This is a genomic window from Curtobacterium sp. MCBD17_032 (assembly GCF_003234855.1).
GTDB lineage: Bacteria > Actinomycetota > Actinomycetes > Actinomycetales > Microbacteriaceae > Curtobacterium.
The window spans coordinates 228,493-284,395 of the sequence record NZ_QKTO01000002.1 but is presented as its reverse complement, the minus strand read 5'-3'; the positions used below and the strand labels follow the sequence as shown (position 1 = coordinate 284,395).

Annotated in this window: 54 protein-coding genes (2 of these 54 running past the window's edge); 26 read left to right on the top strand and 28 right to left on the bottom strand. The window is 72.6% G+C overall.

Going from position 1 to position 55,903, the window contains the following annotated elements; all coding sequences use genetic code 11:
- Positions 1-744: the 5' portion of a PLP-dependent aminotransferase family protein gene (locus DEI91_RS04365; protein ID WP_258374288.1), read on the bottom strand. 696 nt of this gene lie to the left of the window's left edge; 744 of the gene's 1,440 nt are visible here — the first part of the coding sequence; it begins with the start codon at positions 742-744; the stop codon falls past the left edge of the window.
- 61 nt (positions 745-805) lie between these two features.
- Between DEI91_RS04365 and DEI91_RS04360 the strand changes: the two genes are divergently transcribed.
- The 7 genes from DEI91_RS04360 (at position 806) to DEI91_RS04330 (ending at position 7,273) form a co-directional block, all read left to right on the top strand.
- Positions 806-1,471: a YitT family protein gene (locus DEI91_RS04360; protein WP_258374287.1), complete on the top strand. Its 666-nt coding sequence runs from the start codon at positions 806-808 to the stop codon at positions 1,469-1,471.
- Between the two features lie 82 nt (positions 1,472-1,553).
- Positions 1,554-2,402, top strand: a complete 849-nt coding sequence (locus tag DEI91_RS04355) for a DUF4097 family beta strand repeat-containing protein (protein WP_111051094.1) — start codon at positions 1,554-1,556, stop codon at positions 2,400-2,402.
- Positions 2,399-2,989: a PadR family transcriptional regulator gene (locus tag DEI91_RS04350; RefSeq protein ID WP_111051093.1), complete on the top strand. Its 591-nt coding sequence runs from the start codon at positions 2,399-2,401 to the stop codon at positions 2,987-2,989. The genes DEI91_RS04355 and DEI91_RS04350 overlap by 4 nt, the downstream gene beginning before the upstream one ends.
- Before the next feature lie 237 nt (positions 2,990-3,226).
- Positions 3,227-5,470, top strand: coding sequence for an APC family permease (locus DEI91_RS04345; RefSeq protein ID WP_258374286.1), 2,244 nt, complete (start codon positions 3,227-3,229; stop codon positions 5,468-5,470).
- Between the two features lie 59 nt (positions 5,471-5,529).
- Positions 5,530-6,345 carry a hypothetical protein gene (locus tag DEI91_RS04340; protein WP_111051092.1) on the top strand — a complete coding sequence of 272 codons (816 nt, stop codon included), beginning with the start codon at positions 5,530-5,532 and terminating at the stop codon, positions 6,343-6,345.
- Positions 6,346-6,460: 115 nt separating this feature from the next.
- The gene (locus tag DEI91_RS04335) at positions 6,461-6,706 is read left to right on the top strand and encodes a DUF3072 domain-containing protein (protein ID WP_111051091.1); all 246 of its coding nucleotides are present in this window, start codon (positions 6,461-6,463) and stop codon (positions 6,704-6,706) included.
- 126 nt (positions 6,707-6,832) lie between these two features.
- On the top strand, positions 6,833-7,273 hold the full coding sequence (locus DEI91_RS04330; protein WP_111051090.1) for a DoxX family protein: 441 nt from the start codon (positions 6,833-6,835) through the stop codon (positions 7,271-7,273).
- A gap of 21 nt (positions 7,274-7,294) precedes the next feature.
- Here DEI91_RS04330 and DEI91_RS04325 read toward each other — a convergent pair whose 3' ends face one another.
- The 3 genes from DEI91_RS04325 to DEI91_RS04315 all read right to left on the bottom strand — a co-directional run bounded on the left by DEI91_RS04325 (position 7,295) and on the right by DEI91_RS04315 (position 9,927).
- Entirely contained in the window at positions 7,295-8,365 is a 1,071-nt protein-coding gene (locus tag DEI91_RS04325; protein WP_111051089.1) for a magnesium and cobalt transport protein CorA, read from the bottom strand.
- A 99-nt stretch (positions 8,366-8,464) separates the two neighbouring features.
- Positions 8,465-8,662: a hypothetical protein gene (locus DEI91_RS04320; RefSeq protein ID WP_111051088.1), complete on the bottom strand. Its 198-nt coding sequence runs from the start codon at positions 8,660-8,662 to the stop codon at positions 8,465-8,467.
- 116 nt (positions 8,663-8,778) lie between these two features.
- Complete coding sequence (locus tag DEI91_RS04315; protein ID WP_111051087.1) at positions 8,779-9,927, bottom strand: NAD(P)-binding domain-containing protein; 1,149 nt, start codon at positions 9,925-9,927, stop codon at positions 8,779-8,781.
- Between the two features lie 161 nt (positions 9,928-10,088).
- Between DEI91_RS04315 and DEI91_RS04310 the strand changes: the two genes are divergently transcribed.
- On the top strand, positions 10,089-10,295 hold the full coding sequence (locus DEI91_RS04310) for a DUF3073 domain-containing protein (RefSeq protein WP_111051086.1): 207 nt from the start codon (positions 10,089-10,091) through the stop codon (positions 10,293-10,295).
- Between the two features lie 461 nt (positions 10,296-10,756).
- Here the strand turns inward: DEI91_RS04310 and purM are convergent, their stop codons facing one another.
- Positions 10,757-11,851, bottom strand: a complete 1,095-nt coding sequence (gene purM / locus DEI91_RS04305; RefSeq protein ID WP_111051085.1) for a phosphoribosylformylglycinamidine cyclo-ligase — start codon at positions 11,849-11,851, stop codon at positions 10,757-10,759.
- Positions 11,852-11,922: 71 nt separating this feature from the next.
- Between purM and purF the strand changes: the two genes are divergently transcribed.
- Positions 11,923-13,380, top strand: a complete 1,458-nt coding sequence (purF, locus tag DEI91_RS04300; RefSeq protein WP_111051084.1) for an amidophosphoribosyltransferase — start codon at positions 11,923-11,925, stop codon at positions 13,378-13,380.
- Between the two features lie 96 nt (positions 13,381-13,476).
- On the opposite strand, the gene DEI91_RS04295 is transcribed toward purF, so the two are convergent.
- Positions 13,477-13,899, bottom strand: coding sequence for a hypothetical protein (locus DEI91_RS04295; protein ID WP_111051083.1), 423 nt, complete (start codon positions 13,897-13,899; stop codon positions 13,477-13,479).
- A 104-nt stretch (positions 13,900-14,003) separates the two neighbouring features.
- On the opposite strand from DEI91_RS04295, the gene DEI91_RS04290 reads away from it, so the two are divergent.
- The gene (locus tag DEI91_RS04290; protein ID WP_111051082.1) at positions 14,004-16,580 is read left to right on the top strand and encodes a LuxR C-terminal-related transcriptional regulator; all 2,577 of its coding nucleotides are present in this window, start codon (positions 14,004-14,006) and stop codon (positions 16,578-16,580) included.
- 466 nt (positions 16,581-17,046) lie between these two features.
- Here DEI91_RS04290 and DEI91_RS04285 read toward each other — a convergent pair whose 3' ends face one another.
- Positions 17,047-17,406 carry a sterol carrier family protein gene (locus tag DEI91_RS04285; protein ID WP_111051305.1) on the bottom strand — a complete coding sequence of 120 codons (360 nt, stop codon included), beginning with the start codon at positions 17,404-17,406 and terminating at the stop codon, positions 17,047-17,049.
- Between the two features lie 57 nt (positions 17,407-17,463).
- On the opposite strand from DEI91_RS04285, the gene purD reads away from it, so the two are divergent.
- Both purD and DEI91_RS04275 read left to right on the top strand, forming a co-directional pair.
- Complete coding sequence (gene purD / locus DEI91_RS04280) at positions 17,464-18,732, top strand: phosphoribosylamine--glycine ligase (RefSeq protein WP_111051081.1); 1,269 nt, start codon at positions 17,464-17,466, stop codon at positions 18,730-18,732.
- Positions 18,729-19,607, top strand: a complete 879-nt coding sequence (locus DEI91_RS04275) for a phosphoribosylaminoimidazolesuccinocarboxamide synthase (RefSeq protein WP_111051080.1) — start codon at positions 18,729-18,731, stop codon at positions 19,605-19,607. The genes purD and DEI91_RS04275 overlap by 4 nt, the downstream gene beginning before the upstream one ends.
- A gap of 34 nt (positions 19,608-19,641) precedes the next feature.
- On the opposite strand, the gene DEI91_RS04270 is transcribed toward DEI91_RS04275, so the two are convergent.
- From DEI91_RS04270 to DEI91_RS04260, 3 genes are all read right to left on the bottom strand, one after another.
- Complete coding sequence (locus DEI91_RS04270) at positions 19,642-20,844, bottom strand: GAF domain-containing SpoIIE family protein phosphatase (RefSeq protein ID WP_111051079.1); 1,203 nt, start codon at positions 20,842-20,844, stop codon at positions 19,642-19,644.
- A gap of 84 nt (positions 20,845-20,928) precedes the next feature.
- Positions 20,929-21,567 carry a signal peptidase I gene (gene lepB, locus DEI91_RS04265; RefSeq protein ID WP_111051078.1) on the bottom strand — a complete coding sequence of 213 codons (639 nt, stop codon included), beginning with the start codon at positions 21,565-21,567 and terminating at the stop codon, positions 20,929-20,931.
- Entirely contained in the window at positions 21,564-22,094 is a 531-nt protein-coding gene (locus DEI91_RS04260; RefSeq protein ID WP_111051077.1) for a hypothetical protein, read from the bottom strand. The genes lepB and DEI91_RS04260 overlap by 4 nt, the downstream gene beginning before the upstream one ends.
- Positions 22,095-22,199: 105 nt before the next feature.
- Here DEI91_RS04260 and DEI91_RS04255 point away from each other — a divergent pair, with 105 nt between their 5' ends.
- Complete coding sequence (locus tag DEI91_RS04255) at positions 22,200-22,979, top strand: SDR family oxidoreductase (RefSeq protein WP_111051076.1); 780 nt, start codon at positions 22,200-22,202, stop codon at positions 22,977-22,979.
- A gap of 42 nt (positions 22,980-23,021) precedes the next feature.
- A complete protein-coding gene (locus DEI91_RS04250; RefSeq protein WP_111051075.1) occupies positions 23,022-23,933 on the top strand; it encodes a VOC family protein in 912 nt (303 codons plus the stop codon).
- Between the two features lie 233 nt (positions 23,934-24,166).
- Here DEI91_RS04250 and DEI91_RS04245 read toward each other — a convergent pair whose 3' ends face one another.
- The 5 genes from DEI91_RS04245 to DEI91_RS15915 are packed head-to-tail and all read right to left on the bottom strand — an operon-like array spanning position 24,167 to position 27,820.
- Complete coding sequence (locus DEI91_RS04245) at positions 24,167-25,240, bottom strand: hypothetical protein (protein WP_146244205.1); 1,074 nt, start codon at positions 25,238-25,240, stop codon at positions 24,167-24,169.
- 11 nt (positions 25,241-25,251) lie between these two features.
- On the bottom strand, positions 25,252-25,854 hold the full coding sequence (locus DEI91_RS04240; RefSeq protein ID WP_111051073.1) for an ABC transporter ATP-binding protein: 603 nt from the start codon (positions 25,852-25,854) through the stop codon (positions 25,252-25,254).
- Positions 25,845-26,918: a peptidoglycan-binding protein gene (locus tag DEI91_RS04235; protein ID WP_146244204.1), complete on the bottom strand. Its 1,074-nt coding sequence runs from the start codon at positions 26,916-26,918 to the stop codon at positions 25,845-25,847. The genes DEI91_RS04240 and DEI91_RS04235 overlap by 10 nt, the downstream gene beginning before the upstream one ends.
- Positions 26,915-27,538 carry a hypothetical protein gene (locus DEI91_RS04230; protein ID WP_111051071.1) on the bottom strand — a complete coding sequence of 208 codons (624 nt, stop codon included), beginning with the start codon at positions 27,536-27,538 and terminating at the stop codon, positions 26,915-26,917. Before DEI91_RS04230 ends, DEI91_RS04235 begins: the two co-directional genes overlap by 4 nt.
- Before the next feature lie 3 nt (positions 27,539-27,541).
- On the bottom strand, positions 27,542-27,820 hold the full coding sequence (locus DEI91_RS15915; RefSeq protein WP_146244203.1) for a hypothetical protein: 279 nt from the start codon (positions 27,818-27,820) through the stop codon (positions 27,542-27,544).
- A gap of 148 nt (positions 27,821-27,968) precedes the next feature.
- Between DEI91_RS15915 and DEI91_RS04225 the strand changes: the two genes are divergently transcribed.
- Positions 27,969-28,535 carry a GNAT family N-acetyltransferase gene (locus DEI91_RS04225; protein ID WP_110901114.1) on the top strand — a complete coding sequence of 189 codons (567 nt, stop codon included), beginning with the start codon at positions 27,969-27,971 and terminating at the stop codon, positions 28,533-28,535.
- Positions 28,536-28,890: 355 nt separating this feature from the next.
- On the opposite strand, the gene DEI91_RS04220 is transcribed toward DEI91_RS04225, so the two are convergent.
- Positions 28,891-30,396, bottom strand: a complete 1,506-nt coding sequence (locus tag DEI91_RS04220; protein WP_111051069.1) for a catalase — start codon at positions 30,394-30,396, stop codon at positions 28,891-28,893.
- A 170-nt stretch (positions 30,397-30,566) separates the two neighbouring features.
- Complete coding sequence (locus tag DEI91_RS04215) at positions 30,567-31,076, bottom strand: Fur family transcriptional regulator (protein ID WP_111051068.1); 510 nt, start codon at positions 31,074-31,076, stop codon at positions 30,567-30,569.
- A gap of 165 nt (positions 31,077-31,241) precedes the next feature.
- On the opposite strand from DEI91_RS04215, the gene DEI91_RS04210 reads away from it, so the two are divergent.
- A complete protein-coding gene (locus DEI91_RS04210; RefSeq protein ID WP_111051067.1) occupies positions 31,242-32,597 on the top strand; it encodes an acyltransferase in 1,356 nt (451 codons plus the stop codon).
- A 341-nt stretch (positions 32,598-32,938) separates the two neighbouring features.
- On the opposite strand, the gene DEI91_RS04205 is transcribed toward DEI91_RS04210, so the two are convergent.
- Both DEI91_RS04205 and DEI91_RS04200 read right to left on the bottom strand, forming a co-directional pair.
- On the bottom strand, positions 32,939-34,588 hold the full coding sequence (locus tag DEI91_RS04205; RefSeq protein ID WP_111051066.1) for a DHA2 family efflux MFS transporter permease subunit: 1,650 nt from the start codon (positions 34,586-34,588) through the stop codon (positions 32,939-32,941).
- Entirely contained in the window at positions 34,585-35,193 is a 609-nt protein-coding gene (locus DEI91_RS04200; protein WP_258374285.1) for a PadR family transcriptional regulator, read from the bottom strand. Before DEI91_RS04200 ends, DEI91_RS04205 begins: the two co-directional genes overlap by 4 nt.
- Positions 35,194-35,332: 139 nt before the next feature.
- Between DEI91_RS04200 and purS the strand changes: the two genes are divergently transcribed.
- The 4 genes from purS to DEI91_RS04180 are packed head-to-tail and all read left to right on the top strand — an operon-like array spanning position 35,333 to position 39,649.
- Positions 35,333-35,581 (top strand): phosphoribosylformylglycinamidine synthase subunit PurS, encoded by a 249-nt coding sequence (gene purS / locus DEI91_RS04195; RefSeq protein ID WP_110823495.1) that lies wholly within the window; start codon positions 35,333-35,335, stop codon positions 35,579-35,581.
- 2 nt (positions 35,582-35,583) lie between these two features.
- A complete protein-coding gene (gene purQ, locus DEI91_RS04190; RefSeq protein ID WP_111051065.1) occupies positions 35,584-36,279 on the top strand; it encodes a phosphoribosylformylglycinamidine synthase subunit PurQ in 696 nt (231 codons plus the stop codon).
- A gap of 47 nt (positions 36,280-36,326) precedes the next feature.
- Entirely contained in the window at positions 36,327-38,708 is a 2,382-nt protein-coding gene (gene purL, locus DEI91_RS04185) for a phosphoribosylformylglycinamidine synthase subunit PurL (RefSeq protein WP_111051064.1), read from the top strand.
- 5 nt (positions 38,709-38,713) lie between these two features.
- Positions 38,714-39,649 carry a 2-hydroxyacid dehydrogenase gene (locus DEI91_RS04180; protein ID WP_258374284.1) on the top strand — a complete coding sequence of 312 codons (936 nt, stop codon included), beginning with the start codon at positions 38,714-38,716 and terminating at the stop codon, positions 39,647-39,649.
- 35 nt (positions 39,650-39,684) lie between these two features.
- Here the strand turns inward: DEI91_RS04180 and DEI91_RS04175 are convergent, their stop codons facing one another.
- Complete coding sequence (locus DEI91_RS04175; RefSeq protein WP_111051063.1) at positions 39,685-40,890, bottom strand: beta-propeller fold lactonase family protein; 1,206 nt, start codon at positions 40,888-40,890, stop codon at positions 39,685-39,687.
- Positions 40,887-41,204 (bottom strand): chorismate mutase, encoded by a 318-nt coding sequence (locus DEI91_RS04170; protein WP_110823490.1) that lies wholly within the window; start codon positions 41,202-41,204, stop codon positions 40,887-40,889. Before DEI91_RS04170 ends, DEI91_RS04175 begins: the two co-directional genes overlap by 4 nt.
- Before the next feature lie 77 nt (positions 41,205-41,281).
- Between DEI91_RS04170 and DEI91_RS04165 the strand changes: the two genes are divergently transcribed.
- Positions 41,282-41,686 carry a DUF1304 domain-containing protein gene (locus tag DEI91_RS04165; RefSeq protein ID WP_220032815.1) on the top strand — a complete coding sequence of 135 codons (405 nt, stop codon included), beginning with the start codon at positions 41,282-41,284 and terminating at the stop codon, positions 41,684-41,686.
- A gap of 380 nt (positions 41,687-42,066) precedes the next feature.
- Here DEI91_RS04165 and DEI91_RS04160 read toward each other — a convergent pair whose 3' ends face one another.
- Positions 42,067-43,083, bottom strand: a complete 1,017-nt coding sequence (locus DEI91_RS04160; protein WP_258374283.1) for an iron-siderophore ABC transporter substrate-binding protein — start codon at positions 43,081-43,083, stop codon at positions 42,067-42,069.
- Positions 43,084-43,142: 59 nt separating this feature from the next.
- Here DEI91_RS04160 and DEI91_RS04155 point away from each other — a divergent pair, with 59 nt between their 5' ends.
- Positions 43,143-44,012, top strand: a complete 870-nt coding sequence (locus DEI91_RS04155) for a shikimate dehydrogenase (protein ID WP_111051062.1) — start codon at positions 43,143-43,145, stop codon at positions 44,010-44,012.
- 494 nt (positions 44,013-44,506) lie between these two features.
- Here the strand turns inward: DEI91_RS04155 and DEI91_RS04150 are convergent, their stop codons facing one another.
- The 3 genes from DEI91_RS04150 to DEI91_RS04140 all read right to left on the bottom strand — a co-directional run bounded on the left by DEI91_RS04150 (position 44,507) and on the right by DEI91_RS04140 (position 46,057).
- On the bottom strand, positions 44,507-44,887 hold the full coding sequence (locus DEI91_RS04150) for a YchJ family protein (protein WP_111051061.1): 381 nt from the start codon (positions 44,885-44,887) through the stop codon (positions 44,507-44,509).
- 50 nt (positions 44,888-44,937) lie between these two features.
- Positions 44,938-45,363, bottom strand: coding sequence for an organic hydroperoxide resistance protein (locus DEI91_RS04145; RefSeq protein WP_111051060.1), 426 nt, complete (start codon positions 45,361-45,363; stop codon positions 44,938-44,940).
- A gap of 109 nt (positions 45,364-45,472) precedes the next feature.
- A complete protein-coding gene (locus DEI91_RS04140; RefSeq protein ID WP_111051059.1) occupies positions 45,473-46,057 on the bottom strand; it encodes a TetR/AcrR family transcriptional regulator in 585 nt (194 codons plus the stop codon).
- 83 nt (positions 46,058-46,140) lie between these two features.
- Between DEI91_RS04140 and DEI91_RS04135 the strand changes: the two genes are divergently transcribed.
- The 3 genes from DEI91_RS04135 (at position 46,141) to DEI91_RS04125 (ending at position 48,579) form a co-directional block, all read left to right on the top strand.
- Entirely contained in the window at positions 46,141-46,926 is a 786-nt protein-coding gene (locus DEI91_RS04135) for an SDR family oxidoreductase (RefSeq protein WP_111051058.1), read from the top strand.
- A 119-nt stretch (positions 46,927-47,045) separates the two neighbouring features.
- On the top strand, positions 47,046-47,720 hold the full coding sequence (locus DEI91_RS04130) for a hypothetical protein (RefSeq protein WP_111051057.1): 675 nt from the start codon (positions 47,046-47,048) through the stop codon (positions 47,718-47,720).
- Between the two features lie 127 nt (positions 47,721-47,847).
- Positions 47,848-48,579 (top strand): maleylpyruvate isomerase N-terminal domain-containing protein, encoded by a 732-nt coding sequence (locus tag DEI91_RS04125; RefSeq protein ID WP_111051056.1) that lies wholly within the window; start codon positions 47,848-47,850, stop codon positions 48,577-48,579.
- On the opposite strand, the gene DEI91_RS04120 is transcribed toward DEI91_RS04125, so the two are convergent.
- Positions 48,564-49,190: an NAD(P)H-dependent oxidoreductase gene (locus DEI91_RS04120; RefSeq protein WP_111051055.1), complete on the bottom strand. Its 627-nt coding sequence runs from the start codon at positions 49,188-49,190 to the stop codon at positions 48,564-48,566. The two genes, DEI91_RS04125 and DEI91_RS04120, sit on opposite strands and share 16 nt — an antisense overlap.
- Before the next feature lie 66 nt (positions 49,191-49,256).
- On the opposite strand from DEI91_RS04120, the gene DEI91_RS04115 reads away from it, so the two are divergent.
- Positions 49,257-49,988, top strand: coding sequence for an SOS response-associated peptidase (locus DEI91_RS04115; RefSeq protein ID WP_111051054.1), 732 nt, complete (start codon positions 49,257-49,259; stop codon positions 49,986-49,988).
- On the opposite strand, the gene DEI91_RS04110 is transcribed toward DEI91_RS04115, so the two are convergent.
- Both DEI91_RS04110 and DEI91_RS04105 read right to left on the bottom strand, forming a co-directional pair.
- Positions 49,969-50,172: a hypothetical protein gene (locus tag DEI91_RS04110; protein ID WP_146244202.1), complete on the bottom strand. Its 204-nt coding sequence runs from the start codon at positions 50,170-50,172 to the stop codon at positions 49,969-49,971. The genes DEI91_RS04115 and DEI91_RS04110 overlap by 20 nt on opposite strands.
- A gap of 222 nt (positions 50,173-50,394) precedes the next feature.
- Positions 50,395-55,903, bottom strand: partial view of an Ig-like domain-containing protein gene (locus tag DEI91_RS04105; protein WP_146244201.1) — the 3' portion only. The gene runs 1,205 nt beyond the window's last position; the window shows 5,509 of its 6,714 coding nt (coding positions 1,206-6,714); its start codon lies off the right edge, out of view — the gene reads right to left on this strand; it ends in the stop codon at positions 50,395-50,397.

Below are 55,903 nucleotides of genomic sequence, written 5' to 3'. Positions count from 1 at the left end.
CATGACGTAGGCCATCGTCGGCGCTGAGCGGCGCAGGGTCGCGTCGAGCACGCCCTCGTCCCACCCGCCGCGGGGGTCGACGGGGACCGACACCAGCCGACCACCGGCAGCGCGGAGGGCCTCGTGCGCGTGCGGGTAGGTCGGCGACTCGACGAGCACCGGGTCACCGCGCCCGACGAGCACCCGCGCCAGCAGCGCGATCGCGTGTTGGGCGCCGACGGTGACGATCACCTCGGAGGGCGAGGTCGGCAGCCCCCGGGCCGTGTACCGCTCCGCGATCGCCGTGCGGAGGCCCGGGTCCCCGACCGTGTCGAACCCGATCCCGGCGAGCGCCGCCGGCAGGTGCCGCATCGCGCGGTCGACGGCCTCGGCGACGACCGGGGCGCTCCGCAGCGCGGCCTTCCGCAGGTCGAGCACGTCCGCGGGTACGACGCCGCCGAGCTCCTCGGGGTCCGGACGCCCCTCGAGCGGCAGGCGGACGACGCTGCCCGAGCCGCGGAGGGACGTCAGGTAGCCGTCTTCGCGGAGCCGCGCGTAGGCGTTCGCGACGGTCGTGCGCGAGACCCCGAGTGCGATCGCGAGCCCGCGTTCGGCCGGCAGGCGGGCACCGTGCGGGATCCGCCCGTCGATGACGAGGACCCGCACGGCGTCGGCGAGCGCCTCGTAGGCGGGGGCACCGGAGCCGGCTCGCCAGTGCGTCAGGAGTGTGGCGGCGGAGCGGGCGCTGAGCAGGACGGGGGTCACGGGGTCCACTGTAGGGCGATTGGCTCTCGACGAGCAGGCCAATCCGGCCCAAGATCGACGCGTGTCCCGCCCCACCGCTCTGTCGCTCCGTTCCGCGCAACTCCTCGTCGGCCTCTTCCTGTACGGCGCCTCGGTCGCCCTGCAGGTCCGCGCGGTCGTCGGCGTCTCGTCGTGGACGGTCCTCACGCAGGGACTGGAGAACGTCCTGCCGTGGTCCTTCGGCGCCATCACCGTCGTGTCGAGCCTCGTGATCCTGCTGCTCTGGATCCCACTCCGGCAACGCCCGGGGATCGGCACGCTCCTCAACGCCCTCGCGATCGGTCCGGCCGCCGACCTGGTGCTCTGGCTGGTCCCGGAGCCGTCCGGCCTGACCGGTCGGGTCCTGCTCTTCGTCGCGAGCCTCGCCCTGCTCGCCGTCGCGACGGCCTGCTACATCGGCGCGGGTCTCGGCACCGGCGCTCGGGACGGCCTGATGGTCGGCCTGCACGAGCGGTTCGGGTGGCCGGTGTGGGCCGCGCGCACCGTCGTGGAGATCACGGTCGTGGTCGTCGGCTGGCTGCTCGGCGGGGACGTCGGCGTCGGCACGGTCGTCGCGGCGTTCGCGATCGGCCCGCTCGTCCAGCCGCTCATGCCGCTGTTCCGTCGGTTCCCCTGGAGCCCGGCCCAGCCGGAGCGGACCGCCCCCGTCCCGCTGATCGCTGACCGTTCACCGGACGTCACGATCTGACCCTGGCACATCCGTGAGACGCGATGTATCGTGATCTGAACGACGCGATACATCGCGTCTCATCAGACATCGAGGAGCGGTCATGGCACAGGAGAAATGGCTCGTCGACGAGCCGAAGGTCATCGACACCGGGATCGTCCGCGCCCTGCGGGTGGGCCTGGTCGGAGGACAGGTGGACGTCGTCACGCACGACGAGCCGACTGCCCGCGTGGAGATCCACCAGGTCTCGGGCAAGCCCATCAAGGTGGAGATCGAGGGCGACACCCTCACGGTCGACCACCCCCAGATGCGCTGGGACGACCCGCTCGGCTTCCTCAAGTCCTTCCGTGGGGGCGGGGCCCGCGCGGACGTCAGCATCCTCGTCCCGCGCGACGTCACCGTCACGCTCGGGGTCGTCTCGGCCGGCGTCCTGCTCGCCGGCACCGAGCGCGGCGCGTCGCTCAACAGCGTCTCCGGGGACGTCGTCGTGGACGGGGTCATCGGCGACGTCCAGGTGCACGCCGTCTCCGGCACGACCACGATCCGCGACCAAGTCGGCACCGTCACGCTCCGGACGGTCTCGGGTGACGTCGTCGCCACTGGCGAGATCCGTCGGTTCTCGGCCGACGCCGTCTCGTCCGCCGTGGTGCTCGACCTGCACGGCACCCCGGACGCGGTGAAGGTCAACACCGTGTCCGGCCCGGTCGACGTCCGACTCGAGCACGGGACGGCCTACACGAGCACGATCACCACCGCGACCGGCCGCCTGCAGTTCGACGACGCCGAGCTCCGCGGCACCCGCGGCACGTACACCCGGACCGACGGCGAGCTCTCCGGCTCGTACGTCGACATCCGGGTGAACTCGGTCTCCGGCGACGTCGCCGTCGTGCACGGCCCGGCGATCGTCCCGACCGCCGACACCACCACCGACGAGCAGGGCGGCGTCGCATGAGCCCCGTCTTCGCGCACGGACACCTGCGCCTGTACCTCCTCGTCCTGCTCGCCGACCACCCGATGCACGGCTACGAGGTCATCACCGCGCTCGGCGACCGCTTCGGCGGCACCTACGTCCCGAGTGCCGGCACCGTGTACCCGCGGCTCGCCAAGCTCGAGGAGGACGGACTGGTCACGAAGACGTCCGACGGCCGGAAGACCGTGTACGCCATCACGGACGCCGGCCGTGCCGAGCTCGACGCCCGCGCCGACGAGGTCGCCCAGCTCGAGAACGGCGTCGCGGACAGCGTCAAGTCGCTCGCCGACGGCGTCCGCGCGTCGGTCGGCGCCGCGATGGACTCGCTCCGCGCCGACCTCGCCGCGGCCCAGCACAGCGGTCCGACCGGGGGCAGCGCCTCGGCCGGCGCCGAGGCGTCGGTCACGGCGTCCGGTGGACGGGTGCTCCGCGACGCCGAGATGGCGGTCGCCGTGTTCCGGCAACAGCTCCGCGCCGACCTGCGTCGCCGCGCAGCCCGCGGCACACTCGACGACGCGGCGGTCCGGCGCCTGCGTGACGGCCTGGAGGCCCTGCGCAAGTCGTTCTGACGCGTCCGGACACCAGGACGACCGGTCCGACGGGGCGGACGCGAGCCGGGCCTCCCAGCCGTCACCGGAGCACGACCGTCGAACCTGTCCGTTCCTTCAGAGAAGGACAGGAGAACCCCTCCGATCCGCGTCGATCCGCGGATCGGAGGGGTTCTCCGCGTCCCGTCCGGTCGTGGGGGAATACGGTTCCGGCCTCCGGTGTTGCGTTCGCCCCGCCAACGAGTAAGTTCGTCGCTCGTGACCAACGAGACCCGGTCGTTGAAAGCCCGACTGATCGGCGACCCGCTCCCCTCCGAGAAACTCGAGGGGCAGCTCCTGCCGAAGCACCTGGCGCTCCCCATCTTCGCCAGCGACCCGCTCTCCTCCGTGGCGTACGCACCGCAGGAACTGCTCATGATCCTGCTGCTCGGCGGGATGGCGTTCCTGACGTTCGCCCCCTGGGTGGCCGCGCTCGTCGTGCTGCTGCTCGTGGTCGTCGTCGCGTCCTACCGGCAGCTCATCAAGGCGTACCCGTCCGGGGGCGGCGACTACGAGGTCGCGCACCGGAACCTCGGCGAGAAGGCCGGGCTCGTCGTCGCGAGCGCCCTCCTCGTCGACTACGTGATGACGGTCGCCGTGTCGGTGGCCTCCGGCGTCGACAACATCATCTCGGCGCTGCCGATGCTCAACCCGTTCCGCGTGGAGCTGGCGCTCCTGTTCGTCGTGCTGCTGGCGGCCGCGAACCTCCGCGGCGTCCGCGAGTCGAGCAAGGCCTTCGCCGTGCCGACCTACCTGTTCGTGGCGAGCGTCTTCCTGATGGTCGTGACCGGCCTCGTCCGCATCGTCGCCGGGGACGCACCCGTGGCCGAGTCCGCCGGCTACACCGTCGAGAACATCGAGCACACCACGCAGGCGGCCTTCATCCTCCTGCTCCTCCGGGCCTTCGCGTCCGGCTGTTCGGCGCTCACCGGTGTCGAGGCGATCGCGAACGGCATCCCGGCCTTCCGCCGCCCGAAGATCAAGAACGCGCAACAGACCCTCGTGCTCATGGGCGGCATCGCGATCGTGCTGTTCGTCGGCCTCATCACGCTCGCCCTCGTCTCGCGCGTGCACTACGCCGAGAACGCCTGCGACCTGCAGGGCTTCGCAGACTGTGCCGCGACACCGCAGCGCTCCCTCATCGCGCAGATCGCCGCGGCGACGTTCGGCAACAACTCGATCCTGTTCTTCGTCATCCAGGTGACCACGGCGGCGGTGCTGCTCCTCGCGGCGAACACGGCCTTCAACGGGTTCCCGCTGCTCGGCTCGATCCTGGCGCGCGACTCCTACGCCCCGAAGGCGCTGTCCACCCGCGGTGACCGGCTCATCTACTCGAACGGCGTCATCGTGCTCGCGCTCGTCGCGGCCGCACTGCTCATCGTCTACCGGGCGAACGTCACGAGCCTGATCCAGCTGTACATCATCGGCGTGTTCGTCTCGTTCACGCTCGGGCAGAGCGGGATGGTCAAGCACTGGGTGAGCCTGCTGCGCGCCGACCGTGCCGGCACCGCCGGGGAGCCCGTGCACCGCGGGCAGGTCATCCGCAGCCTCACGATCAACTCGATCGGCGCCACCTTCACCTTCGTGGTGCTCGTCATCGTCACCATCACGAAGTTCACGCACGGCGCCTGGCTCGTCTTCGTGATCATGCCGGTGCTGTTCGTGCTCATGCTCGGCGTGAACCGCTACTACCGCGACGTCTCGCACGAGATCGCGGCCGACGCGGAGACCGAGTTCGGCGCCACGGGCGACCACGCCATCGTCCTCGTGAACAAGCTGCAGAAGCCCGTGCTGAAGGCGCTCGACTACGCCATCGCCGCGAAGCACGCCGACCTCGAGGCGGTGCACGTCGCGATCGACGACGCCGAGGCCGCGCGCCTCCGGGAGCAGTGGGCCGAGCACGGCATCGAGGTCCCGCTGACGATGGTGCCGAGCCCGTACCGCGACATCTCGATGCCGCTCATCAAGTACATCAAGGCACACCGGCTCGAGCACGGGTCCGAGGTCGTCACGGTGTACACGCCGGTGTTCATCGTCGGCCACTGGTGGGAGAGCCTGCTGCACAACCACCGCGGTCGCCGCATCCGGAAGAAGCTGCTGCTCATGCACGGTGTGACGGTCGCCCTCGTGCCGTGGCTGCTCGACTCCTCGGAGCTGCTCTACGGCAAGCGCTCCCGCCCGTTCCCCGGGCAGGACCGCCGCGGCGAACCCGTCCGCCCCGCGCTCCGTCGGTCGCCGCACGGGGTCTTCCGCTCCGAGGCCGAGGAGGACCGGCTCGTCCGCTCCGCCCAGCGCAACAGCCTGGAACCGCAGAATCTCCCGCACACCGGTGCCCCCTCCCGCCGGGCGACCCGACCGGCCGGACCCGCGGACGGGGTCGACCCCGCGCTCTGCACGGGCGAGATCCGGTCCCTCGTCCCGACGGCTCCGCCCGTCCCGCCCACTCCGGGCGACCGCGACTGAGCCGAGCGCCGTTCGACGGTGACCCCGCGTGACGGTGTCCGGTCGTACCATGTGACCCCATGACCACCGCGCCCGAGGACCTCCGCACCTTCGCGACCTTCGACGGACACGGCGGCAAGGTCTCGAAGCGCGTCGAGGTGCTCGACCACCGTCCGCCCGTCTCGTCGGACGGCCGCTACGACGGGCTCGTCGCGGTCCGCGGTGAACACCCGCTCGGCGCGCTCGACGAACGCGCGGCCGACGACTCCGCCGAGCTGACGCGCGGCGTCCCGAGCATCGGCTGGGTGGACCCGGCCACGCTGCGGGACTGGTACCGACCGGACCGGGTCGTGGTGAGCCTCCTGGACGCCCGCCGTTCCGGGCTGGAGCCCGGGGTCTACGCCGACTCGCGTGGACGGGGCAGGGTCCGGATCGACGGCCAGGAGGCTCACCTCGGTGCCGACGGTCGGCCCGCGTTCCGCGCTCTGGCCGGGTCGGCGGAGTCGCCGAAGGTGGACGTCCCGCTCCCGATGGACCAGGCCGTGCGGCTCGTGGTCGTGGCGGTGCCGCATGCCGGTCGTGACGGTGACGCACCGGCGCACCGGACGGCATCCGGAGCGGCCGGGGTGGAGGTCGTGACCACCCCCGTGGCACCGCTCCTGGCCCCCGGCGTGTACCCGGAGTACGCGGACGACGTCCCGGGTCTGCCGCCGCGGCCGGCCTCCGGACGTGTCCGCGTGGACGCGTCGGTGTTGCTCGACGGCGCCCTGCACCGCGTGGACCGGCTCGACGAGCGGGCGAACACGCTCTGGATCGACCGGGGCGGGCGTACCGTGCCGATCGCGGCGAGCGACGTCGGCGGCGACCTGGTCCGGTACACGGCGACGCGGGTCTGAGGTCACGGGCCGGAGCTGCCGCCCCCGCTGGTCGCCGTCCGCGTCCGGTCGTCGCGGTCCGTCGGGGGACGTCGTGCTGCGCGGGAGGTCGGGGGTGCGGCGTACGGTCACGCTCATGAGTGATGCAGACCAGAACCAGCCGGAGACCCTCGGCGGCGAGCGCCCGGACCCGTCGACCACCGCGAGCAAGGACCCCGAGCAGTGGGTGACCGGCGACGAGCCCATGACCGGCCCGCAGCGCAGCTACCTCGACACCCTCGCGCGTGAGGCCGGCGAGGAGCTCCCCGCCGACCTCAACAAGGCCGAGGCGTCGGAGAACATCGACCGCCTGCAGCAGAAGACCGGCCGCGGCGCGAACTGAGCAACGGTCGTTGCTGTACGGCGGTCCGCTCTTCGGCGGACCGCCGTCTGGCATCGCCCTGGCAGACCACCCGCAGTCGCCTGGACCGCACGGTTCGATGACACGTCACCACATACCGTCGTCGCCATGGCTCCCACATCGACTTCCCTCGGTCTCACCGTGCTCCGCGTCGTGCTCGGCGTGGTGTTCATCGCCCACGGCGCGCAGAAGGTCGCGCAGGGGATCCCCGCCGTCGCGCAGGGCTTCAGCGGCATGGGCGTCCCGCTCGCCGCGGTCGCCGCCCCGGTCGTCGCCGGCCTCGAGCTCGTCGGCGGCGTGCTCCTCGTGTTCGGGGTCGCGACCCGCGTCGTCGCCGTGCTCCTCGCGGTCGACATGGTCGTCGCCGGGGCACTCGCGCACCTGTCGTCCGGCTTCTTCGCGCAGGACGGCGGGTTCGAGTACGTCCTCGTCCTGGCCGCCGGGTCCCTCGCGCTCGCGTTGACCGGACCGGGACGGTACTCGGTCGACGCGCTCGTGCGGCACCGAACGCGCAGCCGACGCGCGGTGCCGGAGCGGGTCGTCGCCTGACCGCCGTCGGAAGCCGCGCCCCTACAGCCAGTTGCGCTTCTTGAAGACGACCCAGAGCACCACCCCGAGCGCGAGCATGAGCGCGATCGCGAACGGGTAGCCGAGCACCCAGTGCAGCTCCGGCATGTGGTCGAAGTTCATGCCGTAGATCGACGCGACCAGGGTGGGCGCGAAGAGGATCGCCGCCCACGAGGAGATCTTCTTCACCTCCTCCCCCTGGTCCATCGACGCCTTGGCGAGTCGGCGGCTCTCCTCACCCTGCGCGAGGCTCGCACTCGTCATCCGGCGCATCGCGTCGTTCTGCTCCTGCGTGACGAGGGTCGAGTGCAGCGTCAGCGCGTTCTCGAGCAACGCCCGGAACGTGTCGGCCCGTTCCGTGATCCGGAGCGCGTGGTCCATCACGTTGCGCAACTGGTTCTGCACCTCGACGTCGGTGCCGTACTTGCCGGCACCCCGGAGCAGTGCGGTCAACATGCCGGGCAGCGGGCCGATCGCGCGTTGGAAGCCGATGACCTCGCTGAGGAGCTGGTAGATCCGCTTCGACGACTCCGGGTCCACGTCGCCGTCGAACAGGTCGTCCTCGATCTCGTCGATGTCGTCCTGCAGACCGGCGATGACCGGGCCGTAGCTGTCGACGACCTCGTCGAGCACCGCGCACAGCACCGCCTCGGACCCGCGCGCGAGCGCCTCCGGGTCCGTCTCGAGGCGCCTCCGGACGTCGGCGAGGTCCGGCCGCTCGGCATGCCGGACCGTGACGACGAAGTCCCGCCCGGTGAACAGGTGCACCTCGCCGAACTCGACGGTCTCCTCGTCGTCGTCGTACCAGGCCGGCCGGAGCACCACGAACAGGGTGTCCCCGTAGCGCTCGAGCTTGGCTCGCTGGTGGCCCTTGCTGGCGTCCTCGACGGCGAGCGGGTGCAGACCGAACTCGTCCGCCACGGAGGCGAGCTCGGCGTCACTGGGGCGGTACAGCCCGATCCACGCCATCGCGCCGCTCCCCGCGCCGTCGAGGGCGTCGTACGTGCGTCGGAGGTCCTCCGGCGAGTGCGTCCGCACACCGTCGCGGTAGATGCCGTTGTCGATCAGGGGCACGGGTGTCCTCCTCGGGCTGGTGGTGAGCGGCCGTCGAGCGACCCGGGCGATCGTACCCAGTGCGCCGGGTCCGACTCCGGACGCCGACCGGGAGGCCGGTCAGTCGTAGCCGAGGACCACCGACCCCGGGAGGTCGTCGGCGTCCGCACCGACACCGCGGGCCGGCGCGGACGGACGGAGACCGGACGGGCCGAGTGCGGACGAGCCGAGCGCGGACGGGCCGAGTGCGGACGGACGGAGCGACGGGCCGAGGGCGGACGGACGGAGCGCAGACGGACGGAGCGACGGACCGGGCATGCGGACGAGCCTCCACCTCGGCGACGCCGCGGTGCGCGCCGCACACCGCTCCCTGACGCCGCTCCCCGGGATCCTCGCGGATCCCTCACACGCGGGACGGTCGCCACGCCCCCCGGTCACGGTCCGTCGGGTGACCGCTCCGGGTCGTCGGCCGCCAGCACCGCCATCACCTGCCGGGCGATCCGGCGGCCAGCTCGGTTCGCACCGATCGTCGACGCCTGCGGACCGTAGCCCGCCAGGAAGAGCCGTGGTTCGGCGTCGGAGCGCCCGTCCTCGACGACGATCCCGCCGGCCTCGGTCCGCAGGTGCAGCGGTGCGAGGTGCCGCAGGTCAGCGCGGAACCCGGTCGCCCAGATGACCGCGTCGGCGGGGACGTGCTCACCGTCGGCGGTCACGACCCCGTCCGCGTCGAGTCGTGTGAACATCGGCTCAGGCTGCAGCAGACCGCGCGCCAGGGCGCGCCGGATGCGCGGGGTGACCGGGAGGCCCGTGCCGCTCACGATGCTCGGCAACGTCCGTCCCGCCCGCGCGGCCCGGTCCTGGTCCTCGACCGCCGCGACGGCAGCGCCGACCGCGAGTGCAGGCTCCTCCGACCAGACCACCGGTCGACGGGTGTACCACCGCGTGCTCCGGGCGACGCCGTCCAGCTCGAGCAGGAACCCGATGGCGCTCGTACCGCCCCCGACGACGACGACGTCCTGCCCGGCGAACTCGGACGCATCGCGGTACCCCGTCGTGTCGATCTGGCGCCCCCGGAACAGGTCGCGGCCTGCGACCCACGGCACGAACGGGGTGCCCCACGTGCCGGAGGCGTTGACGACGACCTCGGCCCGGACCGCGCCGACCGTCCCGGCGCCGTCGCGGGTCTCGACCACCAGCGCAGGAGCGACCCCGCCGGGGCCGCGCCCGTCGTCGCGGCGGACGGCCGTGACGGCGACGGGACGGCGCACCCGGAGGTCGTGGTGCTCCTCGAACCGGTGGTAGTACTCCGCCACGACGTCGCGAGCCGGTCGTGACCGATCGGCGTCGTCGAACCGCAGCCCCATCTCGTGCATCCCCGGCAGGTCGTGCACCCGGTGCGCGAGGCCGAGACGGAGGGCTTCCCACCGGAACTGCCACGCGCCTCCCGTCCCCGGCGCACGGTCGAAGACGACCAGGTCGCGCCCCGCGGTGAGGCCGGCGCGCTGGAGGTGCCAGGCCACGGAGAGGCCTGCCTGGCCGGCGCCGATCACGACGACACGGGCCTGCTGGTCGGCGGTGCGCATCACCCTCGATTCTGCTGTGCTCGGGACGCGCCGGGCGAAGTCGGCAACGGGGTACATGGTAAAGTGGCCGACAGATTTCAAACCACGAACCGTCCGTTCTCCCGGGTGCACACTCGTCGCCCGCAGAGACCGGACACGAGCCGACACAGAGGGGGTCACGCATGGGGCGCGGCCGTCAGAAGGCGAAGCACACCAAGGTCGCCCGGGAGCTGAAGTACTTCAGCCCGGACACGAACTACGGTGCTCTCGAACGCGAACTCTCCGTCACACAACAGTCGGACGAGCCCGACTACGTCGACCGCTGGGCCGACGAGTTCGGTGACGATGGTGACCTGGAGAACCAGACGGACACGAACAAGTCCGCCTGACCTCTCGGTCTGACGACGCCGCGCACCTCCGGGGAGCGCGGCGTCTCGTCGTGTCCGGACGGGCGCGGGCGCGTGGTCGTGCGCGGCTGAGGACACCGCGCACCTCCGGGGAGCGCGGTGTCTCGTCGTGTCCGGACTCGCCGGTCCGCTGGGTGCCCGCGGACGCGTGGTCGCGCGCGACGACTCCGGACGTCCGGGGCACGACGTGCGGTCGCCGGCCGACTCGCACGACCCGCCGGTCGCGGGCGTGTGGGTGACCGTGTCAGCAACCTCGACGGCGGGCGAGCGGCGGACGTGCGTGCGGGACGCCGCCCGGCGCGCACGGGGTTCCGGGACTCGCCGTCCGTCGCGCGTCCCGGTTCCCGGATCGCGGATCCTCGCGCGCCGAGGTTCCGCGATCCTGGAACCTCGGCGGGCGCGGCCGGGCGCGGGGGCAGACTCGAGGGCGCGAGCGGGCGCGCTCAGCCCGCGTAGGACCCGACGAGCCGCACGGCACCGCCGTCGACGCCCTTGGCGCCCTGCTCGAACCCGGTCAGGTCGCGCGCACCCGTCGACACCGAGCCGACCGTCCACGCGGGCAGCCCGGCCGCACCGAGGGAGGCGGTGACCTCGTCCGCCGCGGCGCCGGACACCACGGCGAACATGCCGATGCCGAGGTTCCAGGTGCCCTCGGTGTCCTCGATCGGGGTGCCGGCAAGGTCGGCGAGCACGCGGAACACCGGGAGCGGCTGCCAGGTGGACCGCTCGACCTCGACCCATGAACCGACGGGCAGCACGCGGGCGAGGTTCGCCGCGATGCCGCCACCGGTGACGTGCGACAGCGAGTGCACGTCGCCCGGGTGCCCGTCGATCAGCTCGAGGAGCGGGGTCGTGTAGAGGCGGGTGGGCTCGAGCAGGGCCTCGCCGACCAGACCGCCGAGCTCCGGCAGCGTGTCGGTGTAGCCGATGCCCCGCTGGCCCAGGATGTGCCGCACGAGCGAGTAGCCGTTGGAGTGCAGCCCCGAGGACTCGATGGCGATGACCACGTCCCCGTCCTGCACCAGGTGCGCGCCGAGCTGCGAGCCGGCTTCGACCGCGCCGACTGCGGCACCGGCGACGTCGTAGTCGTCCGGTCCGAGCAGACCCGGGTGTTCCGCGGTCTCGCCGCCGACGAGGGCGGTGCCGGTGGCCGCGCAGCCGCGAGCGATGCCCGCGACGATGTCGGCGATCCGGTTCGGCACGACCCGGCCGCAGGCGATGTAGTCCGTCATGAACAACGGCTTCGCACCGACCACGACGATGTCGTCGACGACCATGCCGACCAGGTCCTGCCCGATGGTGTCGTGCTTGTCGATCGCCTGCGCGATGGCGACCTTCGTCCCCACACCGTCGGTCGAGGTCGCGAGCAGCGGACGCTCGAAGTCCTTGAGGAACGAGACGTCGTAGAGCCCGGCGAAGCCACCGACGCCGCCCAGGACGGACGCGGTGTGCGTCGCCGAGACGGCGGACTTCATGAGCTCGACGGCCAGGTCACCGGCGGCGGTGTCGACACCGGCCTCGGCGTAGGGGTTGGGCATACGTCGTCCTCCGCTGGGCATGGCAGACTTGTTCGGTACCACCCGATCCTACGGTCTGGAGCACCCCGCGAATGTGCGGCATCGTCGGCCTCGTTGCGCAGGGGCCTGCAAATCAATCCATCTACGACGCACTGCTCCTCCTGCAACACCGGGGACAGGACTCGACGGGCATCGCCACGGTCGACGGGCACGTGCACCACATGCACAAGACCCGCGGTCACGTGCGTGAGGCGTTCCGCACCCGTGACATGCGTGCCCTGCTCGGCACGATGGGTCTCGGGCACGTCCGGTACGCCACGAAGGGCGCCGCGAGCAACGAGGAAGAGGCCCAGCCGTTCTACGTGAACGCGCCGTACGGCATCGTCCTCGTGCACAACGGCAACCTGACGAACACGCGTGAACTCACGCGGGAGCTGTTCGACATCGACCGCCGGCACCTCAACACGACCTCGGACACCGAGCTGCTCGTGAACGTCCTGGCGCACGAACTGCAGGGGCAGGTCCGCGGCAAGCACCTGGACCCCGGGCAGGTGTTCGACGCCGTCGAGCGCGTGCACGAGCGCGTCGAGGGCTCGTACGCCACGATCGCGACCATCGCCGGGCACGGCCTGCTCGCGTTCCGCGACCCGTTCGGCATCCGTCCGCTCATCCTCGGGCACAAGTTCGACGACGCGGGGAAGAGCGAGTGGGTCGTCGCGAGCGAGTCCCTCGTGCTCGAGTCCGGCGGCTACGACATCGTCCGTGACGTCGCCCCCGGCGAGGCCGTCTTCATCGAGATGGACGGCACCATGCACGCCCGACAGTGCGCGACGGATCCGCGCCTGGTGCCGTGCGCGTTCGAGTACGTCTACCTCGCCCGTCCGGACTCGGTGATGAACGGCATCTCGGTGTACGACGCGCGCCTGCGCCTCGGCAACCGCCTCGCCGACACGATCGAGCAGTACGCGCCGACCGGTGACATCGACGTCGTCATGCCGATCCCGGACTCGAGCCGACCGGCGGCGATGCAGGTCGCCCAGAAGCTCGGCATCGAGTACCGCGAGGGCTTCTACAAGAACCGCTACGTCGGCCGGACGTTCATCATGCCGGGGCAGGCGGAGCGCAAGCGGAGCGTCCGGCAGAAGCTCAACGCGATGTCCTCCGAGTTCAAGGGCAAGAACATCCTCATCGTCGACGACTCGATCGTGCGGGGCACGACGAGCCGCGAGATCGTCGAGATGGCCCGTGCCGCCGGTGCGAACGAGGTCACGTTCACGAGCGCCGCTCCCCCGGTCCGCTACCCGCACGTGTACGGCATCAACATGCCGACCCGGGCCGAGCTCATCGCGCACGACCGCAAGATCCCGGAGATCAACACGGTGCTCGGCAGTGACCACCTGATCTACCAGGAGATCGGCGACATGCGCGACGCCATCATCGAGGGGTCCGGCGTCACCGACCTCGAGATGAGCTGCTTCACGGGTGAGTACGTCACCGGGTCGGTGTCGCCGGAGTACCTCGCCTGGGTCGAGGCGAACCAGCTCAGCTGACGTCGTCCGCGACGTCGGACACGACGGACGGGAGGCCCGACACCAGCTGGTGTCGGGCCTCCCGTCCGTTCTGGGTCGCTTCCGTGACCCGTGCGGTCAGTGCCCGGGCTGCGGAGCGCCCGGACCCGGCTGCGGCGCGTCCGGGTCGTCGAGCTCCCCGTCGACGGTCTCGGGGACCGGGTCCACCGTGACCCGTTCGGCGGTGAGGCTGGCGGCGCGACGGGACGAGACCCGGTCGAGGACGACCGCGACGAGCGCGCCGACGAGCATCCCGATCGAGACGCCGTAGAGGCTGAAGTAGCCGACGAGCCCGGCGAAGCCCGTGGTCTCCTGTTGGTCACCGCGGTCGATGCCCATGGTGAGCGCGACGACGACGACCGTCACGAGGAAGCCGAGCACGGCACCGCCGAGTATGAAGACGCTGAAGCGCGGGGCGCGGCGGATGGTGACCTGGTCCGGGGTGGTCACCACGTCGGGTGCCGGGACCGGACGCTGGTCGGGTCGGTCGGTGTTGCTCACCCCTCCATTGTCCCCCACCTTGGGAGGAGGCTCGCCCGGCAGTTCGTCCACCGGACGCGAGATGATGGTCCGACACCGCGGAGTGTCGAGGACGGAGGTGCGCGATGGTCGACGAGACCGGCTCGAGCGACCCCCGTCCGACGCGGACTCCCGCGCGGCTGTCGTGGCCGGTGCTCCGGCGCCGTGAAGAGGACCGGGCCGTCGCGGTCGTCGCCGAGCACCGCTGGAGCGTCGCCCTCGTCGGGGCGCCCGGACTCGGCAAGACCACCGTCGCCGCCCGCGTGACCGACCGCGTCGTCCGGCTGGCTCCGGACCCGGTGCCGCTGGTCGTGCCGATCACCGCGGTCGCCGCCGGTTCCTCGATGCCGTTCGGCGCCGTCTCGGACCGGTTCGGCGACGTGCTCGGCGACGACCTGACGGAACCCGTCCCCGCCGAGGGACGGTTGCGCCAGGCGGCCGACACGGAGGGGCGTGACCTCGTGCTGCGGGTCGACGACGCCGACCTGCTCGACACCCTGTCCGCGCGCTACGTCGCGTGGCTCGTCCGGGAGCGCGGTGCGCGGCTGGTCCTGACGTGCCGGGACTTCACCGCGCTCGCCGAACCGTTGCGGGCGCTCTGGCAGGACGACCTCCTCGAGCGGATCGACCTCGGGCCGCTCGACGTGGACGAGACCTCCTCGCTCCTGGAACGCGCACTCGGAGCCCCGCTCGAACCGGCATCGGTCGAACAGGTGCACCGCGCGACCGAGGGGAACCCGCTGTACCTGCGGGAGGTCGTCCGCGCGGGGCTCGCCTCCGGGGCCCTCGAGCACACCGCCCTGAGCTGGTACTGGCGCGGACGGGTCACCGCGTCCCACAGCCTGGCCGACATGTACCGGACGGAGCTCGCCGCGCTCCCCGGTGACCTGCGCGACGTCGTCGAGATCGTCGCCCTCGCGGAACCGATCCCGCTCGCGCGGTTGCTGCCGCTCGTCGACGGCGCCGACCTCGACCGGACGGTGGGGCTCGGCTTCGTCCGGGTCGACTCGACGGACACCGCGAGTCCCGTCGCGCGGTCGTCGCACCCGCTCGTCGGCGAGGTCGTCCGGGCCCTGGTCCCCGTCGCTCGGCGGAACGCCCTCTTCGCGCGGGCGAACGCCTTCCGCACCGACCGACCGGAGGGCGCCCCGCCGGCAGCCCGCCTCCGCGCGACCCTGTGGGCGCTCGAGTGCGGCGTCCTGCCACCCGTCGACCAGCTGCTCGACGCGGCACGGATCGCCGGAGGCCTCCAGGAGCACGAGAGCACCATCGCGCTGACGTCCGCCGCGCTCGGCTCGGACCTGACGCCGACGGACCGGGTCCGCACCCACTGCCTGCGGTCACTCGCCCACGGGTACGGCAGCGGACGCGAGGCCGGGCGGCTCGACGCGGAGGCCGCGTGGGGGCTGGCGACCTCGGGCGCGGACGTCGCGGACGTCGCCGTCGTCGAGGCATGCGAGACCCTGGCGAACCTCCGGCAGTTCCACGACGACGACACCGCGGCCGCCGTGGCGCTGACCGAGATCGCCGTCGCGTACGTCGGCCCGGACACCCACGAGCAGCTCCGCGTCCTCCGACTGTCGCACCTCGGATGGGGCGGGGACTTCGCCGAGGTCCGACAGGAGATCGAGCGCTCCGGCGTCCTGCACGCGCCGGCGATCCCCCGGTCCTTCCTGCCGATCGCCCCGTGCGCCGTGATGGCCCTCGGGACGGGTGGGCGGCTCGACGAGGCGATGCGGCTCGCCCAGGCGTGCCTGGCGACGGCCACGGTCCACCTCGAGGACTCACCGTGGAGCGTCGGCGAGGTCGTGTCCGTCCTGCACCAGGTCCAGGTCTGGCGAGGGGACATCGCCGAGATGGTGACGCAGGTGCCGTTCGTCCGCGCCGACCCGTTCCTCAAGTACGACTTCACCCTCGAGCTGTTCGGGATCGGGAACCGGGCGCTCGGGCAACGCCGGTGGTCCGATGCGGTCACGGCGTTCACGGCGGCGTGTGAGCGGTACGAGGTCTCCGACCCGGGCGGGTTCTCCGCGTACGCGTGGTCCCGTCTGGCGATGTCGCAGGCGTACGCGGACATGCCGGACGCCGCCGCCGAGTCGGTCGAGCGCGCACGGACCACCCCGCTCCGCGCCATGCGGATCCTCGGCGACCAGATCGAGACGACGATCGCGTGGACCGAGGCGCTGCTCGGCAACCCGGCAGGACTCCGGCGGGCGGACGAGATCATCGCGCGTGGGACGGCGTCCGGCGCGTGGACCCACGTGCTGTACGCGCAGACCCTGCACTACGCCATGGACGCCACGGCGGGACGGGACACCACCGCCTCGCTCGCGCGGATGGAGGAGGCGGCCACCCGCGTCGACGGCCCCCTGGCCGCGGCGATCACCGGCTACGCCGAGGCGCTCCGGTCCGGCGACCGCTCGTGGATCGCCAGCGCGCAGGCCGCCCTGGCCGCGTGCGGCATGGCGGTGACCGCGGGCCGGACGAAGCAGCCGCTCACGAAGCGCGAGTACGAGGTGGCCCAGCTGGCCGCCCACGGGTACTCGAACCGGCGGATCGCGGACCGGCTCGGGCTGTCGGTCCGGACGGTCGACGCGCACATGTCCCGCGTGTTCGCGAAGTGGGACCTCCGTGCACGATCGGAACTCGCCGAACTCGTCTGAGCACGGGAGGGCCGGGGGACGGAAGGTCCGCGCAGGACGGAACGGTCTGCGCAGGACGGAACGGTCTGCGCAGGACGGAACGGTCTGGGCAGCCCGCAGAAGAAGTTGCGGGATGCAGCACGACTCGCCGCTCCCGTTGACACAGGACGACCGGTTTCGCGTAGCGTTGTCGATGTCGCCGGGTTCGGACCCGTTCGGGTCGGGTCCGAATCCCGGCGACACCCCCAAGGCTAGAGAAGCGGGTGCACGGTCCACATCGGTAGGACCTACCTAATTCCCACGGGTACCGAGCGGGTCGCGCGTGTCGCGCCGAGGTCGGGACAGGCTGAGGTCCGTGCCGGCCGAGGGTCAGTGTCGGCCGAGGGTCAGTGCCGGCCGAGGGTCAGTGCCGGCCGAGGGTCAGTGCCGGCCGAGGGTCAGTGCCGGCCGAGGGTCAGTGCCGGCCGAGGGTCAGTGCCGGCCGAGGTCAGGGCAGACGGACCGGCAGGAACGCGGCGAGGTCCGCTCGTGAACCGGACGCGCTGACGAGCCGAGCGGTCTCCGGGTCGTCCCAGCGCAGTCGACCCGTGGCGAGGGCGACCCACGTCGTCGGGTCGGTCTCCACCACGTTCGGCGGTGTGCCGCGCGTGTGCCGCGGCCCGGGCACGGCCTGTACCGCGGCGAACGGCGGGACCCGCACCTCGACGCTGTTGCCCGGCACGTCCTCGGCCAGGCGCTGCAGCGTCCAGCGGACGGCCGTCGCGAGCGAGGAGCGGTCGGTCGCGCCGGCGGTGACGGCGTCGAGCGCGGCCCGGCCGACGGCGTCGTCGATGGTCTTCGGCGGCATCTCCACAGGCTAGCCGGTGCACTGCAGGCGGCTGGTCGGGCTCGGTAGGGTGATCGGGTGCGAATCCTCGTCCTCGGTTCCGGTGCCCGCGAGCACGCGATCATCACGGCCCTCCTGGCAGAACAGGCCGGGCACGTCATCACGGCCGCGCCCGGGAACGCCGGCATCGCCGCCGACGTGGAGACGGTGTCGCTCGACCCGACGAACGGTGCGCTCGTTGCGGAGTACGCGCTCGAGAACGACATCGAACTCGTCGTCGTCGGACCGGAAGCACCCCTCATCGCCGGCGTCGCCGATCCGCTCCGCACCCGGGGTATCCCCGTGTTCGGCCCCGGCAAGGCCGCCGCGCAGCTCGAGGGCTCCAAGGCCTTCGCGAAGCGCGTCATGGCCGAGGCCGGCGTCCCGACCGGGCGTCCGGTGTACGCCGGCACGGTGGACGAGGCCGTGGCCGCGCTCGACGAGCTCGGAGCCCCCTACGTGGTCAAGGCCGACGGGCTCGCGGCCGGCAAGGGCGTCCTCGTGACCGAGGACCGTCAGGCGGCCGTCGACCACGCCACCTACTGGCTGCAGCACGGGCACGTCGTGGTCGAGGAGTTCCTCGACGGGGAAGAGGTCTCGCTGTTCTTCCTCAGCGACGGACACGACGTCCGACCGCTGGCACCCGCACAGGACTACAAGCGACTGTCCGACGGCGACCTCGGACCGAACACCGGCGGCATGGGCGCGTACTCGCCACTGCCGTGGCTCGACGAGCGCTGGGGGTCCGAGCGGGCCTTCGTGGACGAGGTCACCGACCTGGTCGCCCTGCCCACCGTCCGCCGGCTCGAGCACGAGGGCACGCCCTTCGTCGGCCTGCTCTACTGCGGCCTCATCGTCACGGAGCAGGGCGTGCGGGTGATCGAGTTCAACGCCCGCTTCGGCGACCCGGAGACCCAGGTGGTGCTCCCCCGACTCGCGACGCCGTTGAGCGGTCTGCTGCTCGCCGCCGCGACGGGGCAGCTCGGCTCGACGCCGCGGCCGGAGTTCCGGGACCAGGCGGCCGTGACGGTCGTCCTCGCCAGCGAGGGCTACCCGGAGAGCCCGGTCACCGGGCGGACCATCACCGGTGTCGACGACGCGGACGCGCGGGACGGGGTCACCGTGCTGCACGCGGCGACGGGCGCCCTCGACGGCGACCTCGTCGCGACCGGCGGACGGGTCCTGAGCGTCGTCGCCACCGGGGCCGACTTCACCGCGGCCCGGGACCGCGCCTACGCCGGCCTGGGCGACATCAGGCTCGCCGGTGGGCAGTTCCGCACCGACATCGCCGCGAAGGTCGTCCGATGAGCGCCGCCCCCGTCGTGGAGGGATGGCGACACGTCTCCTCCGGCAAGGTCCGCGAACTGTACGTGCCCGCCTCGACGGCCGACGTCGCCGGCGCCACCGAGCTGCTCCTCGTTGCCTCCGACCGGGTCAGCGCCTACGACTTCGCGCTCGAGCCGCCGATCCCCGGCAAGGGCGAGCTCCTCACCCGGCTGTCGCGCTTCTGGTTCGACCAGCTCCGGGACGTCCCGAACCACCTGCTCACCCCGAGCGGGACGACGACGCCGGTCCCGGAGTCCGTCGCGTCACGGTCCATGCACGTCATGCCGTTGCGGATGTTCCCGGTGGAGTGCGTCGTGCGGGGGTACCTGGTCGGCAGTGGCTGGGCCGAGTACCAGGAGACCGGGAGCGTCTGCGGCGTGCAGCTCCCCGCCGGGCTGGCGAACGGGGACCGACTGCCGGAGCCGATCTACACGCCCGCGTACAAGGCCCCCCAGGGGGAGCACGACGAGAACATCTCCTTCGAGCGGACCGAGGAACTCGTCGGTCCCGCGGACGCTGCGGCACTGCGTGACCTGTCCCTCGCCGTGTACGCGGAAGCGGCCGCGATCGCTCTCCAGCGCGGTGTCGTCATCGCGGACACGAAGTTCGAGTTCGGGCGCGATGCCGACGGTTTGATCCGGATCGCGGACGAGGTCCTGACGAGCGACTCGAGCCGGTACTGGGACGCCGAGGCGTACGAGTCGGGCAACCGGACGGACTCGTTCGACAAGCAGATCGTGCGTGACTGGCTCAGCGCGAACTGGGACCGGACCGGGACACCGCCCGTGCTGCCCGACGAGGTCGTCGAGCGGACCGCGGCCCGCTACCGCGAGCTGATCGAGCGCCTCGGCGCCTGAACGGTCCGGTCCGGTCCCGTCAGGTCGAGCCGGGTCAGGCGTCGCGCGACACGACGACGACCGTCAGGTCGTCCCCCGGGTCGTGCTCGATCGCCCGGCCGCGGACTCCGGCCAGGAAGGTCGGCAGGTCCGGCGACTTCCGGTGCAGCGCACCGAGCCGGGAGAGCGACGCGAGCGTCGAGTCCCACAGCTCGAGGGCGCCGTCGCTGACGAGCAGCAGGGTGTCACCCGGTTCCAGGACGAGTTCGCCCGCAGCGCGGTCGATCCCGACCGGGTGCAGGCCGACCGGCAGGTCGAGCGACCGCAGGACGGTCTCGGTGCCGTCGGCGTGCAGGTGCAGGACGAGCCCGTGTCCGGCGTCGACGAAGGCCAGCCGACCGGTCGCCGTGTCGAGCCGGCCGTGGAACAGGGTGGCGAACGCCTCGGCGGCGCTGAGGTCCGGGGCGACCTGCTCCTCGAGCCCGGCGACCGCGGCGGACGGTTCCTCGTGCCGACGGGCGAGCAGGGCGCCACGCATGCCGGCCGCCAGCAGTCCGGCGGCCATGCCCTTCCCCATCACGTCCGCGATGGTGATGTCGACGGCGCCGTCGTCGATGCGCCAGTCGTGGAAGTCGCCCGACACGATGCCGTGCGGGATCGACGTGCCACCGATGGTCCACCCGGGCAGGTCGACGGTGTGCGGCTGCAGCCCGGAGAGCACCGTGCGGAGACGGTCGTCGTCGAGACCGGTGGCGAGTTCGCGCTCCGCCCAGACGCCGAGTTCCTCGAGCAGGGCGACGTCCTCGGGGGCGAGGGCACGCGGGTTCGGGTCGATGAGGCAGAGCGTCCCGACCTTGGTCGCATCGGCACCGACGTGCAGCGGGACCCCGGCGTAGAAGCGGACGTTCGGGTCGTTGTTCACCATCGGCAGGTCGGAGAAGCGCAGGTCGTCGCGCGCGTCCGGCACGACGACGGGACCGTCCTGGTCGAGGGTCCGGCCGCAGAACGTGTCCACGAGGGGCGTCGACCCGGGGAACACCTGGTCGGACTGCTGCGACTTGTGGAAGAGCACGTCGTCGCCGGCGAGGTTGAGGAACGAGCCGGAGACCCCGAACGCCTCGCGGGCGATCCGCGTGATGCGCTCGAACCGTTCCTCCGGGCCGCCCTGGACGACGTCGAGGGCGGTGAGGAGTGCGGCACGCCGAGCCGCGACGGGAGCGGAAGCGGGGATCGTCTGCTCGACGTGCTCGGTGCTCATGCGTCCACGCTAACGCGGATACCGGACATGCCCTCTCGGAGTTCCGGAGAACGCGTGACCCCAGTCAGCGGGTCAGGCTCGCGATCAGTCGGCCCCGGCGTCGGGAACCGCGTCCCACTCGTCGCCGTACCGCGACAGCACCGACCAGCGGTCGACCGGCCAGGTGATCACGAACGCCCGGCCGACGATGTCCTCGACCGGCACGTTGCCGTGGACGCGCGAGTCGGCGGAGTTGTACCGGTTGTCACCCATGACCCAGACACGACCGTCCGGCACCGTGATCGAGAAGTCCTCGCCGGAGACCCGGTCCACGTCCGCCGGCAGGCGCACGTACGGCTCGTCCACCGCGTGCCCGTTGACCGACAGCCGGCCCTGGGCGTCGCAGCACTCGACCCGGTCCCCCGGCAGCCCGATCACGCGCTTGATGAGGTCCTCGCCCTGCCCCGGGGCGAGCCACGCGTTCGGGTCGCGGAACACGACGACGTCACCGCGCTCGAGCGACATGACATCGGGCACGAGTTCGTTCACGAGGACCCGGTCCCCGACGAGCAGGGTGTCCTCCATCGACTCGGACGGGATGTAGAACGACCGCACCAGGAACGCCTTGACCAGGAAGGACACGACGAGCGCCGCCACCACGATCACCACGAGGTCACGCAGGAACCGGGCCGTGGACCGACCACGGGTCTGCTCGGTCGCGGCCGACGGATCTGTCTCGCTCAATGGGTGACCACGACCTTCACGACGGAGATGACGAGCGCGACGGCGGCGAGCAGGACGCCGCCCCAGAGCCCGAGGAACGACGGCTGCTTGCCGCGGAACCGCTGGAGGAACACCCCGACCAGGCCGATGCGGACGACCAGGATGACGACCGCGGCGGTCTGCGCCCACTCGGCCGGGACCCAACCGATCCACGCGGCCGCGTAGAGGACGGCGGGGATGAGTCCTGAGGTCGCGATCGGGTTGGCGTTCCGGGTGATCACCGCCACGGACTCCCGCCGTGCCGTGTCGTCGGCGGTGTCCCCGATCGCGTGTGCCACGAGGTGCGCGAGCACGTGCGCGAGGTACGTCAGCACCGCCGTCGCCAGCACGGTGAGCACGGCTGCTCCGTGGTGGATCTGTTCGGGCGAGACCGCGATCGCGACGGCGAGCACGGTGATGTTGCCGTAGATGTACGACGACATCCGGTCACGGACGTGCGCGACCGGCAGGTCCTGGGGTCGAGGGCGACCGCGGCGTTCGGGGGGCATCGGTCCATCTTGGCCCGTTCCCGCCGGTCGGGCTGACGAGCAACCGGGTGCGATGGCAAACTCGTCCCGGCCGCGCACCGACGCACGGTCGGGACGGAGGCCCGGATGACCAACCGCAGACCACTCGCCCTGGTGACCGGGGTCGGCCGCCGCGCCGGCATCGGTGCCGCGATCGCGACCCGCCTGGCGGCGGACGGCTGGGACCTCGCCCTGAGCTGGTGGGGCCCGTACGACGAGCGCGTGCACGGAGCCGCGGACCCGGAGGGGGTGGACGCGGTCGTGTCCGAGTGCGCGGCGGCGGGTGCAGCCGTGACGCGCCTCCCGGTCGACCTGGCCGACGCCGAGCAGGCGGCCGCGCTCGTCGGCCGGGCCGAGGCGGAGGCGGGCGCCCCGGTGACCGCGGTCGTCATGTCGCACTGCGAGTCCGTGGACTCGGACTTCGCGACGACGACGGTGGAGTCCTTCGACAGGCACCTGGCCGTGAACGTGCGGGCGCCGTTCCTCATCGTGCAGGCCTATGCGCGCCGGCTCCGCGAAGGGGCCGACGCACCCCTCGACCGGCGACGCGTGATCGCCCTGACGAGCGACCACGTCGGCTTCAACCTGCCGTACGGGACGAGCAAGGGCGCACTCGACCGCCTCGTCGTCGGTGCCGCGATCGAACTCGGGGACGTGCGGGTCAGCGCGAACACCATCAACCCGGGGCCGAACGACACGGGGTGGATGACCGATGAGATCCGGCAGGCCGCCGTGGACCAGACCCCGCTCGGACGTGCGTCGACACCTCGGGACACGGCCGCGCTCGTCGGCTTCCTGTGCGGGCCGGACGGCGGGTGGGTGAACGGGCAGCTGCTCAAGACGGACGGCGGGTTCAGCGCGAAGTAGTGTTTCGTTGACGTGTCACCGAATCCGGCGCACACTGAGGGCATGCACTCGCAGGACCTCCTCGCCGCGGACACCGGGATGGGCGCCGTCACGCTCCGGGTCGCCGACCTCGACGCGATGACGGCCTACTACCGGGACGGCGTGCGACTGACGGTGCTCGCGCAGGAGGGCGGCCGGGTGGTGCTCGGACGACCGGCCGCCGGCACTGCCGGCGCCACCGGAGGCGGCCCCCTCACCGTGCCGGTCCTCGTCCTCGAGCACGAGCCGTCGCTCCGGAACGCCGGACCGGGGCAGGCCGGACTGTTCCACACCGCCGTCCTCTTCGACACCCGGGCCGACCTCGCCGCCGCGCTGTACTCCGTCGCCACGACCTACCTGCGGTCCTTCACCGGCAGCGCCGACCACCTCGTCAGCAACGCGTTCTACTTCACCGACCCCGAGGGCAACGGCGTCGAGCTCTACTGGGACCGCGACCGGACGCAGTGGTCGTGGACGCACGGCTCGATCGACATGGACACCGTGTACATCGATCCGAACGCCTTCCTGCAGGAACACCTGACCGCCGATGCGCTGGAGGACGCAGCCTCCCGGCCGGGGCGCGTCGGCCACGTGCACCTGTCGGTCGGGGACGTCGCCGCCGCGGAGGCCTTCTACGTCGACACGCTCGGCTTCGAGACCACCGCGGCGATGGGCGGGCAGGCGTTGTTCGTCAGCGCCGGCGGGTACCACCACCACATGGCGATGAACACGTGGAACTCGCGCGGGGCCGGACGCCGCCAGCTCGCCCTCGGGTTGGGCCTCGTGCGCATCGAGGTGCCGGCCGACGACGACCTCGGTGCACTCACCGCGCGCATGCGGGACGCCGGGGTGCAGGCCGCGGACGACGGTCGGACGGTCGCGTTCGAGGACCCCTGGGCGAACCGCATCGAGGTGACCACCGCAGGACGCGGGTGAGCCGTCGGGCGCGAGCTGGGCCTCCCGGCCGGGTGCGCGGGCCAGCCGCTCGGTGCCCGGGGCCCTCTGGCCCGGGTGCGCGGGCTGGCGGTTCCGGGTCGCGGCCACGGCCGGGAGGCTCGTGTCGGGTGTCGGGTGTCGGGTGTCGGGTGTCGGGTGTCGGGTGTCGGGTGTCGGGTGTCGGCTGTCCGGTCTCCGGTGCCCTCGCATCGAGGGTCCCGTGTTCGCTCGGGTCAGCGGGTGCGGAAGTAGCGGTGCAGCGCCCGCTCGCGCACGAGGGGAACGGCCGCCGCACCTCCTGCGACCGCTCCGACGAGTCCGAGCCCGCAGAGGAGCGCGGCGCCCTCGACGATGGGCAGTCCGTCACCGGACGGGAGGCCCCGGACCAGCACCACGGACACGGCGAGCGCCAGGAGGGCGCCGATCGCACCCCACACGAGGTGCTGCACGGCGACGCCCAGTGCCTGCGCCGCTGTGCTGACGCCGACATGCCGGTCAGAGGCGATCGGCAGTCGCCGACGGAACACGGCTGCGCTCCCGACGGCCAGCCCGAGTCCGAGCGCCGCGCCCTCCAGCAGGTTCGGGGCCGGCAACCGGCTCGGGGCGAAGGCCGTTCCGGAACGCGGGTTGAGTTGTCCCAGCGTCGACCGCTCGCCGTCCTCGGAGCCCTTCGCCGGCAGCAGCGTCCGCCGCAGGGCCGCGCCGGCCGTCTCGTCCTCCGGCCAGGTCGTCGCCCAGCAGGCGTCGAAGGGTGCGTCGTCGACAGCGGTCGGCGCCAGGACCGCGTACGCCAAGTCGGGGTCACGGCCGTCGTCCGGGTACGAGTAGACGCCCGCGACCGGGACCGGTCCGTCCGGTGTCACGATCTGCTCGCCCGGTCGGACGCCCAGCTCCTCGGCCACATCCGGTGCGACGACGACACCCGGACCGCCGGTCGTCCCGGTGACGCTGAACAGCGCGGTCGCCCCGCTCGTGACCTCGTAGGTCGGGATCGAGGTCCCCGGGAGCGCTGCGATGAGCACGCCGTCATCGAGCCGACGGAACGCCCCGGCTGCGAGGACGTCCGGCTCGTCCACGAGGGCCGAACACGTACGGCCGTCGATCCGACCCGCCGCGGTGAAGACCTGGGTCGCCGCTCCGGACGCCACCCACTCGGCAGCAGCGCGGACGTCCCCGGCGATGGTCAGGGTCCGGAGGCCGACCACCCCGCCGAGCAGCGCCGCGAGGACGACCGCGCACGCCACCGCAGCGCCCGCCCCCGTCGCGAGGTCACGCCATGCCTCGCGCACCACCTCGGTCACCGGCATGGTCGGCCGCGTCACCGGAACGTCCCGAGGTCGAGGACGTCACCGCACGCAGCCCGCGTCGCGTCGTCGTGCGTCGCGACGACGACGGTCGTGCCGGCGGCTGCGAGTCCGGCGATCACGCCGTTCACCTCCGCCGCGGTCGTCCGGTCGAGCTGGGCGGTCGGTTCGTCGACGAGCATCAGCGTCGGCGCCGCAGCGACACCGCGGGCGAGCATCAGCCGTTGCGCCTCGCCTCCGGACAGCTCGCGGAAACGCGCAGTCGCTCGGGGTGCCAGGCCGAAGCGCTCGAGGATCGTCCGCGCCCGCTCCTCGGCTGCACGTCGGCGCAGCCCGCTTGCGAGCAGTGGCAGGGTCACGTGGTCGAGGGCCGTGCGCCGGGCGACACCGTGCGGGTTCTGGAACACCCAGAGCACGGCCGCGTCGTCGGGCAGCTCCACGCGTCCCGACGTCGGGGTGGTCATCCGCGCGAGGATCGCGAGCAGGGTCGACTTGCCGGAGCCACTCGGACCGATGAGCGCCGTCACCGTGCCGTCGTCGAACGTCCGGTCGACGCCGTGGAACAGCTCGGTCCCGTTCGGCCACCGGTGCCCGACCCCGTGGAGGCTCACCGGCATGACCGTCCGGTGTCCGGTGCGGCGCGGACTCGGGCAAGCGCCGCGTGCCCAGGCGTCCCACCCGTTTCGACCCGGACGAACGACTGTCCGAGCTCCGAGCCGACCACCTCGACCGGGAGCGGATCGCCGGTCACCGGTTGGACGCACGCGTGGTGGTCCCGGACGTCCCAGAGCGCGCTCGGCGGGACGACGGCGACCTCGAGTGGCTCGGCGAGCGACCACGTCGCCGGCAGCGTCGGGACGCCGTCCGCAGAAGCAACGGTGGCGGCGTACTCCGGCAAGGCACCGATCTGCGCGAGCGCGTCCGGGTCGGCCACCACACCGTTGTCGTCGACGGCCGCGCGCAACTGCCCGACGGAGATCTCGCGTGCGCCAGCCACTGTCTCCGTCGGGAGCTGTTCGATCCGGGCACCTCGCAGCTCCGCGGGCAGTTCGACGAGTGTGCCGTCGGCGTCGACCGGCGCTCCGACCACCGCGGTACACGTCCGGACCGTCGCCTCGGCCGCCGGGATCCAGGCGAACACCGAACGCTCGATCGTGTCGTCCGGGACCGCTGCCCGGGGGACGTCGTGGGACAGGAGGAACGACCTCGCCGCCCGGAGCGTCCCCGGTCCGACGATGCCGTCGACCGCGATCGTCGACCCGAGTCGGGCGAGCTCCTGTTGCAGGCCACGCACGTCCGCGCCCCGGTCGTCGACCCGGAGGTCCCGGAACAGCGGCGTCCCGCTCGCGAGCGCGATGACCGGCACGTCGTCGACCCGGGCGACCTCCGAGCCGCTCCGGAGGAACCCGCCCGTCGAACACGACGAGGACGTCACGATGCCGGTCCGGCTCGTCACCACCGATCGGGGCGCGCCGGTGTCGAGCGCGAGTTGCACCTGGTGCTCGTCGGCGTCCGTCCGGTTCGTCACCGTGACGGTCTCGGCCGGGGTCGCCGTCTCCAGGGCGGCGGGCGGATCCGTCGGCAGTGCGACGACCGCTCCGACCGCAGCAGCCGCAGCGACGAGGAGGCTGCCGAGACCGATGAGCGAGCCGGACACCGCCGTACGGCGCTGCCGACTCACGGTTCCCGCCAGACGCCGAGCGGATCGAGCCGGCACTGCACCGCGGCCGGCGCGTACTCGTCGAACGAGAACACCCCGGCGTCGCCCTCGGTCCGCCACTTCCGCTCGGTGTAGTCCTTCCCGACCAGACCGGCTCGCCGCAGACACGCGACGGTGATCTTCGCCTCGTCCTGCTTCTCCGGGTTCCGCCGGGTCTCCTCGAAGAGCATCGTCACGTACTCGTCGTACCGTTCCTCGCACGCGCGGAGGACCGGGTCGGAGCGCTCGAAGAAGTCGTCGGGGTACCTCCCGTCGAGCGCGGTCAGGTCGAAGCCCCCGTCCGGGTCGTACTCGATCCCGTACCCGGAGTCGGCGAGGCACCGGCTGACCCGGTCGTGCGCGTCCTCGAGCTCGGCGACGGTGACCTGCCCGTCGTCGAGGACGGCGGCTTCGTAGGCCGAGACACCGTGGTCGAGTGCTTCCCGGAACTCGTCCGCCCACGGCCCGGCAGCGTGCAGGGACGCGCTCGACGACCCGCGGTGTGGACCCGACGCACCGTCCGACGCGCACGCGGTGAGGACGAGCGAGACCACGGCCGCGCCCGCGACGACCGCCGACGCGCGGCGGTGCTCTCGGCGCACCGTCTACCTGGCCGTCATGCCGTAGGAGACGACGTTCGCCCAGCACGCTCGCTGGGACGACCAGCGCGATCGGCCGACCCAGTCGCCGTACTTCGACTTCGCGTTCCGGATCGCGTTCCAGTGCCGAGCGCTCGAGCAGGTGTTGTTCTTGCCCTTCAGCAGACTCACCGAGCCGTAGCACGCGGCCGCATCAGCTGCCGGCGCCGCCGCCGCGTCGACCGCGAGCCCGCCGCTGATGATCGTCGCGACGACCACCAACCCCAGGACCGTCTTCGTGACCATCCGTTCTCCTTCCGCTCCTGCGAGCCCTCTCGCAGGCGGTTCGACGGTAGGACGGAACGCGGCCGGAACACCAGGAATCCGTATGCAACATACCACGCAGTCGGCGCCCCGCTCCCCCACTCCCATCGGGGCCGGGCAGGATGGTGCGATGACTGACGACATCCGGTGGGAGGTGGTCGAGGAGAGCGCGCTGACGCTCACCGACCACGAAGCGATCGCGGCGATGCTGGCGCAGGCCTTCCCGAGCTGGTCGCACTGGTACGTCGGCGGCCGGAGCTGGGCGGGGATGCAACCCGAACGACGGGTGGTCGGACGCACCGAGGACGGTGTCGTCCTGGCCCACGTCGGCATCCGGCGGATGTTCGTCACGGTCGGCGGCGAAGACGTCCTGGTCGGCGACACCGGCCTGGTCGGGGTCGCTCCGCGGCTCCAGGGCACCGGTGTCGGTCGGGAGCTGATGGACCGCGTGCACGACGTCCTCGACGGCCTCCGCGTGCCGTACGGGTTCCTCGGCGCGGGTGAGGACCGCATCCCGTTCTACGCGCACATGGGCTGGCACGAGTTCCCCGAGGCGGTCGGCACCTTCAGCGCCTTCACGGCGGACGGGGCCGGCGTCTCGGAGACCGAGCAGGGCGGGTGGATGGTCCGTCCGGTCACGGCCCGGCTCGAGGACTGGCCGGAGGGCCCGATCCTCCTCAACGGCCAGCAGGTCTGACGCGCGGGCACCTGTCCCTGCTGCGGACGCCGTCGACGCGCCCGACGCCCGACGCCGACCGGTCACGGAACGTCGCACCGAGCCTCCCGAACCGACGCCTTGCGGCCACTCGGCGGACCCGAACGGGGAGTCGTGTCCCCTCGGCGCGAGGACCCGGAGCGCCCCACCACACGTGCCGCCTGGTCACGAAGCGTCGCTCCGGAGCTCCCGGACCGACACCCCGTGCCCGCTCGGCGGAAGTGAGCGGGGAGTCTCGACCACTCGGCCGTGCCGGCGGCGGGCCCGGACGCGGCCGGACACACGGGAGGCGCGGTGCCAGCTGGCACCGCGCCTCCCGTCCGTCAGGTGGTGACGACTACGCCTCGACGGCGACCTTCTCCGGGTCCTCGTTCGAGCCCGGCGCGGTCGGCACGACCGCGGCACGCACGCGCGCACCGAGGTCGGGGTCGACGTTCGTCCAGTACGCGAAGACGCGCTCGCGCAGGTCGTCGCGCGTCACCTTCGAGACGTGCCCGGCGATGTTGCCGACCAGGCGCTCACGGGCGGCGTCGTCCAGGACCTCGCGGTAGAGCGTGCCGGCCTGCCCGAAGTCGTCGTCCTCGGGGTGGAGCGTCGCGGCGGAGCGCTGCAGCGCGCCGTCGGACTCCCAGCCCGGCACGTCGTCCGTGGCGTTCGGGTCGGCGTGCGCGCCGCCCTGGGTGTTCGGCGCGTACACCGGCACCTCGGCCTTCTGGAAGTCGAAGCGCATGGCGCCGTCCTTCGAGTACGAGTGCACCTCGTTCTTCGGGGCGTTCACCGGCAGCTGCGCGTGGTTCGTGCCGACGCGGTAGCGCTGGGCGTCCGCGTAGCTGAAGATGCGCGCGAGGAGCATCTTGTCCGGGCTCGCCGCGATGCCGGGCACGAAGTTCGACGGCGCGAACGCGGCCTGCTCGATCTCGGCGAAGTAGTTCTCCGGGTTGCGGTCGAGCTCCATCGTGCCGACCTCGATGAGCGGGTAGTCCGCGTGCGGCCACACCTTCGTCAGGTCGAACGGGTTGAAGCGGTAGCTCTCGGCGTCCGCGTACGGCATGACCTGCACCTTGAGCGTCCACTTCGGGAAGTCACGGCGCTCGATGGCCTCGTAGAGGTCGCGGATGTGGAAGTCGGCGTCCTCACCGGCGATGCGGTCGGCGTCCTCCTGCGTCAGGGTCGCGTGGCCCTGCTCGGTGAGGAAGTGGTACTTCACCCAGAAGCGCTCGCCCTCCGCGTTGATCCACTGGTAGGTGTGCGAGCTGAAGCCGTCCATGTGCCGCCACGAGGACGGGAGGCCTCGGTCGCCCATGAGCCACGTCACCTGGTGCGCCGACTCCGGCGAGAGGGTCCAGAAGTCCCACTGCATGTCGTGGTTGCGGAGGTGACTGCCCGGCAGGCGCTTCTGCGAGCGGATGAAGTCCGGGAACTTGATGCCGTCGCGGATGAAGAACACCGGGGTGTTGTTCCCGACGAGGTCGTAGTTGCCCTCTTCGGTGTAGAACTTCAGCGCGAAGCCGCGGGGGTCGCGCCAGGTGTCCGGGGAGCCCTGCTCGCCGGCGACGCTCGAGAAGCGCGCGAGCATCTCGGTCTGCTTGCCCGGCTGCAGGAACGCGGCGCGGGTGTACTGCGACACGTCGTGCGTGACGGTGAAGGTACCGAAGGCGCCACCGCCCTTGGCGTGCACGACGCGCTCCGGGACGCGCTCGCGGTTGAACTGCGCGAGCTTCTCGACCAGGTAGTGGTCGTGGAGGGCGAGGGGGCCGTCGGCCCCGACACCCATGGAGTGCTGGTCGCTGGAGACCGGAGCCCCGCTGTTGGTGGTGGTGGTGGGCGTGTTCTGGTCGGACACGGTTCCTCCTCGGTGGAACGGTTGGTTCGGTCAGGGTGGCTCGGGTTGGTCTGGTGGCTCGGGTTGGTCTGGTGGCTCGGGTTGGTCTGGTGGCTCGGATTGATCGGGCGGCGCCGGAGCGCGGGCACGCCGATGAGAGGCCTGCCGGGAGGCCCGTCCCGCGCCGGCGGTCAGCGCACGCCGGGTGCGGTGCCGGTCGGTACGGTGTCGTCCGGTCCGGCCGCGGCGAGCGCGGCGTCGGTCGGCGTCTCGGTGTCGTCCGCCCGCTCGGCCGCAGCGCACCGCGCGCAGATGCCCCAGTAGGTGACCTCGGCGGTGGTGACCGCGAAGCCGTGGGTCTCCGACGGCGTCAGGCACGGGGCGTGCCCGACGGCGCAGTCGACGTCGCCGATCGCCCCGCACATGGTGCAGACGATGTGGTGGTGGTTGTCCCCGGTCCGGCGCTCGTACCGCGCGGGACTGCCGGCGGGTTCGATCCGACGCACGAGCCCCGCGCCGGTGAGCGCGTTGAGGACGCCGTACACCGCCTGGTGGCTCGTCGTCGGGAGTTCGGCCGCGAGGGCACCGACGAGGTCGTCCGCGGTGGTGTGCGGCGACGCCTCGATCGCACGGAGCGCGGCGAGCCGAGGCGCGGTGACCCGGAGTCCGGCTCCGCGGAGGAGTTCGGCGTCGTCGACCATGCGGAGCCCTTCTCTTGCAGCGTTCAAGACAACGCCCACAGTACACGGCGGATGCACCCCCGATGCCACCGACGCATGCGTGTCGCGGAATACGATGTGTCACGATCCGGTCGCGATCACCTGAGCATCACTCGGATGGGGTGGGACGACCGGTAGCGTCCAGCCATGTCCACGCAGCAGGCCGGCACGTCGCCGGCGAACACCGCTCGGGACGCCCGGGGGACCATCGCACAGCGGGACCTGGTCGTCGACCTCATCCGGACGGCCTGCGTCGTCCTCGTCGTCGTCGTGCACGTCACGATGGTCGGGGTCGGGTCGGACGCCTCCGGTCTCCGAGTGACCAGTCCGCTGCAGGAACTGCCGTGGTACGTCGGTGCCACCTGGGTCGGACAGGTGATGCCGCTGTTCTTCGTGGTGGGCGGCTTCGCGAGCGCCGTCGGGTGGCGCAGCACCGTCGCCCGGGCACCGACCGGCGGCGACCCGGCGCGCGACTTCGTGGCCACCCGGCTCGTGCGGCTGTTCCGCCCCGCGGTCCCCCTCTTCGTGGTGCTCGCCGTCGGCCTCGGGATCGCCACCGCACTCGGCACGCCTGCCGAGCTGCTCGACGAACTCGCGTTCGGCATCGGGTCCCCGCTGTGGTTCCTGGCGGCGTACGGCATCACGCAGTGCTGCGTGCCGGTCATGGCCCGGCTGCACGCGCGTGCACCGTGGCGGACGCTGCTCGTGCTGCTCCTGCTCGCGGCCGCGGTCGACGCGGTCCGGCTGGCGAGCGGCATCGCCGAGGTCGGGCTCCTCAACCTCGGCCCGGTGTGGCTCTTCGCCCAGCAGCTCGGGTTCCTGTGGGTCGACGGCTGGTTCGCCCGCCGGTCCCGCGCCCTGCTGCTCGGCGTCGCGGCCGTGGCGTACGCGCTGCTCGTGCCCCTGACGTCCGTCGGGCTGTGGGCACCGGACATGCTGCAGGACCTCAACCCGCCGATGCTCCCGCTGGCGTTCCTCGCGGTCGGGCAGGCGTGTCTCGTGCAGGTCGTGCACGCGCCCCTGACGCGACTGATGGCGACCCGCCCCGCGCAGGCCGTCGTGTTCCTGCTCGGCCGCGACGGCATGACGATCTACCTGTGGCACCTGCCGCTGTTCATCCTGCTCAACGGCATCGGCCTGCTCGTCGGCCTGCCGTTCCCGTCGCCCGGTTCGGGTCCGTGGTGGGCGACCCGCCCGGTCGCGGTGGTCGTGCTCCTCGCCGTGGCCCTCGGCGTCGCTCGCCTGGTCCGCCGCTCGGACCGCCCGCTCCCCCGCCTGACGCCCGGGTCGGACCGCCCCGGGTGGCCGCTCGTGGCGGTCGGTGCCGTGTGCACGATCGGCCCGGCCTTCGCGGTCATGCAACTCCACCTCTCCTTCCCGCTGGCGCTCGTCGGCGCGGTCGCGATCCCGGTCGGTGTCCGGCTCCTCACGCGGACGGTGCCGGCGTCGGTGTCGACGCCCGGAGCGTCGGCGACCAGACTGCCGGGCGCGGGGACCGTGTAGGGAGCCTCGTCCGCCGGAGCCGTGTCGGGCCTCCCGTCCGGAGGAGGACGACTCCCGCAGCGCAGCCCCGGCAAGCACCGCACGCCGTCACCCTCCGAGTTCCGGAGCACCTGGCAGGCCGACCCCGTGGCGACGGCGCTCGTCGCGGTCACGGCCGTGGTCCACGGCCGCCGGATCCTCGTCGGCCGCCGCCGCGGCGAGCCCTGGCGGTGGTGGCGGACCCCGGCGTTGCATTGCCCGTGCTCCTGCGGCTCCGCGGCTCCGGCCGGCACGCCGGAGCCCCGGCCCCTCGTGCGAGGGACCGGGGCTCCGGCGGTGCGCTATGGCGCTGCGTCGTGCGACTACGCGCCCGCGTGCCTGCCGTGGTGCTCGGTGGTGGCGGGCTCCTCCTCGGCGGTGGCGGGTGCCGGCGCCGAGGCGTGCGCGGCGACGTGGTCCCGCTGCCCCGTTGCGGGACGGCCCTCGACCGCTCCGCCGTCGGGCTGCGTGGCGACCGCGCCGGTCTGCTTCCACGCGGCCGTCTGCTTCGGCTTCGTCAGGAACAGGGCCGCGACGATCGCCGCGATGAGCACGACGGCCGGCAGGACCAACGACTGGCCCATCGCCCGCGAGAACGGGTCGAGCAGGAAGCCCGGCAGCGACCCCGTCTGCTCGGCGCTGATGCCGGAACCGCCGGACTGACTGGGGAACTCCGCGCGGATACGGGCCTCCATGAGGGCCGCGATCCCGGCGGAACCGAGCACTGCGCCGATCTGGCGGGTGGTGTTGTAGACGCCCGAACCGGCGCCGGCGAGGCGCGGCGGCAGGTTGCGCGTGGCGGAGACGGAGAGCGGTCCCCACATGCAGGCGTTCGCGAGCCCGAGGAGCGCGCTCGGCAGGAGCACCCAGCCCCAGTCGGCGTTCGCCGCGATGAGGGCGCCGAACCAGAACAGCCCACCGGAGAAGCAGGCGAGGCCGAACGAGGCGACCCAGCGCGGGCTCCAGGTGTTCAGCCGCTTGCCGACGTAGGGCGCGAGCGCGGCCGAGAGGACGGCCTGCGGGACGAGGAGGAGCGCGGCCTGCGTCGGCGAGAACCGGAGCACGTCCTGCGCCCACAGCATGATCGGCAGCGCGAACGACGCGATGGCGACGCCGACCGCGGTGATCGCGATGTTGGCGAGGGTGAAGTTGCGGTCCTTGAACAGGCCGAGCGGGAGGAGCGGCTCGCCCTTCTGCACGCCCTGCCAGACGACGAACGCGACGAGCACGACGATGCCGGCGATGATGAGCGACCAGACGGAGATCGGTCCGGTGATGACGCCCCAGTCGTAGGTCTCGCCCTCCTGGATGCCGAAGACGAGCAGGAAGAGCCCGACCGCGGACAGCACGACCCCGAGCAGGTCGAAACGGTGACGGTTCGTGGCGAAGGACGGCACGAACTTCTGCGCGAGCACGAACGCGACGATCCCGACGGGGACGTTCACGAAGAAGATCCACTCCCAGCCGAAGCCGTCGACGAGCAGGCCGCCGAGGATCGGGCCCACGAGCGAGGCGACACCGGCGACGGCGCCCCACAGGCCCATGGCGGCGCCACGGTTCTGCGGCGGGAAGATGCGGGTGATGACGGCCATCGTCTGCGGGGTCATCATCGCGGCGCCGAGGCCCTGCACGACGCGGGCGAGGATGAGCATCTCGATCGAGCCGGCGAGCCCGCACCAGAGGCTGGCGAGGGTGAACACGACGAGGCCGACCTGGTACAGCACCTTCGGGCCGAACCGGTCACCGAGGCGACCCGTGATGAGCAGCGGGACGGCGTACGCGAGCAGGTAGGCGCTCGTCACCCAGATGACGGCGTTGATGTCCGCGTCGAGGGCCGTCGCGATGGTCGGCGTCGCGACCGAGACGATCGTCGAGTCGACGAGGATCATGAAGAAGCCGACGACGAGCGCCCAGAGCGCTGGCCACGGCTTCTTGCCGTGCTCCAGGTCGGCGGCGGCGGATGCGGATGTCATCGGGTGGTGTCCTTGCTGGTCTGGAGGGGTGTTCCGGAGAGGGCCGGGCCCTCCCAGGGGATGTCGCCGCCGTCGAGGCGGTCGGCGACGGCGGTGAGCCAGTCGATCTGCGCCGTGAGCACGGCCCGGGCGTAGGCCACGTCGAGCCAGTAGCGCTCGGCGAGGCCCTTGGCCTGGAGGCCCGCGATCGCCTCGTCGTGCCCGTCGCGTTCGGCGCGCAGTGCGTCGATCCGGGTCCGGAAGGCGGTCACCGCCTCGGGGGCGGGCAGGTTGTCGACGTGGGACACCGCGAGTCGGAACTGCGGGTACTCGTCGGTCGGCTCGGCGACCATGCGGCGGAGGCCCGCCTCGAGCGCCGTGCGTCCGGCGTCCGTGATCGCGTAGGTGGTCCGCTCGGGCCGGTTGCCCGCGCGGTCGGTGCCGACGACCTCGGCGTACCCGAGGTCCGCCAGGCGGCCGACCTGGTGGTAGAGCGTGCCCGGTCGGACCTTGACGTTCCGGTCCTCGCGACGCTGCAGCATCGTCTGGAACATCTCGTAGGGGTGCATCGGCGCCTCGGCCAGGAGGCCGAGTGCCGCGAACGCCAGGGGCGTCAGGTCGGGCACGGGTCCTCCGGGTGTTCGATGCCGATTGTTCGAAGTGGAACATACGCCTTCGAAGAGTCATCCACAACTGCTCCGGCGGGTCGTGGGCGGCACCTAGACTGTTCTCGTCCCCACCCGACCCCTGTGCTGGAGTGAACACGTGCCAACGATCGTCGTCGAGGTCATGCCGAAGGCCGAGATCCTCGACCCCCAGGGCAAGGCGGTGGGCAACGCCCTCGCCCGCCTCGGCAAGAACGACCTGACCAACGTCCGCATCGGCAAGCGATTCGAGGTGTCCGTCGACGGCCCCGTCGACGACGCCAAGCTCGCCGAGGTCCGCGAGATCGCGGTGGACGTCTTCTCGAACGCCGTCATCGAGGACGTCGTCTCCGTGAGCGTGGTCGAGTGACGATGCGCATCGGGGTCATCACCTTCCCCGGCTCGCTCGACGACCGCGACGCCCAGCGCGCGGTCCGCCTCGCCGGCGCCGAGCCCGTCGCGCTCTGGCACGGCGACCACGACCTGCAGGGCGTCGACGCGATCGTCCTCCCCGGTGGCTTCTCGTACGGGGACTACCTCCGTGCCGGAGCCATCGCCGCGAAGGCACCGATCATGGCCGAGGTCATCGACGTCGCCGGCAAGGGCATGCCCGTGCTCGGCATCTGCAACGGCTTCCAGATGCTCGCCGAGGCCCGCCTGGTGCCCGGCGCGCACACCCGGAACGCCCACCAGCAGTTCATCCGGCGCGACCAGGTACTCCGCGTCGAGAACGCCGACACCGCGTGGACCTCGGGCTTCGCCCCACAGCAGGAGATCACCATCCCGCTGAAGAACGCCGACGGCCGCTTCGTCGCCGACGCGGACGAGATCAAGCGCATCGAGGACAACGGCCAGGTCGTGTTCCGCTACGTCGGCGTGAACCCGAACGGGTCGATCGGCGACATCGCCGGCGTCTCGAACGAGCGCGGCAACGTCGTCGGCCTCATGCCGCACCCCGAGCACGCGACGGAGCCCGGGTTCGGCCCGGACACCCGCGCTGCCATGGCCTCCGGCACGGACGGCCTCACCTTCTTCACCTCCGTGATCGAGCGCGCGCTCGTCAAGTGACCGCGACTCCAGCGCCCGCGACTCCAGGAACAGGGAACGACAACACCGTGACCACGCCCGTCCGCCCGAAGCCCGACACCGTCCAGGACGCCGCCGAGACGCCCGACAAGGAGCAGCCGTACGCGGCACTCGGGCTCAAGGCGGACGAGTACGCGAAGATCCGCGAGATCCTCGGTCGCCGCCCCACCTCGGGCGAGCTGGCGATGTACTCGGTCATGTGGTCCGAGCACTGCTCGTACAAGTCGAGCAAGAACTACCTCCGGCAGTTCGGCCAGAAGGTCACGCCGGAGATGAAGAAGAACCTGATGGTCGGCATGGGCGAGAACGCCGGTGTCGTCGACGTGGGTGACGGCTGGGCGGTGACCTTCAAGGTCGAGTCGCACAACCACCCCTCCTACGTCGAGCCGTACCAGGGCGCTGCCACGGGCGTCGGCGGCATCGTCCGCGACATCATCTCGATGGGTGCCCGTCCGGTCGCGGTCATGGACCAGCTCCGCTTCGGCGCCATCGACCACGAGGACACCGCCCGCGTCGTGCACGGTGTCGTCGGCGGCATCTCGTTCTACGGCAACTGCCTCGGCCTGCCGAACATCGGCGGTGAGACCTACTTCGACCCGGTGTACCAGGGCAACCCGCTGGTCAACGCGCTCGCGGTCGGCGTCCTGCGGCACGAGGACCTGCACCTGGCGAACGCGTCCGGCGCCGGCAACAAGGTCGTGCTGTTCGGTGCGCGCACCGGTGGCGACGGCATCGGCGGTGCGTCGATCCTGGCGTCCGACACCTTCACCGAGGGCGGCCCGACCAAGCGTCCCGCCGTCCAGGTCGGCGACCCGTTCGCCGAGAAGGTGCTCATCGAATGCTGCCTCGAGCTGTTCCAGAAGGAGCTCGTCGAGGGCATCCAGGACCTCGGCGCCGCGGGCATCTCGTGCGCGACCTCCGAGCTCGCGAGCAACGGTGACGGCGGCATGCACATCTCGCTCGACGACGTCCTGCTCCGCGACCCGTCGCTCACGGCAGAGGAGATCCTCATGTCGGAGAGCCAGGAGCGCATGATGGCGGTGGTCCGCCCCGACAAGCTCGACGCCTTCCTGCAGGTCGTCGGCAAGTGGGAGGTCGAGACCAGCGTGCTCGGCGAGGTCACCGGCACCGGTCGTCTCGTCATCGACTGGCAGGGCCAGGAGATCGTCAACGTCGACCCGCGGACGGTCGCCGTCGACGGTCCGGTGTACGACCGCCCGGTGGCCTACCCCACCTGGATCGACGCGCTCCAGGCCGACGGCGCCGAGTCGCTCGACCGCCCGGAGACCGGCCCCGCCCTGAAGGCACAGGTCCTGCAGCTGCTCGGCTCCCCGAACCTGTCGTCGAAGAACTGGGTCACGAACCAGTACGACACGTACGTGCTCGGCAACACGGCGCTGTCCTTCCCCGACGACGGCGGCATGATCCGCGTCGACGAGGAGACCGGCCTCGGCGTCGCCATCGCCACGGACGCGAACGGCCGCTACTGCCAGCTCGACCCGAAGCAGGGCGCTCGTCTGGCCCTCGCCGAGGCGTACCGGAACGTCGCCGTCACCGGTGCCGTCCCGGCCGCCGTGACCGACTGCCTGAACTTCGGCTCCCCCGAGAACCCCGAGGTGATGTGGCAGTTCTCCGAGGCTGTCGAGGGCCTCGCAGACGGCTGCATGGAGCTCGGTATCCCGGTGACCGGCGGCAACGTGTCGTTCTACAACCAGACCGGTGACACCCCGATCCACCCGACGCCCGTCGTCGGCGTGCTCGGCGTGATCGACGACGTCGCCAAGCGGATCCCGTCCGGCTGGCAGGACGACGGCCACAACATCTACCTGCTCGGCACGACGAGCCTCGAGCTCGACGGGTCGGCATGGGCCGGTACCGTGCACGGGCACCTCGGCGGGCGTCCGCCGGCGGTGGACCTCGGGCGCGAGAAGGCGCTGGCGGAGCTCCTGGCCGCCGCGGCCGACGAGCAGCTGCTCACGAGCGCGCACGACCTGGCGGACGGCGGCCTCGGCCAGACCCTCGCCGAGTCGGTCCTGCGCTTCGGCCTCGGCGCCCGGGTCGTGCTGGACGAGCTCGAGTCCCGCGACGGCGTCGACACCGCGACCGCACTGTTCTCCGAGTCGACCGGCCGCGTCATCGTGACCGTGCGCCGCGAGGACGACGTCCGCTTCCAGGGCCTCTGCAACGGCCGGGGCTACCCGGTCCTGCGCATCGGCGTGACCGACGCCGCGTCGGGCTCGCTCGAGGTCCAGGGTGCGTTCGAGGCGACGATCGACGAGCTCCGCGACGCACACCGCGCCACGCTGCCGTCGCACTTCGGCGACGTCATCCAGGAGAACGTGACCGAGGGCTACGTGGGCCGCGGCCCGCTCGACTCGCACGGCGCGTTCTCGCCCCGCACGGACGCCTGAACCCGGTGCCGATCGTCACGCTGCCCTTCCAGGAGCTGGTCGACCGGTTCGGTCCGGTGCCGGACGGCATCGAGCTGGACGTCTGGGACGTCGAGGCGCCGTACGCCCGGGCCGAGCAGGTGGCCATCGCCTTCCTGCCGTTCTACTTCGGTGGGCGGCACCGGTGGCAGTACGTCCACGACCTGCCGAACCTCGAGCTGTTGCAGCTGCCGAGCGCCGGGTACGAGTGGGCGATCCCGCACGTGCCCGGCCACGCACACCTGGCGAACGGCCGCGGCATCCACGACGACGAGACGGCAGAGCTCGCGGTCGGCCTGGCGCTGACCTCCCTCCGCGAGATCGCGGCCTTCCAGTTCGACCGCGTCGAGCAGCGGTGGGACTCGCGGGAGACCCGGTCCCTCGCCGACCGTCGGGTGACGGTCGTCGGCTACGGGGCGATCGGTTCCGCCATCGCCAGCCGGTTCGAGGCGTTCCGCACCGAGGTCACCGTCGTCGCGCGCACCGCTCGGGAGCAGGACGGCCGCCGGGTGCACGCGTTCGGCGAGCTGCCGGAACTCGCCCGCACCACGGACGTGCTCGTGCTCATCGCCCCGCTCACCGACGAGACCGAGGGGCTGGTGGACGCGGACCTCCTCGCGGCACTGCCCGACGGGGCCCTCGTGGTGAACGTGGCGCGCGGCAAGGTCGTGGACACCGATGCCCTCGTCGCCGAGCTGCGGTCCGGCCGGCTCTCGGCAGCGCTCGACGTCACCGACCCGGAGCCACTCCCCGCCGACCACCCGCTGTGGACGACGCCGAACACCGTGCTCACGCCGCATGTCGGCGGGAACACGGACCTCAGCGTGCCGCGGTCCCTCGACCTCGTGCGTCGGCAGGTGTCGGCGCTGGTCGAGGGTCGACCGTTCGAGAACCTCATCGAGGTCCCCGTCCACCAGGGCTGAGCCCGCCTGCCGGACGCTGCCCGCGCCTCCCGGCCTCAGTCCTGCCGGAGCGGGACGACGCAGGTCGGGCTGCCGACGGCGATGTGTCCGACGGCGTCACCCGGCACACCGTCCGCGCCGACCGGCAGCACCGCGACGGCGTCCGACATCTGGTTCGCGACGAGCAGGTGGCCGGGCACGCGGGCGAAGTGCCGCGGCCACACACCCCCGGACGACGCCGAGCCGACCAGCCGGAGGTCGCCCCCGGACGCGTCGAACACGACGATCTGGTCGCGGCCCCGGACGGCCACCGTGACGAGGCCGTGCTCGTCCACCTCGACGTGGCTCAGGAGCGACCCGTCGACCGGGCCGTCGAAGGCGGCCGCCGAGCAGACTTCGCGGAGCGAACCGGATCCGTCGCGCCGCATCCGGTACACCCGGCCGTCGAGCTCACCGGCGACCAGGAGGTCCCCGTCGAACCACGCCATGTGCCGTGGGCCGGCGCCGGGCGTCAGGTGGTGGACGCGCACCGGCTCGATCGACACCGAGGCGGCATCGGCCTCGACGCGGAACTCGTGCAGGGCGTCGGAGCCGAGGTCGGCGACCAGGACGGTCCCGTCCGGGGTGGCGACCGACTGGTGGGCGTGCGGGCCCTCCTGGCGGTCCTCGACCGGTCCGGTCGCGTCGGGTAGGAGCACGGTCGTGACGGCCGCGTCCGGGAGGACCGCCGACACCCCGGTCCCCCGACCGGCGATCCCGTGCCCCGACGCTGCGGCGTCCGTGGTGGTACCCGTGCCGTCGGTGCCGCCGACGATCCCGTCGCTGGCGGCGACGGAGGCCGCGTACGACTCCGCTGCCTCGAGCGACACCGCCGTGACCGTGCCGGAGACGTAGTTCGTGACGACGAGCGCACCGGACGGATCGACCCGGATGTGGCAGGGCGCGTCCCCGCCGGCGGGCGCGTCCCAGAGGTGCTCGAGCGCGGTGCCGGATCGACGGAACGCGTGGATGCCGCCGTCGGTCGTCTCCGAGACGGCGTACACGCGGTCGCCGGACACGGCGAGGAAGGACGGGTCGTCCAGCACCGCGACCGTCGACGCGACGAGGGAGGGCGCGCTGGCGGGGCCGGCGGACTCGACGGAGCCGACGGGGCCGACGGGGCCGACGGGGCCGACGGGGCCGACGATCGAGATGCCGGTCGCGGTGCCGCCGCCGGTCGCCGTGTAGGACCCGACGAGCAGGTGCAGGTCGGGCAGGGTCACAGCTCGCCGACCGCGATGCGCTCGTGGTGGTGGATGACCTCGGCGACGATGAAGTTGAGGAACTTCTCCGCGAACGCGGGGTCGAGGTGCGACTCCGCCGCGAGGGACCGCAACCGAGCGACCTGGATCTGCTCACGCGAGGGGTCGGCCGCCGGCATGCCCGCCGCGGCCTTGAGGTACCCCACCCGCTGCGTGTACTTGAAGCGCTCGGCGAGCATGTGGATCACGGCGGCGTCGATGTTGTCGATGCTCTGCCGGATGCTCTGCAGTTCGGCGACGGCGTCCTCGTCGTTCGTGCTCGGGGCCTCGTTCATGCCCCGAGCCTACTGACCGAGCGCGGCCGGGACGAGGGCGGACCCGAGCACCCATCGACTGCTGAGATGATGTCCTCATGACGGTTCTGCTCGCGATCTCCGGCGTCTTCGCGGTCCTGGCGGGCCTCGTGCACGTCTACATCTTCTTCCTGGAGTCGGTCGCCTGGACGAGCCCGCGGGTGCGCCGCATCTTCGGCATCGCGTCCGACGCCGACGCGCAGGCCACGCGCGCGATGGCGTTCAACCAGGGCTTCTACAACCTGTTCCTCGCGATCGGGGCGGTCCTCGGCGTCGTGCTCGTGCTCGCGGACAACGGCGCGACCGGCTGGACGCTCGTCGTGTTCTCGTGCGCGAGCATGCTCGGTGCCGCGGTCGTCCTCGCCGGCACCGGCCGGAAGTACCTCAACTCCGCCTTCGTGCAGGGCTCGTTCCCGCTCATCGCGCTGCTCTTCGCGTTCCTCGCGTCCACGTTCGGCGCCTGACCGCGGGCGGCGCCCGGCGGGCGGCGCCCGCCGGGCGGCCCGGCGGCCCGACCGGCCCCGCACAACAGGAACCGGCTCGAACCGCGGATTCCCGTGGTTCGAGCCGGTTCCTGTTGTGCCGAGCCGATCGGCACCAAGCCGATCGGGAGGCGCACCCCACGACCGCAGGGCATCCGCCGGTCCGCCTGCGGGCCGCCCGGTGGTGGGTCGGCAGGCCGGGCGGCCGCCCGGCGGACCGCCGCCCGCCGGCCGCCGGCCGACAAGGGGGACCGCTCAACAGAAACCGGCTCGCACCGCGGATTCCCGCGGTGCGAGCCGGTTTCTGTTGTGCGGGGCCGACACGCACCGCGCGGGGCGCGCGGCGCGCCCCGCGCGCGGCGTCAGCCCAGCTTCGCAGCGAACTCGTCCGGCAGCCGCTCGAGCGCCCACTCGATCGCCGCGGTGGTCCCGAGCGAGAACGCCGTCGAGACGTCCGAGTCGTCGATCACGATCGCGTGCCCGGCCTCGACCGACGGCACCTTCTGGAAGAGCGGGTCGGCGGACGCCTTCGACGCCTCGACGTAGATCGGCAGCACGACGGTCAGGTCGGCGTCGAGCAGGTCGAGGTTCTCGTTCGACAGCGAGACGGAGAACTCCTTGCCCGCGGCATCGTCGATCGCCTTCGGGATCTCGAACCCGAGGTTCTGCATGAACGTGGCACGGCTGTCGCGGGAGGCGTAGACGCCGAACCCCTCGGACGTGTACGCGCCGATCGCCGCGGTCTTCCCCTCGAACTCGGGGTGCGCCTGGCGCGCGGCGGCGTAGGAGTCGTCGAGGTCACTGAGCAGCTTCTCGCCCTCGGACTCCTTGCCGAGCGCCTTCGCGATCATGTCGACCTGCTCGGTGGTGGACGTGAGGTAGTTCTCGCCGCCCTTCGGGATCGCGACGGTCGGGGCGATGGCGGACAGCTTGTCGTAGCGGTCCTTGTCGCCCGAGCTCTTGGTGTCGAGGATCACATCGGGGTCGAGCTTGAGGATCTCCTCGTAGCTGGGCTCGAGCGTGTCGATGATCTCCGGCGCCTTGTCGTAGGCGCCGTCGAGCCACGGGCCGACGCCCTCGCCACCGAAGGCGAGCCAGTCGCTGGCACCGACGGGCTGCACGCCGAGTTCGAGTGCGGTCTCGGCGTCACCCCAGCCGAGCGCCACGACGCGCTTGGGGGCCGAGTCGATCGTCGTGGTGCCGAGTGCCGTGGTGATGGAGACCGGGAAGGCCCCGTCGGACGAGCCACCGGCGGAGGACTCGGACGAGGACGGGCTCGACGAGGAGCAGCCGGCGAGCGCGAGGGAGGCGGCGACGACGGCACCGGCCGCGGCGAGCGCGCGCCCGAAGCGGCGCTTGGGGAGGGAGGTACGGATCACGAAGGGTAGCCTAACCTAAGCGGTCCGACGCCGGGAGTCCGCGCGACTATGCTGCCGCCGTGGCCGCCTTCCCCGACGCCGCCCGGACGCAGCTCGCCGTCCTCGGCTCCCCCGTCGCGCACTCCCTCTCCCCCGCGTTGCACGCTGCGGCCTACGAGGTCCTCGACCTGCCCTTCTCGTACGGGAGGCACGAAGTCGCGTCCGGCGGGCTCGCCGCCTTCGTCGCGGGGCTGGGTCCGGAATGGCGCGGGCTCAGCCTGACCATGCCGCTCAAGCGCGAGGTGCTGCCGCTCCTCGACCGGACGACCCCGCTCGTCGACGAGCTCGGCGTCGCGAACACGGTCGCGTTCCGGCAGGAGGGGTCGTCGGTCGTCCTCGCCGGAGCGAACACCGACGTCGAGGGGATCGTCCGTCCGGTCGCCGCACTCGGACATCTGCCCGGCGAGGCGACGATCCTGGGCGGCGGCGCGACCGCGGCGAGCGCCCTGGCTGCCTCATTGCGCCTCGGGGCCTCCCTGGTCCGGGTGTTCCTGCGCGACACCGGCAAGGCGGGCGACCTCGTCATGCTGGCCGCGCGGCTCGGGGTGACGCTCGAGGTGCACGCCCTCGACGACCTGTCGTCCGCCGGGCCGATGGGCTTCGTGGTGTCGACCCTGCCGGGAGGTGCCGCTGACGACCTGCCCCTCGTGCCGTCCGGACCGGACGCGGTGCTGTTCGACGTGGCCTACGAGCCGTGGCCGACCCGGGCCTCCACGGCGTGGACCGACGCGGGCGCCCGCGTGCTGAACGGCCTCGACATGCTCAGTGAGCAGGCCATCGGGCAGATCCGCTTCTTCCTGACCGGGGACGAGGACGAGCTCCTGCCGTCCGAGGCCGAGGTCCGCCGGGCGATGCGCGCTGCCGTGGGCCTGCCGCCGACGATCGGCTGATCCGGTCGCCGAGCACCACCCTGCACCGGGCACTCGAGACGCCCCGTCTGTCCTCGACACCGCCGAGTGGCCGAGGCGCCGCTCGATCCGGCGGGCTCGACGTCACACCCGGACCGGAGAGACGCCCCCGTCTGTCATCGACACCGCCGAATGACCGGGACGCCGCTCGATCCGGCGGGCTCGACGTCTCGCCCGGACCCGCGAAACGCCCCCGTCTGTCATCGACACCGCCGAGTGACCGAGACGCCGCCTGATCCGGCGGCGTCGTGCTCAGCTCGCGGCGTCTCGCGCAGACACCCCCGTCTCGCGGCAGCCCCCGCCGACGCCCCGTCTCGCGCCGGCACCCCGTCGCGAGATCAACCCGCGCAGACGCCCACGTGTCGCGGCGTTCCGCGCAGACGCCCCCGTCTCGCGGCGTTCCGCGCAGACGCCCCGTCTCGCGGCAGCCCGCGTGGACGCCCCCGTCTCGCCCACACCGGCCCGAGCCCGGTCGGTCAGGCCAGGACCCCGTCGACGTAGTACCAGCGGCCGGCCTCGCGCACGAAGTCGCTCGTCTCCTCGAGCGTCCCGCGCTCGGTGTCGGTGCGCCACCACGCGCGGAACGTGACCGTGCCCGCGGTGTCGAACGGGCCTCCCGACCGGGTCGCGACGATGTCGAGCCGCGTCCACCGCTGCGCCGGGTCGAGGTCGAGCGCCGCCGGGCGCGTGCTCGGGTGCCAGCTGTCGAGCAGGTAGGCGGGCAGGCCGAGCGCGAAGGCGGAGAACCGCGAGCGCATGAGCCGCTCGGCGGTCGGTGCGGGCGCGCCGACGTGCAGGGGGCCACAGCACTCGTCGTAGGGGTTGCCGCTCAGGCAGGGGCAGCGCTCGGGGCTCACCGCTCCAGCCTAGGGAGCGAAGCACCGCCGAGCACGCGACCGTCCGGCGCTCAGTCGACGAGCGAGAGCGTGACCGTGATGTTGCCGCGGGTGGCGTTCGAGTACGGGCAGATCGTGTGCGCGAGCTCGACCAGACGCTGGCGCGACGGCCCCTCGACTGCGGGGGCGTAGACGTCGAGCTCGACCGCGAGACCGAAGCCGCCCGCGCCGTCGCCGCCGATGCTGACCTCGGCGGAGACCTCGGCACCGGTGGTGTCGAGTTCGAGCTGCTTCCCCGCGACGTGCAGCGCGCCGAGGAAGCACGCAGCGTACCCGGCGGCGAACAGCTGCTCGGGGTTGGTGCCCTCGCCGCTGCCGCCCATCTCCCTCGGCGGACGGGTGTCGAGGTCGATGCGGTCGTCCTCGGTGCGGACGTGTCCGTCGCGGCCGCCTCCGGTGGCGTGGGCGGCTGCGGTGTAGACGATGTCGAGAGTCATCCGTCCAGGTCATCGACCGCCGCTGGACGATCGCTGGGGAGGCCCGTTCCCGAGCCGCTCCCCGCCGCCTCCCTGGGACGGCGTCGGGCGTGTCCGGGCCGCGCGGGCGTCAGGCGATGAAGGTGTCGACGAGCGCCGCCGCGTCCTCGACGACCGACCGCTGCCACTGCTGCCGGGTCTTCCGGATGCGCGTGACGACCAGACCGTGCAGGGAGATCCAGAGCAGGTCCGCCTGCAACCGCTCGTCCCGGTCGCCCGCGGGCAGGCCGACGAGGAGGGCGTCGAGGCGGCTCTGCAGTCGGTCGATCCCGGACTCGATCGTCACCGGGTCCTCCAGCAGGTCCCGCCCCTCGAACAGCAGCTGGTAGGCGCCGGGGTTCGCGACCGCCCACGTGACGTACGCGCTCGCGGTGGTCCGGAGCGACGTGGCGCGGTCGTCGGTCGAGGCACCCGCGCCCGCGTCCTCGATCGCCGTGGTGAGCGCGGTGAGGCTCTGGGTGGCCACGGCGATGAGCAGCGCCTGCTGGGACGGGAAGTGTCGGTACACGGCCGTCGCCGAGACACCGCAGGCGCGCGCGGTCTCCCGGAGGGACGGCGGCGTGACGGCCAGGCGCTGCGACAACAGGTCCGTCGCGGCTGCGAGGAGGTCGTCGCGGAGCTGGTCGCCCGTGCGGGTACGCGACGCGTTCGTCATGGAGCAACTGTCGCACGTCCCCGAGGTTGACACCTGTCAACCTCGCCGACTAGGTTGACACCCGTCAACCCGAAGGAGCAGTCATGGAACACACCGACACGACCGCGCTCGTCACCGGCGCGAGTTCCGGCATCGGGCGCGAGTTCGCCCGTGCACTGGCAGCGCGCGGAGCCCACCTGGTGCTCGTCGCGCGTCGGGCCGACGTCCTCGAGGAGCTCGCGCAGTCACTCCGGGCTGCGCACGGCCGGGCGGTGACCGTCGTGCCGCTCGACCTCACGCAGCCGGCGAGCGGCACGACCCTCGTCACCGAACTCGACCGACTGGGTGTCCGGGTGGACACGGTCGTGAACTGCGCGGGCATCGGTGTGACCCGCGACTTCGTGGACAGCACGCCGTCCGAGATCGAGGACCAGCTCGCCGTCAACATCGACGCCGTCGTCGACGTGTGCCACGCGTTCCTCCCCCGGCTCGTGTCCTCCGGCGGCGGCGTGCTCCTCAACGTCGCGAGTCTCACGGCCTACATGCCGACGCCGGGGATGGCGGTCTACGCGGCCTCGAAGGCCTTCGTTCTGCGGTTCACCGAGGCGCTGGCGTACGAGTTGCGCGACTCCGGGGTCACCGCCATGGCGTTCTCGCCCGGTCCGACGGCGACCGATTTCTACCGGAACTCCGGCACGGACGAGGGCCGGGTGCGCTTCGAGACGCCCGAGCAGGTCGTGGCCGCCGCGTTCCGGGCCCTCGACAGGCCGACGCCCCCGGTCAGCGCCGTCTCGGGCAGGGCGAACACACGGACCAGTCGCATCGCGCCGCTGCTGCCGCGGCGGACGGTCCTGCGCCTGGCCGACTCGTCACCCAGGACGACGGCCTGACGCCCGTCGGTGCACCGGTGTGTTCGCCAGGAGGCACGACGCCGCGGAGCCGACAGGACCCGTCCGCGGTGGCCGGCCGGACACGAGCCATCCGCAGCGTGAGCGGGTAGACACGACGTGTGTTCCGACTGGGGTGGCAGGTGCTGCGCGCGCGCTTCCGGGACGACGTGTCGCCGGTGCGCCTCCGCCGCGCGATGACGTGGGGCCTCGCCGTCGGCGTCGTGGCCGCGGTGGTGCTCGGGCTGAGCGCCGCGCACACCGGATGGGCCGGCGCGGGGACGGTGCGCTCCACGGTGGTCGTCGTGTCCTCCGCCCTGGCCGCCGCGTTGCTGACGGTGTCGTGCTTCCCCGTCAAGCAGACCGCCGACCCGCCGGCCACCATCAACGGCCGGCAGGTGCGTCCGGACACGATGCGCCTGGCGCGGGTCTCCGTCCAGCGGTACCTGCGTCGACGGATGCCGGAGGTGCTCCCGGAGGACCGTGACGCGGTGTTGCAGGACACGACCCTGCTGCGACGGACCCTGGTGGTCGACGTCGTGCGCGCGACCCCCGGGTTGATCGGCCTGGCGTTGCTGGCGCTCACGGCTCTGGCGGTGACCGACGGGCGCGGACTGAGCTTCATCGTCGTCGCGGGGTACACCTCACTCGTGCCCTCGTTCGTGGTCCGCCTCGGTCGGGCCGAGCGTGCGCACCGTGCCGCCGCGGCCCTCCCGCCGGCCGAGCCCGGCCCTCCCGCGCCGGCAGGGTGGAACCGCTCCCCGTCGGGGTCGAAGATCGCCCTGCCCGACGACTGACGACACCGCGAGCTGCGACCGACGACACCGCGAGCCCGCGACTGACGACACAGCGAACCCACGACCGACGACACCGCGAGCCCACGACCGACCACACCGCGGGCACCCGCCGCGGCAGGATGAACGCATGGACCCTCGCGCCCTCTTCGCCGCGACCGCACAGTCCTTCGTGGACCTGATCGCCGCGCTGCCCTCGCCTGTGGCGGACCCGGTCCTCTGGTCCTCCCGCGCGCTGGGTGTCTGGGACCTCCGGGCGCTCGTCGGGCACACGAACCGCGCACTGGTGACGGTGTCGACGTACGCCACCACGGCCCTGCAGGCCCCGCAGACCTCGCCGACCCCGACCCCTGCTTCGGAGCCACACGACGCGGACCCGCGACCGCACCGCGCGGACCCGGCCCCGTCGACGGCCGCGACGGACTGCACCGACGCGGCCGGGTACCTCCGCACCGCGTCCCGCTCGGCGACGGACCCGGACGAGGTCGCCGCCCGCGGTGTGACCGCCGGCGCAGCACTCGGCGCCGATCCGGAGACAGCCGTGGCGACCGCTCGCGACCAGGCCCTGGCCGCCCTCGCGGTCACCCCGCCCGGCACCCGCGTCGCCGTGGTCGGCGGCCTGCACCTGCCGGTCGAGGAGTACCTGCGCACCCGCGTCGTCGAGCTGGTCGTGCACGGCGGCGACATCGCACGCGCGGCGACGGCTGCCGGCACGCCCGTCGAGGCGTGCCCGCCCGAGGAGGCGGTGGTCGCCGCCGCCGTCCTGCTCGCCGAGATCGGGGCGCACCGCGGCGACGGCCCGGCGCTGCTCGCCGCCCTGACCGGCCGAGGTGCCCTGCCCGCCGGCTACTCCGTGCTCTGACCCTCGGCTCCGACGACGCCGACAGCTCCGCTGACCGCCCGTGCGACCCGGTCGACGGCGTCGTCGACGAGGGCTCGGCGCGCCACGTCGTCGCCCTGTTCGGACTCGAACACGAACGCCGTCGCCCCGCGGACCGCCCCGCAGTAGTCGACGATCCCGTGCTCGATCTGCGTGCGGATCGCCTGCTCGTAGCCGTGGCGCTCGTAGGTGCCGGCCGCGTCCCCGGCGACCGGCAGCAGGTGCACGGTGAGCCGCCCGAGGTTCCGGCGCGTGCCACCGTCCGGGTCGATGTCGAACGCCCACCCGTTCACGAAGACCCGGTCGACCCAGCCCTTCAGGAGCGCCGGCATCGACCACCAGTGGACGGGGAACACCAGCACGAGGTGTTCGGCCCTGTCGAGGCGCTGCTGCTCGTGGACGACGTCGTCGGGCAGGGCGCCGGTGCCACGGTAGGCGTCCCGGTCCGCGGGCCCGAACCGCGGGTCGAACCCCTCGGCGGCGAGGTCGACCAGCTCGACCTCCCCCGGCTGCACGGCGTCCCGGAGCTGCCGGGCGATGCCGGCCGTGAGCGAGTCGGGGTCGGGGTGGGCGGTGACGATGAGGGTCTGCACGGCCGCCAGTCAAGCGGACCCGGCTGAGCCCGCACCGACGTCGGCGGGTCCGTGCACACTGGTGCCATGTGTGGCCGCTTCGTCGTCTCCGACACCACCGCTGACCTCCTGCCCGAGCTCGTCGGGGAGCTCGCCGCGCGTACCGAGCACGTCGACGAGGACACCGGCGAGGTGCACACCGGCCTCGCCCCGAGCTGGAACGTCGCGCCGACCGACCCCGTGTACGCGGTCCGGCAGCGCCACGGGCAGCGCGAGCTCCCGCAGATCAGCTGGGGCTTCGTGCCGAGCTGGGCGAAGGACTTCCAGAAGCAGCGTCCGAAGCCGATCAACGCGCGCATCGAGACCGTGGCGACGAGCGGCATGTTCGGGCGGGCCTTCGCCACAAACCGCTGCATCGTCCCCGCGCAGGGCTACTACGAGTGGGTCGTGCGCGAGGACGGCAAGGAACCCCACTTCGTGCACGAGCCCGGCGGTGCGCTGGCGATGGCCGGCGTGGTGAGCGCATGGCCGGACCCGACGAAGCCCGAGGACGACCCGGACAAGTGGCGCCTGTCGCTCGCGATCATCACCCGCGACGCCCACGTGGCCCCGGGCGAGGTGCACGACCGGATGCCGGCGTTCCTCACCCCGGACGGCTACGACGCCTGGCTCGGCGAGGGTGCCGGGACGGACGACCTGCTCGCCCTGCTCGACCGCGAGTCGCTCGAGGTCGCCGCCGGCCTGCAGCAGTACGAGGTCGCCCGGACGGTGAACAGCGTGCGGAACGACGGCCCGCACCTCATCGACCCGGTCGCCTGACCTCCCGGTCGGTGGTGGGAGCGGGGCCGCGCCGCACCGCCCGCGCGATCGTCCGCACCAGCAGCCAGGTCACGGCGGCGATGGCGAGGAGGACCACCGCGACGCTGATGGTCCAGGCGATGTCGTAGCCGACCGGGATGACCGGGTTGTGCGTCTCCTGCGCGATCGCAGCCGTCGTGGTCATGAGCATGTCGTGTGACCGACCTTCCCCCTCGCGTCGCGGTCACCCCTCGGGACCACGTGGACGCCCGTCTGTTGTACCGGCGCCGCGAGGCCACCACAAGTCCTCCGGGAGACCGTGACCCTGCGGTGACCTCGCCCGACACCGGGGCTGACGGACGGGAGGCCCGCCCCACGCGAGCCGGTCAGCTGACGTGGGACGGGCCTCCCGTCCGGCGCTCTGCGCCTACCCGCGGCGACGCGGTCCGCTCACCGGCGCCACCGGCCGCCGACGGAGCAGGAGCGCCGCTCCGGCGAGCACGAGGGCGAACGCCCCGAGCCCGAGCCCGAGCAGCCCGGTGCTGCCGGTGAAGGCGAGCTCCGCGACGTGCGCGACTGCGGCGAGCCCGGTCGGGTACCGGATGGTGATCGCCGCGGTGACGACCTGCCCGGCGGTGTCCTGGACCGTGTAGTCGGCCGTCACGGTGCCGTGGTGGTCACGCTCCGGGGTGAAGGTGACCGCACCGTCCTCGACGCTCCAGGTGCCGGAACCGGCCACGGTGAAGCGGTCGGTCATGTGCCCGGTGGCGGGGTCGAGCAGGTGGAGCGTGTCGGTGTCGAACGTGCTGCCACCGGTCGGGCTGTCGTTGTCGAGCGGCGTGACGGTGACGCGTTCGCCCGCCCTGCCGGTGCCCTCGTCGTCGCGGGCGACCGCTGCGGCGACGACCCGGATGGTCGCGGTCGCGGTGGTCGTCTGCCCGGAGGCGTCGGTCACCGTGTACACGAACGTGTCCGTCCCGGTGAAGCCCGCCGCCGGGGTGTAGACGTACGACCCGTCGGCGTGCACGCGGACCGTGCCGTGCGTGGCCTTCCGGTGCAGGCCCGCGGAGAGCGCGGTGCCGTCGTCGTTGCGGAGCAGCCCGTGCCGGGCGTCGACGGCGAGCGGGGTGCCGGCGACGGTGCTGCCGGCGTCGTCGACCGCGGTGATGCCGACGGTCACGGTGACGGTCGCGTCGGAGCGCTGCCCGGCGGCGTCCTGCGCCGTGTACGACACGGTGTCGACGCCGGAGAACCGCTTCGCCGGCGTGTAGACGAAGGTGCCGTCCGCGGCGAGGGTGGCGGTGCCGTGCGCTGCGGTGCCGACGGCGACGACGGTCAGGTCGGTGCCCGAGTCGTTGCCGAGCACGCCGGGGCCGCGCACGGTGACGGGCTTGCCGGCGCTCGTCCGGGTGGCGTCGTCGGTCGCGGTCGGGGTGACGTCGATCGCGACGAGGGCGACCGCGGTGTTCTCCTCGGCGTCGTGCGCCGTGTAGGTGAACCAGTCGCGGCCGGACCAGTCCGCGGTCGGGGTGTACTCGTACGACCCGTCCTTCGCGAGTGCGATCCGCCCGTGCTGCGGTGCGACGTCGAGGGACGCCCAGAGCCCGGTGCCGGCGTCGTCGGACAGGACGCCCTTCGCCGCGGACATCCGGACGACGCCGTTCGTCCTCGTGGTGCTCCAGTCGTCGCCGGCGACGGCTCCGACCAGCACGACGACGGTCGCGGTGGCGGTCTGCCCGGAGGCGTCGGTCACCTCGTACCCGAACCGGTCGGTCCCGGAGGTCCCGGCGGCCGGCGTGTAGACGAGTCCGCCGTCGGTGCCGGTGGTGACGGTGCCACGGCGGGCGTCGCCGTGGCCGGTGACGGTCAGGCGGGTGCCCGCGTCGTTGCCGGTGAGGGTCGCGGCGGCGATGACGAGCGGCGTGCCCGCGGGGGTCTCCAGCGCGTCGTCGGTGGCCGTCGGGGTGACGGTGACGGTGACGGTCGCCGAGGCGGTGCCCCCGGTCGGGTCGACCACGGTGTACCGGAACGCGTCGGTACCGGAGAAGCCGTCCGTCGGGACGTACGTCACGGTGCCCGCACCGGTGACGCTGACGGCACCGTGCGCGGGAGCGCCCTGGGCTGCGGTGCCGACGCCGCTGACGCGGAGCGCGGTGCCCGCGTCGTTGCCGGTCACGTCGACCGCGACCGGGGTGCCGGCCGGGGTGCCGGCGGTGTCGTCGACCGCCTTCGGGACGATGGTGATCGTCACGGTGCCGGTCGTGGTGGTGCCCGAGCCGTCGGTCACGGTCACGTCGAAGGTGTCCGGGCCGGAGTAGCCCGGCTTCGGCGTGTACGTGTACGAGCCGTCGCGGTCGACGTCGACGGTGCCGTGGTCCGGCGTGGTGTGGTCGGTGACCTCGAGGTCGGTGCCGGTCGAGCCCTGCAGCACGCCCTGGTCGGCGGGGACGACGAGCACGCCGTCGGCGGTGGCGCTCGAGTCGGTGGCGGCGAGGACCGGCGTGACGGTGACCGTCAGGGTGCTGGTCGTGGTGCTGCCGGCGGCGTCGGTCACGGTGACGGTGACGCGGTCGATGCCCGACCAGCCGGCGGCCGGCACGTAGGTGACGGCACCGGCGGCGTCGACCGTGGCGGTGCCGTGTGCGCCGTTCGTGACCCCGGTGACGACCAGGCCGACGCCGGTGTCCTCACGGGTGAGCGCGGCCGAGGTCGCGGTCACCGGCTGCCCGGCGGGGGTGGTGCGGGCGTCGTCCCCGGCGGTGGGGCGGACGAGGACCGTGACGACACCGGTGGCGGTGTTGCCGGAGCCGTCGGTCGCCGTGTAGGTGAAGGTGTCCTTCCCCGAGAAGCCGTCGGCGGGCCTGTACGTGTACGAGCCGTCGGCCGCGAGCACGAGCGTGCCGTGGGCGGGCGCCTCGTCGACGGCGGCGGTCAGGTCGGAGCCGCGGTCGTTCGCGAGCACGCCGTCCGCCTTCGACACGGTGAGGGTCGACCCGGCGGTCGCCGTCGCGCTGTCACGCATCGCCATCGGTCCGACGACGACCAGGACGGTCGCGGTGGCGGTCTGCCCGGAGGCGTCGGTCACGGTGTACGTCAGGGTCTCGGTGCCCGAGAAGCCGCGCTCCGGCGTGTAGACGACCGAGCCGTCCGTGCCGAGCGTGGCGACGCCGTGTGCGGCACCGCTCACCGCCGTGACGGTGAGGCCGGACCCGGAGTCGTTGCCGAGCAGCGTCGCGGCCGGGACGGTGACCGCTCGGCCGGACGCGGTGCCGACGGTGTCGGCCATCGCGACGGGCCGCACCGTGACGGTCACGGTGACCGGGTCGCTGGTCCGGCCGGCGGCGTCGGTCACCCGGTAGGTGAACGAGTCCGTGCCGGAGGAGCCGGCGGCGGGCGTGTAGGTGACCGCGCCGGAGCGCTCGACGACGGCCGTGCCGTTCGTCGGCTTCGTGACGGCGGTCGTGCGGAGCCCGGACCCGGTGTCGTTGCGCTGCACGTCGATGGTCGTCGGCCAGTTCGCCGACGTGGTCGCGGTGTCGTCCTGCGCCGCCGGGGTGACGACGATCCGGACCGTGGCGGTCGCCGGCGTGCCCGCGGTGTCGGTCGCCGTGTACGTGAACGAGTCGTCGCCGGAGAACCCGTCGACCGGCGTGTACCGGAACGCGCCGGTGGCGGGGTCGAGGACCAGGACGCCGGAGCCCGGCTCGGTGTGGCTCGCGACGGTCAGGTCGGTGCCCGAGTCGTTGCCGAGCACGCCGGTCGCGCGGGTGGTGCGGGCCAGGGTCTCCCCCGCCCGGACCGTGCCGGCGTCGGCCGTCGCCACGGGGGCGACCACGACGGTCACGGTCCCGGTCCCGGTCGACCCGTTCGCGTCCGTCACCGTGTAGGTGAACGTGTCCGTGCCCGACCAGCCCGCAGCCGGGGTGACGGTGATCGAGCCGTCGGTACCGAGGGTCACGGTGCTGTGCGCCCCGTTCGAGACCGCGGTGACGACCAGGCCGACACCGGAGTCGTTGCCGGTCAGGCTGCCCGAGGTCACGACGAGCGGCTGTCCCGCGACGGTGGTGAGCGTGTCGTCGCCGGTGCGCGGCTCCACGGTGACGGTGACGAGGCCGGTCGAGGTGTTCCCGGAGCCGTCGGTCGCCGTGTAGGTGAAGGTGTCCTTGCCGGAGAAGCCGTCGGCGGGCGTGTACGTGTACGAGCCGTCGGCGGCGAGCACGAGCGTGCCGTGGGCGGGCCGCTGGTCGACCGCGGCGGTCAGGTCCGAGCCGCGGTCGTTCGCCAGGACGCCGTCCGCCGTCGAGACGGTGAGCGTCGAGCCCGCGGTCGCGGTCGCGCTGTCGCGCATCGCCATCGGGCCGATGACGACGGTGATGGTCGCGGTGGTCGACTGCCGGGAGGCGTCGGTCACCGTGTACGTGAGGGTCTCGGTCCCCGAGAACCCACGTTCCGGCGTGTAGACGACGGAGCCGTCGGTACCGAGGGTGGCGGTGCCGTGAGCGGCGCCGGTCACCTTCGTGACCGTGAGGCCGGTGCCGGCGTCGTTCCCGAGGAGGGTGGCGGCGGCGATCGTGACGGTCTGGCTCGCCTTGCCGGCTGCGGTGTCGGCCGTGGCGACGGGCGTGACCGTGACCGTGACGGTCACGGGGTCGGTGGTCCGCCCGGCGCCGTCGGTCACCGTGTAGGTGAAGGAGTCCGTGCCGGAGGAGCCGGCGGCGGGCGTGTACTGCACGGTGCCGTCGGTCCCGACCGCGACCGTGCCGTGCGCCGGCTGGGTGACGACCGCCGTGGTGAGGCCCGCGCCGTGGTCGTTCGCCTGCACGTCGACGGTCACGGGCCGGTTCGCCGGGGTGGTCGCCGCGTCAGCGGTGGCGGACGGTCGGACGGTGATCGTCACCGTGGCGGAGGTCGTCGCACCGCTGGGGTCCGACGCGGTGTAGTCGAAGCGGTCCGTGCCGGAGAACCCGTCGGCCGGCGTGTAGGTGTACGTGCCGGTCGTGGCGTCGAGCACCAGGGTGCCGTGGGCGGGGTTGCCCGAGTTCGTCACGCGCAGCCCGTCGCCGGCGTCGTTCCCGAGCACCCCGGTCGCCCGGGTGGTCGTGCTGACCGAGCGGCCGGCGTCGACCGTGGCGGTGTCGTCGACGGCCTTCGGAGCCACCCGGACGGTCACCGTCACGGTGTCGGTCTTCCCGTTGCCGTCGGTGATGGTGACGTCGAAGGCGTCCGGACCGGACCAGCCCGGGGCGGGCGTGTACGTGGTCGCGCCGTCCGCCGCGACCGTGACGGTGCCGTGCGCAGGCGTCGTGGTGCCGGAGACCGTCAGGCCGGAGCCGAGGTCGTTGCCGAGCAGCCCGGGAGCGGCGACCGTGGTGGTCTCGCCGGCGGTGGCGGCGATGGTGTCGGCCTTCGCGGTCGGCAGGACGGTGATGCTGACCGTGCCGGTGATGGTCGTGCCGGCGGCGTCCTCCGCCGTGTAGGTGAACGAGTCCTGGCCGGAGAACCGCGCGGCGGGTGTGTACGAGTAGGAGCCGTCGGCCTCGAGCGTCAGGGAGCCGTGCGCGGGCGCGGTGTTGCCGGTGACGGTCAGGCGCGAGCCGCGGTCGTTCGCGAGCACGCCGTCGGCGGCGCCGGCCGTGACGGTCGACCCGGCGTGCACGCTGAACGCGTCGTCCGTCGCGGTCGGCGTGACCGTGACGGTGACGGTGCTCGTCGAGCTCTGCCCGCCACCGTCGGTCGCGGTGTAGTCGAACTGGTCGGTGCCGGAGAAACCGGCGGCCGGGGTGTACGAGAAGCTGCCGTCGGTCGCCGTCATCGTCAGCGTGCCGTTCGCCGGGGCGGTGTGCTTCGTGACCGTCAGACCCGTACCGGCGTCGTTCCGCAGCACGCCCGCGGCCGGGACGGTGAGCGCGGTGCCGACGGGCGTCGAGTACGTGTCC

What these genes read in the sequence shown, in the direction of transcription:
- DEI91_RS04355 (WP_111051094.1), top strand. Translation starts at nt 1,554, where the DNA reads ATGGCACAGGAGAAATGGCTCGTCGACGAGCCGAAGGTCATCGACACC.
- DEI91_RS04350 (WP_111051093.1), top strand. Translation starts at nt 2,399, where the DNA reads ATGAGCCCCGTCTTCGCGCACGGACACCTGCGCCTGTACCTCCTCGTC.
- DEI91_RS04340 (WP_111051092.1), top strand. Translation starts at nt 5,530, where the DNA reads ATGACCACCGCGCCCGAGGACCTCCGCACCTTCGCGACCTTCGACGGA.
- DEI91_RS04335 (WP_111051091.1), top strand. Translation starts at nt 6,461, where the DNA reads ATGAGTGATGCAGACCAGAACCAGCCGGAGACCCTCGGCGGCGAGCGC.
- DEI91_RS04330 (WP_111051090.1), top strand. Translation starts at nt 6,833, where the DNA reads ATGGCTCCCACATCGACTTCCCTCGGTCTCACCGTGCTCCGCGTCGTG.
- DEI91_RS04320 (WP_111051088.1), bottom strand. Translation starts at nt 8,662, where the DNA reads ATGCCCGGTCCGTCGCTCCGTCCGTCTGCGCTCCGTCCGTCCGCCCTC.
- DEI91_RS04315 (WP_111051087.1), bottom strand. Translation starts at nt 9,927, where the DNA reads ATGCGCACCGCCGACCAGCAGGCCCGTGTCGTCGTGATCGGCGCCGGC.
- DEI91_RS04310 (WP_111051086.1), top strand. Translation starts at nt 10,089, where the DNA reads ATGGGGCGCGGCCGTCAGAAGGCGAAGCACACCAAGGTCGCCCGGGAG.
- purM (WP_111051085.1), bottom strand. Translation starts at nt 11,851, where the DNA reads ATGCCCAACCCCTACGCCGAGGCCGGTGTCGACACCGCCGCCGGTGAC.
- purF (WP_111051084.1), top strand. Translation starts at nt 11,923, where the DNA reads ATGTGCGGCATCGTCGGCCTCGTTGCGCAGGGGCCTGCAAATCAATCC.
- DEI91_RS04290 (WP_111051082.1), top strand. Translation starts at nt 14,004, where the DNA reads ATGGTCGACGAGACCGGCTCGAGCGACCCCCGTCCGACGCGGACTCCC.
- DEI91_RS04285 (WP_111051305.1), bottom strand. Translation starts at nt 17,406, where the DNA reads ATGCCGCCGAAGACCATCGACGACGCCGTCGGCCGGGCCGCGCTCGAC.
- DEI91_RS04275 (WP_111051080.1), top strand. Translation starts at nt 18,729, where the DNA reads ATGAGCGCCGCCCCCGTCGTGGAGGGATGGCGACACGTCTCCTCCGGC.
- DEI91_RS04270 (WP_111051079.1), bottom strand. Translation starts at nt 20,844, where the DNA reads ATGAGCACCGAGCACGTCGAGCAGACGATCCCCGCTTCCGCTCCCGTC.
- DEI91_RS04260 (WP_111051077.1), bottom strand. Translation starts at nt 22,094, where the DNA reads ATGCCCCCCGAACGCCGCGGTCGCCCTCGACCCCAGGACCTGCCGGTC.
- DEI91_RS04255 (WP_111051076.1), top strand. Translation starts at nt 22,200, where the DNA reads ATGACCAACCGCAGACCACTCGCCCTGGTGACCGGGGTCGGCCGCCGC.
- DEI91_RS04250 (WP_111051075.1), top strand. Translation starts at nt 23,022, where the DNA reads ATGCACTCGCAGGACCTCCTCGCCGCGGACACCGGGATGGGCGCCGTC.
- DEI91_RS04245 (WP_146244205.1), bottom strand. Translation starts at nt 25,240, where the DNA reads ATGCCGGTGACCGAGGTGGTGCGCGAGGCATGGCGTGACCTCGCGACG.
- DEI91_RS04240 (WP_111051073.1), bottom strand. Translation starts at nt 25,854, where the DNA reads ATGCCGGTGAGCCTCCACGGGGTCGGGCACCGGTGGCCGAACGGGACC.
- DEI91_RS15915 (WP_146244203.1), bottom strand. Translation starts at nt 27,820, where the DNA reads ATGGTCACGAAGACGGTCCTGGGGTTGGTGGTCGTCGCGACGATCATC.
- DEI91_RS04225 (WP_110901114.1), top strand. Translation starts at nt 27,969, where the DNA reads ATGACTGACGACATCCGGTGGGAGGTGGTCGAGGAGAGCGCGCTGACG.
- DEI91_RS04215 (WP_111051068.1), bottom strand. Translation starts at nt 31,076, where the DNA reads ATGGTCGACGACGCCGAACTCCTCCGCGGAGCCGGACTCCGGGTCACC.
- DEI91_RS04210 (WP_111051067.1), top strand. Translation starts at nt 31,242, where the DNA reads ATGTCCACGCAGCAGGCCGGCACGTCGCCGGCGAACACCGCTCGGGAC.
- DEI91_RS04205 (WP_111051066.1), bottom strand. Translation starts at nt 34,588, where the DNA reads ATGACATCCGCATCCGCCGCCGCCGACCTGGAGCACGGCAAGAAGCCG.
- purQ (WP_111051065.1), top strand. Translation starts at nt 35,584, where the DNA reads ATGCGCATCGGGGTCATCACCTTCCCCGGCTCGCTCGACGACCGCGAC.
- DEI91_RS04170 (WP_110823490.1), bottom strand. Translation starts at nt 41,204, where the DNA reads ATGAACGAGGCCCCGAGCACGAACGACGAGGACGCCGTCGCCGAACTG.
- DEI91_RS04165 (WP_220032815.1), top strand. Translation starts at nt 41,282, where the DNA reads ATGACGGTTCTGCTCGCGATCTCCGGCGTCTTCGCGGTCCTGGCGGGC.
- DEI91_RS04145 (WP_111051060.1), bottom strand. Translation starts at nt 45,363, where the DNA reads ATGACTCTCGACATCGTCTACACCGCAGCCGCCCACGCCACCGGAGGC.
- DEI91_RS04140 (WP_111051059.1), bottom strand. Translation starts at nt 46,057, where the DNA reads ATGACGAACGCGTCGCGTACCCGCACGGGCGACCAGCTCCGCGACGAC.
- DEI91_RS04135 (WP_111051058.1), top strand. Translation starts at nt 46,141, where the DNA reads ATGGAACACACCGACACGACCGCGCTCGTCACCGGCGCGAGTTCCGGC.
- DEI91_RS04125 (WP_111051056.1), top strand. Translation starts at nt 47,848, where the DNA reads ATGGACCCTCGCGCCCTCTTCGCCGCGACCGCACAGTCCTTCGTGGAC.
- DEI91_RS04115 (WP_111051054.1), top strand. Translation starts at nt 49,257, where the DNA reads ATGTGTGGCCGCTTCGTCGTCTCCGACACCACCGCTGACCTCCTGCCC.
- DEI91_RS04110 (WP_146244202.1), bottom strand. Translation starts at nt 50,172, where the DNA reads ATGACCACGACGGCTGCGATCGCGCAGGAGACGCACAACCCGGTCATC.